Source organism: Photobacterium makurazakiensis, from assembly GCF_050336715.1.
Classification (GTDB): Bacteria; Pseudomonadota; Gammaproteobacteria; order Enterobacterales; family Vibrionaceae; genus Photobacterium; species Photobacterium makurazakiensis.
Genome location: NZ_JAKJSJ010000010.1, coordinates 173,014 through 230,684, shown reverse-complemented (window position 1 = coordinate 230,684; position 57,671 = coordinate 173,014). Strand labels below are relative to the sequence as shown.

Annotated in this window: 56 protein-coding genes and 2 tRNA genes (1 of these 58 running past the window's edge); 9 read left to right on the top strand and 49 right to left on the bottom strand. The window is 45.7% G+C overall.

Features of this window, described 5'->3' with window-relative positions:
- The 40 genes from L4D09_RS03555 to L4D09_RS03360 all read right to left on the bottom strand — a co-directional run.
- Nucleotides 1-47: the 5' portion of a MinD/ParA family protein gene (locus L4D09_RS03555; RefSeq protein ID WP_428456111.1), read on the bottom strand. 841 nt of this gene lie to the left of the window's left edge; the window shows 47 of its 888 coding nt (coding positions 1-47); it begins with the start codon at nucleotides 45-47; its stop codon lies off the left edge, out of view.
- The gene (gene flhF, locus L4D09_RS03550) at nucleotides 40-1,716 is read right to left on the bottom strand and encodes a flagellar biosynthesis GTPase FlhF (RefSeq protein ID WP_428456110.1); all 1,677 of its coding nucleotides are present in this window, start codon (nucleotides 1,714-1,716) and stop codon (nucleotides 40-42) included. The genes L4D09_RS03555 and flhF overlap by 8 nt, the downstream gene beginning before the upstream one ends.
- 97 nt (nucleotides 1,717-1,813) lie before the next feature.
- Nucleotides 1,814-3,910: a flagellar biosynthesis protein FlhA gene (gene flhA, locus L4D09_RS03545; protein WP_428456109.1), complete on the bottom strand. Its 2,097-nt coding sequence runs from the start codon at nucleotides 3,908-3,910 to the stop codon at nucleotides 1,814-1,816.
- Between the two features lie 344 nt (nucleotides 3,911-4,254).
- Entirely contained in the window at nucleotides 4,255-5,385 is a 1,131-nt protein-coding gene (gene flhB / locus L4D09_RS03540) for a flagellar biosynthesis protein FlhB (protein WP_428456108.1), read from the bottom strand.
- Nucleotides 5,385-6,167 (bottom strand): flagellar biosynthetic protein FliR, encoded by a 783-nt coding sequence (gene fliR / locus L4D09_RS03535; protein ID WP_428456107.1) that lies wholly within the window; start codon nucleotides 6,165-6,167, stop codon nucleotides 5,385-5,387. The genes flhB and fliR overlap by 1 nt, the downstream gene beginning before the upstream one ends.
- 16 nt (nucleotides 6,168-6,183) lie before the next feature.
- Nucleotides 6,184-6,453 (bottom strand): flagellar biosynthesis protein FliQ, encoded by a 270-nt coding sequence (fliQ, locus tag L4D09_RS03530; protein WP_428456106.1) that lies wholly within the window; start codon nucleotides 6,451-6,453, stop codon nucleotides 6,184-6,186.
- The gene (fliP, locus tag L4D09_RS03525; protein ID WP_428456143.1) at nucleotides 6,450-7,217 is read right to left on the bottom strand and encodes a flagellar type III secretion system pore protein FliP; all 768 of its coding nucleotides are present in this window, start codon (nucleotides 7,215-7,217) and stop codon (nucleotides 6,450-6,452) included. The genes fliQ and fliP overlap by 4 nt, the downstream gene beginning before the upstream one ends.
- 52 nt (nucleotides 7,218-7,269) lie before the next feature.
- Entirely contained in the window at nucleotides 7,270-7,719 is a 450-nt protein-coding gene (gene fliO / locus L4D09_RS03520; RefSeq protein ID WP_428456105.1) for a flagellar biosynthetic protein FliO, read from the bottom strand.
- Nucleotides 7,720-7,747: 28 nt separating this feature from the next.
- Nucleotides 7,748-8,140, bottom strand: coding sequence for a flagellar motor switch protein FliN (gene fliN / locus L4D09_RS03515; RefSeq protein WP_428456104.1), 393 nt, complete (start codon nucleotides 8,138-8,140; stop codon nucleotides 7,748-7,750).
- An 8-nt stretch (nucleotides 8,141-8,148) separates the two neighbouring features.
- The gene (gene fliM / locus L4D09_RS03510; RefSeq protein ID WP_428456103.1) at nucleotides 8,149-9,201 is read right to left on the bottom strand and encodes a flagellar motor switch protein FliM; all 1,053 of its coding nucleotides are present in this window, start codon (nucleotides 9,199-9,201) and stop codon (nucleotides 8,149-8,151) included.
- Nucleotides 9,202-9,208: 7 nt separating this feature from the next.
- A complete protein-coding gene (fliL, locus tag L4D09_RS03505; protein WP_428456102.1) occupies nucleotides 9,209-9,697 on the bottom strand; it encodes a flagellar basal body-associated protein FliL in 489 nt (162 codons plus the stop codon).
- A gap of 60 nt (nucleotides 9,698-9,757) precedes the next feature.
- A complete protein-coding gene (locus L4D09_RS03500) occupies nucleotides 9,758-11,479 on the bottom strand; it encodes a flagellar hook-length control protein FliK (protein ID WP_428456101.1) in 1,722 nt (573 codons plus the stop codon).
- Between the two features lie 117 nt (nucleotides 11,480-11,596).
- A complete protein-coding gene (fliJ, locus tag L4D09_RS03495; protein ID WP_428456100.1) occupies nucleotides 11,597-12,052 on the bottom strand; it encodes a flagellar export protein FliJ in 456 nt (151 codons plus the stop codon).
- 32 nt (nucleotides 12,053-12,084) lie between these two features.
- Nucleotides 12,085-13,404 (bottom strand): flagellar protein export ATPase FliI, encoded by a 1,320-nt coding sequence (gene fliI, locus L4D09_RS03490; protein ID WP_428456099.1) that lies wholly within the window; start codon nucleotides 13,402-13,404, stop codon nucleotides 12,085-12,087.
- Entirely contained in the window at nucleotides 13,404-14,207 is an 804-nt protein-coding gene (gene fliH, locus L4D09_RS03485) for a flagellar assembly protein FliH (RefSeq protein WP_428456098.1), read from the bottom strand. Before fliH ends, fliI begins: the two co-directional genes overlap by 1 nt.
- Nucleotides 14,208-14,257: 50 nt before the next feature.
- Nucleotides 14,258-15,298 (bottom strand): flagellar motor switch protein FliG, encoded by a 1,041-nt coding sequence (gene fliG, locus L4D09_RS03480; RefSeq protein ID WP_428456097.1) that lies wholly within the window; start codon nucleotides 15,296-15,298, stop codon nucleotides 14,258-14,260.
- Nucleotides 15,291-17,039: a flagellar basal-body MS-ring/collar protein FliF gene (gene fliF, locus L4D09_RS03475; protein ID WP_428456096.1), complete on the bottom strand. Its 1,749-nt coding sequence runs from the start codon at nucleotides 17,037-17,039 to the stop codon at nucleotides 15,291-15,293. Before fliF ends, fliG begins: the two co-directional genes overlap by 8 nt.
- A gap of 15 nt (nucleotides 17,040-17,054) precedes the next feature.
- The gene (gene fliE, locus L4D09_RS03470) at nucleotides 17,055-17,366 is read right to left on the bottom strand and encodes a flagellar hook-basal body complex protein FliE (protein ID WP_428456095.1); all 312 of its coding nucleotides are present in this window, start codon (nucleotides 17,364-17,366) and stop codon (nucleotides 17,055-17,057) included.
- Between the two features lie 93 nt (nucleotides 17,367-17,459).
- Nucleotides 17,460-18,860 (bottom strand): sigma-54-dependent transcriptional regulator, encoded by a 1,401-nt coding sequence (locus L4D09_RS03465; RefSeq protein WP_428456094.1) that lies wholly within the window; start codon nucleotides 18,858-18,860, stop codon nucleotides 17,460-17,462.
- 46 nt (nucleotides 18,861-18,906) lie between these two features.
- The gene (locus L4D09_RS03460; RefSeq protein ID WP_428456093.1) at nucleotides 18,907-19,932 is read right to left on the bottom strand and encodes a sensor histidine kinase; all 1,026 of its coding nucleotides are present in this window, start codon (nucleotides 19,930-19,932) and stop codon (nucleotides 18,907-18,909) included.
- A 150-nt stretch (nucleotides 19,933-20,082) separates the two neighbouring features.
- On the bottom strand, nucleotides 20,083-21,540 hold the full coding sequence (locus L4D09_RS03455) for a sigma-54 dependent transcriptional regulator (protein ID WP_428456092.1): 1,458 nt from the start codon (nucleotides 21,538-21,540) through the stop codon (nucleotides 20,083-20,085).
- A 279-nt stretch (nucleotides 21,541-21,819) separates the two neighbouring features.
- Complete coding sequence (gene fliS / locus L4D09_RS03450) at nucleotides 21,820-22,221, bottom strand: flagellar export chaperone FliS (protein WP_428456142.1); 402 nt, start codon at nucleotides 22,219-22,221, stop codon at nucleotides 21,820-21,822.
- Between the two features lie 15 nt (nucleotides 22,222-22,236).
- On the bottom strand, nucleotides 22,237-22,521 hold the full coding sequence (locus tag L4D09_RS03445; RefSeq protein WP_428456091.1) for a flagellar rod protein FlaI: 285 nt from the start codon (nucleotides 22,519-22,521) through the stop codon (nucleotides 22,237-22,239).
- 27 nt (nucleotides 22,522-22,548) lie between these two features.
- Nucleotides 22,549-23,928 carry a flagellar filament capping protein FliD gene (gene fliD, locus L4D09_RS03440; RefSeq protein WP_428456090.1) on the bottom strand — a complete coding sequence of 460 codons (1,380 nt, stop codon included), beginning with the start codon at nucleotides 23,926-23,928 and terminating at the stop codon, nucleotides 22,549-22,551.
- A 16-nt stretch (nucleotides 23,929-23,944) separates the two neighbouring features.
- Nucleotides 23,945-24,406: a flagellar protein FlaG gene (locus tag L4D09_RS03435; protein ID WP_428456089.1), complete on the bottom strand. Its 462-nt coding sequence runs from the start codon at nucleotides 24,404-24,406 to the stop codon at nucleotides 23,945-23,947.
- Between the two features lie 60 nt (nucleotides 24,407-24,466).
- A complete protein-coding gene (locus L4D09_RS03430) occupies nucleotides 24,467-25,615 on the bottom strand; it encodes a flagellin (RefSeq protein ID WP_428456088.1) in 1,149 nt (382 codons plus the stop codon).
- A 265-nt stretch (nucleotides 25,616-25,880) separates the two neighbouring features.
- The gene (locus L4D09_RS03425) at nucleotides 25,881-27,029 is read right to left on the bottom strand and encodes a flagellin (protein WP_428456087.1); all 1,149 of its coding nucleotides are present in this window, start codon (nucleotides 27,027-27,029) and stop codon (nucleotides 25,881-25,883) included.
- 309 nt (nucleotides 27,030-27,338) lie between these two features.
- Nucleotides 27,339-28,529 (bottom strand): flagellar hook-associated protein FlgL, encoded by a 1,191-nt coding sequence (flgL, locus tag L4D09_RS03420; RefSeq protein WP_428456086.1) that lies wholly within the window; start codon nucleotides 28,527-28,529, stop codon nucleotides 27,339-27,341.
- A 15-nt stretch (nucleotides 28,530-28,544) separates the two neighbouring features.
- Nucleotides 28,545-30,428 (bottom strand): flagellar hook-associated protein FlgK, encoded by a 1,884-nt coding sequence (gene flgK / locus L4D09_RS03415; protein WP_428456085.1) that lies wholly within the window; start codon nucleotides 30,426-30,428, stop codon nucleotides 28,545-28,547.
- Nucleotides 30,429-31,046: 618 nt separating this feature from the next.
- Nucleotides 31,047-32,039 carry a flagellar assembly peptidoglycan hydrolase FlgJ gene (flgJ, locus tag L4D09_RS03410; RefSeq protein WP_428456084.1) on the bottom strand — a complete coding sequence of 331 codons (993 nt, stop codon included), beginning with the start codon at nucleotides 32,037-32,039 and terminating at the stop codon, nucleotides 31,047-31,049.
- 21 nt (nucleotides 32,040-32,060) lie between these two features.
- Nucleotides 32,061-33,152 (bottom strand): flagellar basal body P-ring protein FlgI, encoded by a 1,092-nt coding sequence (locus L4D09_RS03405; protein ID WP_428456083.1) that lies wholly within the window; start codon nucleotides 33,150-33,152, stop codon nucleotides 32,061-32,063.
- Nucleotides 33,153-33,164: 12 nt separating this feature from the next.
- The gene (flgH, locus tag L4D09_RS03400; protein WP_428456082.1) at nucleotides 33,165-33,932 is read right to left on the bottom strand and encodes a flagellar basal body L-ring protein FlgH; all 768 of its coding nucleotides are present in this window, start codon (nucleotides 33,930-33,932) and stop codon (nucleotides 33,165-33,167) included.
- A 15-nt stretch (nucleotides 33,933-33,947) separates the two neighbouring features.
- Nucleotides 33,948-34,736, bottom strand: coding sequence for a flagellar basal-body rod protein FlgG (gene flgG, locus L4D09_RS03395; RefSeq protein ID WP_428456081.1), 789 nt, complete (start codon nucleotides 34,734-34,736; stop codon nucleotides 33,948-33,950).
- Between the two features lie 20 nt (nucleotides 34,737-34,756).
- Nucleotides 34,757-35,506 (bottom strand): flagellar basal-body rod protein FlgF, encoded by a 750-nt coding sequence (gene flgF / locus L4D09_RS03390; RefSeq protein ID WP_428456080.1) that lies wholly within the window; start codon nucleotides 35,504-35,506, stop codon nucleotides 34,757-34,759.
- 195 nt (nucleotides 35,507-35,701) lie between these two features.
- Entirely contained in the window at nucleotides 35,702-37,120 is a 1,419-nt protein-coding gene (gene flgE / locus L4D09_RS03385) for a flagellar hook protein FlgE (protein WP_428456079.1), read from the bottom strand.
- 23 nt (nucleotides 37,121-37,143) lie between these two features.
- Nucleotides 37,144-37,857, bottom strand: coding sequence for a flagellar hook assembly protein FlgD (gene flgD / locus L4D09_RS03380; RefSeq protein WP_428456078.1), 714 nt, complete (start codon nucleotides 37,855-37,857; stop codon nucleotides 37,144-37,146).
- Nucleotides 37,858-37,875: 18 nt separating this feature from the next.
- Entirely contained in the window at nucleotides 37,876-38,292 is a 417-nt protein-coding gene (gene flgC, locus L4D09_RS03375) for a flagellar basal body rod protein FlgC (RefSeq protein WP_428456077.1), read from the bottom strand.
- A gap of 3 nt (nucleotides 38,293-38,295) precedes the next feature.
- Nucleotides 38,296-38,691, bottom strand: coding sequence for a flagellar basal body rod protein FlgB (flgB, locus tag L4D09_RS03370; RefSeq protein ID WP_428456076.1), 396 nt, complete (start codon nucleotides 38,689-38,691; stop codon nucleotides 38,296-38,298).
- A gap of 151 nt (nucleotides 38,692-38,842) precedes the next feature.
- Nucleotides 38,843-39,673, bottom strand: a complete 831-nt coding sequence (locus tag L4D09_RS03365) for a CheR family methyltransferase (RefSeq protein WP_428456075.1) — start codon at nucleotides 39,671-39,673, stop codon at nucleotides 38,843-38,845.
- Between the two features lie 17 nt (nucleotides 39,674-39,690).
- A complete protein-coding gene (locus L4D09_RS03360; protein WP_428456074.1) occupies nucleotides 39,691-40,611 on the bottom strand; it encodes a chemotaxis protein CheV in 921 nt (306 codons plus the stop codon).
- Nucleotides 40,612-40,775: 164 nt separating this feature from the next.
- Here L4D09_RS03360 and flgA point away from each other — a divergent pair, with 164 nt between their 5' ends.
- The 3 genes from flgA to L4D09_RS03345 all read left to right on the top strand — a co-directional run bounded on the left by flgA (nucleotide 40,776) and on the right by L4D09_RS03345 (nucleotide 42,370).
- On the top strand, nucleotides 40,776-41,483 hold the full coding sequence (gene flgA / locus L4D09_RS03355; RefSeq protein ID WP_428456141.1) for a flagellar basal body P-ring formation chaperone FlgA: 708 nt from the start codon (nucleotides 40,776-40,778) through the stop codon (nucleotides 41,481-41,483).
- A gap of 98 nt (nucleotides 41,484-41,581) precedes the next feature.
- Nucleotides 41,582-41,905: a flagellar biosynthesis anti-sigma factor FlgM gene (gene flgM, locus L4D09_RS03350; RefSeq protein ID WP_428456073.1), complete on the top strand. Its 324-nt coding sequence runs from the start codon at nucleotides 41,582-41,584 to the stop codon at nucleotides 41,903-41,905.
- Nucleotides 41,906-41,941: 36 nt separating this feature from the next.
- Nucleotides 41,942-42,370, top strand: coding sequence for a flagella synthesis protein FlgN (locus tag L4D09_RS03345; RefSeq protein ID WP_428456072.1), 429 nt, complete (start codon nucleotides 41,942-41,944; stop codon nucleotides 42,368-42,370).
- Between the two features lie 82 nt (nucleotides 42,371-42,452).
- Here L4D09_RS03345 and L4D09_RS03340 read toward each other — a convergent pair whose 3' ends face one another.
- Together L4D09_RS03340 and L4D09_RS03335 are read right to left on the bottom strand one after the other, a co-directional pair.
- Nucleotides 42,453-42,878 carry an LPP20 family lipoprotein gene (locus L4D09_RS03340; RefSeq protein WP_428456071.1) on the bottom strand — a complete coding sequence of 142 codons (426 nt, stop codon included), beginning with the start codon at nucleotides 42,876-42,878 and terminating at the stop codon, nucleotides 42,453-42,455.
- 8 nt (nucleotides 42,879-42,886) lie between these two features.
- Entirely contained in the window at nucleotides 42,887-43,522 is a 636-nt protein-coding gene (locus L4D09_RS03335; RefSeq protein ID WP_428456070.1) for a FlgO family outer membrane protein, read from the bottom strand.
- 223 nt (nucleotides 43,523-43,745) lie between these two features.
- On the opposite strand from L4D09_RS03335, the gene L4D09_RS03330 reads away from it, so the two are divergent.
- Together L4D09_RS03330 and L4D09_RS03325 are read left to right on the top strand one after the other, a co-directional pair.
- Entirely contained in the window at nucleotides 43,746-44,882 is a 1,137-nt protein-coding gene (locus tag L4D09_RS03330; protein ID WP_428456069.1) for a flagellar assembly protein FlgT, read from the top strand.
- Nucleotides 44,883-44,942: 60 nt separating this feature from the next.
- Nucleotides 44,943-45,019, top strand: a tRNA-Arg gene (locus L4D09_RS03325).
- A gap of 144 nt (nucleotides 45,020-45,163) precedes the next feature.
- On the opposite strand, the gene L4D09_RS03320 is transcribed toward L4D09_RS03325, so the two are convergent.
- Together L4D09_RS03320 and L4D09_RS03315 are read right to left on the bottom strand one after the other, a co-directional pair.
- Nucleotides 45,164-47,080, bottom strand: coding sequence for a PTS fructose transporter subunit IIABC (locus tag L4D09_RS03320; RefSeq protein WP_428456068.1), 1,917 nt, complete (start codon nucleotides 47,078-47,080; stop codon nucleotides 45,164-45,166).
- Nucleotides 47,081-47,156: 76 nt separating this feature from the next.
- A complete protein-coding gene (locus tag L4D09_RS03315; RefSeq protein ID WP_428456067.1) occupies nucleotides 47,157-48,926 on the bottom strand; it encodes a class I mannose-6-phosphate isomerase in 1,770 nt (589 codons plus the stop codon).
- Nucleotides 48,927-49,120: 194 nt separating this feature from the next.
- Between L4D09_RS03315 and L4D09_RS03310 the strand changes: the two genes are divergently transcribed.
- Nucleotides 49,121-50,143, top strand: a complete 1,023-nt coding sequence (locus tag L4D09_RS03310) for a LacI family DNA-binding transcriptional regulator (protein WP_428456066.1) — start codon at nucleotides 49,121-49,123, stop codon at nucleotides 50,141-50,143.
- Between the two features lie 124 nt (nucleotides 50,144-50,267).
- Nucleotides 50,268-50,468, top strand: coding sequence for a hypothetical protein (locus L4D09_RS03305; RefSeq protein WP_428456065.1), 201 nt, complete (start codon nucleotides 50,268-50,270; stop codon nucleotides 50,466-50,468).
- A 145-nt stretch (nucleotides 50,469-50,613) separates the two neighbouring features.
- Here the strand turns inward: L4D09_RS03305 and L4D09_RS03300 are convergent.
- Nucleotides 50,614-50,689: transfer RNA gene (locus L4D09_RS03300), tRNA-Ala, on the bottom strand.
- A gap of 265 nt (nucleotides 50,690-50,954) precedes the next feature.
- On the opposite strand from L4D09_RS03300, the gene L4D09_RS03295 reads away from it, so the two are divergent.
- Nucleotides 50,955-51,128, top strand: coding sequence for a hypothetical protein (locus L4D09_RS03295; protein ID WP_428456064.1), 174 nt, complete (start codon nucleotides 50,955-50,957; stop codon nucleotides 51,126-51,128).
- A 70-nt stretch (nucleotides 51,129-51,198) separates the two neighbouring features.
- On the opposite strand, the gene gltX is transcribed toward L4D09_RS03295, so the two are convergent.
- From gltX to L4D09_RS03280, 3 genes are all read right to left on the bottom strand, one after another.
- Nucleotides 51,199-52,623, bottom strand: a complete 1,425-nt coding sequence (gene gltX / locus L4D09_RS03290) for a glutamate--tRNA ligase (RefSeq protein WP_428456063.1) — start codon at nucleotides 52,621-52,623, stop codon at nucleotides 51,199-51,201.
- Between the two features lie 197 nt (nucleotides 52,624-52,820).
- Nucleotides 52,821-53,459 carry a YccT family protein gene (locus L4D09_RS03285; RefSeq protein ID WP_428456062.1) on the bottom strand — a complete coding sequence of 213 codons (639 nt, stop codon included), beginning with the start codon at nucleotides 53,457-53,459 and terminating at the stop codon, nucleotides 52,821-52,823.
- A gap of 99 nt (nucleotides 53,460-53,558) precedes the next feature.
- Nucleotides 53,559-54,671, bottom strand: a complete 1,113-nt coding sequence (locus L4D09_RS03280) for a porin (RefSeq protein WP_428456061.1) — start codon at nucleotides 54,669-54,671, stop codon at nucleotides 53,559-53,561.
- Between the two features lie 722 nt (nucleotides 54,672-55,393).
- Between L4D09_RS03280 and L4D09_RS03275 the strand changes: the two genes are divergently transcribed.
- The gene (locus L4D09_RS03275) at nucleotides 55,394-56,101 is read left to right on the top strand and encodes a YccT family protein (RefSeq protein WP_428456060.1); all 708 of its coding nucleotides are present in this window, start codon (nucleotides 55,394-55,396) and stop codon (nucleotides 56,099-56,101) included.
- A 132-nt stretch (nucleotides 56,102-56,233) separates the two neighbouring features.
- Here the strand turns inward: L4D09_RS03275 and L4D09_RS03270 are convergent, their stop codons facing one another.
- Complete coding sequence (locus L4D09_RS03270) at nucleotides 56,234-57,358, bottom strand: porin (protein WP_428456059.1); 1,125 nt, start codon at nucleotides 57,356-57,358, stop codon at nucleotides 56,234-56,236.
- Nucleotides 57,359-57,671: the final 313 nt, after the last annotated feature.

The following is a 57,671-nucleotide window of genomic DNA, read 5'->3' as shown; positions in this document are numbered from 1 at the left end:
ATACGGCGCAAACCGCTAGCTTGATCGTACATGCTATTCTCAATCATAGAAGTCTGCCGCCTGATTCTCTGAGCTATCGCTACTCCAGAAATGGGATTGTTGGCTCAACTCTTTTTCTAATAATTCATTTGCCCGTGCAACTAAATAATTACCCGTGGCGACCTTTATATCTTCTGGTACACGCTGCCCGTCAGCCAAATAAGCGATTGGCAATGCATGCTGTATAGAAACACAAATCACTTCACCCAAGCTTAAAGACTCATCCAGCTTAGTCAGAACGCACCCTGATAATGGGATACGGCGGAAGTGCTCAATGGTTTCATGCAAGACGCGACGCTGTGCCGTTGCTGGTAACACCAAAAAGCTGCGGATTTGTGCGCCGCTATTTTGCATCAATGTATCCAGTTGTTCCGAGAGTCGGATATCGCGCTGCCCCATGCCTGCAGTATCAAGCAAGACAAGGCGACGGTGCCTTAGCTGATGAAGTATATCGGCCAACTCTTCGGCATCTTTAGCAACTCGTACCGGACATCCCATAATTCGGCCATAAGTGGCTAACTGCTCATGGGCGCCAATACGGAATGTATCGGTTGTGACTAGCGCTATTTGATCTGGACCAAAATCCATTGCGGCACGTGCTGCCAACTTCGCGATGGTGGTGGTTTTACCTACCCCCGTTGGTCCTAGTAAAGCGACAACACCGCCAGTTTCTAAAATACAATCTTCGGTAGTGATCAGCTGATCTGAAAGCAAATCAAGCAAAGCTGGCCACGCTTCATTACTCGGCACATCCTCTGGGATATAACACGCCAGCTGATCGGCAAGCTCAGGAGAGAGGCCCATTTTTTCAAGGCGCTTAATCATCATCGCGCGCATCGGTTCACGGCGCTCGACCTCCTGCCACATGAGCCCAGATAACTGATGCTCCAGCAATTTACGGATCGAGGCCATTTCACTGCGCATCGCATCGATGTCATCACCATTTTGCTGGCTAGCTTTGGCATCATAACGACTTGGATCGAGTCGATTTCCCCCTCGCGAAGGCTCTGACTGACGGTGACCACCAAATAAATCTTTTTTGCGTTCATAGCCAAGCGGCTCAGGCTGCTTAGTGGCCGGACGACGATAATCACCAATATCTAAGGCATGCTGTGGCTGACGCCCCATGCCTTGGTGATTTCTCGATGGCTCTTGGCGTAAGTCGCGTCGTTGCTCATGGCGGGCAGGCTGGCTGCTCCTCATGCCACCGCCATGCATTGCATCACGCCCGTAACTGTTGTTACGCGTTGCAGGCTCACGCTGTTGACTGTGCATTGGCTCGCGATCAAAACCTTGATTATCACCCTGATGTTTTGACTGACGTTTTAATAGCGCGGATAGCGAATCAACCTCAGTTTCAGGGGCATCTTTCGGTTCTTCATTACCTGTATAGTTTTGCAGCACGTTCGCAAAACGGCTTACCGCAGGCTTTTGTAACTGAACCCTATCGTCGGCTAGCTTTCGCTTTGCTTGACCTAAGCGCTCAGCAAGTGCATCTCGGGTTTGCGGTGCAGATTTCGGCGGCTCATTTGCCACATCGGTATCGACGGCAGCAACAATTTCAACGCCACCCGTCACTTTCTTATTCGACATGATTACGGCATCTGCACCCAGTTCTTCCTTGACCTGGCTCAGGGCTGTTCGCATATCTTTTGCAAAAAAACGTTTAATTTTCAATGCTATATTCTCGTTTTATTCGCTATTGCCTCGGCGTCAGCCCTGCAAAGCCACTGTCCATCATTGCTACTATTTGGGTAGTTAGCGAAGATTATTCTTAGTTCCCCACCGCATTCACAATACGTATCTGTTTCTCATCAGGCACTTCCTGATACGACAGCACACGCAATGACGGGATGGTATTTTTTACAAACTTGGCAAGGGTTGAGCGTAATACACCTGAAGTCAGTAAGACTGCAGGTTCGCCTTTCAACTCTTGCTGCTGGGTTGCCTCAGTAAGTGAGCGCTGTAAGCGTTCTGCAAGCCCCGGTTCAATACCTGTCGATTCACCACCGGCTGATTGCATAGTTTTATGCAATATTTGTTCCAATTCTGGAACCAATGTGATAACGGGTAACTCTGGCTCTATGCCATTGATTTCTTGGCAAATAAGGCGTTTCAAACCAATTCGTACTGCTGCGGTTAATATGTCAGGATCTTGACTCTTTGAAGAGTACTCAGACAGGGTTTGAACGATGGTACGTACATCCCTAATAGGAATACCTTCATGCAGCAAGTTTTGCAGCACTTTTACCACCACACCCAGAGAGAGTTGATCCGGTACAAAGCCTTCCACCAGTTTAGGTGTGGTTTGGCCTAACATTTCAATGAGGTTTTGAACTTCTTCATGGCCCAAGAGCTGAGAAGCACAATTGGTCAAAATTTGGCTTAGGTGAGTGGCAAGTACCGTCGCGGAATCAACCACGGTATAACCTAATGCTTGTGCATGCTCACGCTGCGATTCCATGATCCAAACCGCTTCTAACCCAAAAGCAGGGTCGGTGGTCGCTTCGCCATCGATCGTGCCAAAGACCTGTCCCGGATTAATGGCAAGTTCCATGCTCGGGTGAATATTAGCTTCACCACACGCCACCCCCATCAAGCTAATGCGGTAGGTATTGGGCGGCAATTCCAAATTATCACGGATATGCACTGGTGGGATCAAGAAGCCAAAATCTTGAGACAGTTTCTTTCGCACCCCTTTCACACGGTCTAATAACTCGCCACCCTGCTCTTTATCCACCATCGGAATTAATCGATAACCGACCTCTAAACCAATAACATCGACTGGCTGAACGTCGTCCCAAGAGAGCTCTTTCTGTGGTTGCTGAGTTGTAAGTTCTGTGGATGGCGTTTCCGCTTCTGCAATTGCCTCTGCTTGTAATTTTTTTATTCGCCAGTATGCAATAGCCCCGATCACCGCAGCAAGTAACAAGAAAGGAATATGTGGCATGCCCGGCACAATACCCATTACAAATAAAATCACACCTGTAATAATTAATGCTTGGGGGTTATTGAACATTTGAAAGGTCATTTGCTGACCCATGTCTTCGTCAGTATTTTGACGGGTCACCATCATTGCCGCGCCAATCGACAACAGCAGCGATGGTATCTGTGCTACCAAGCCATCACCGATGGTTAGTAAGCTATAAATCTCAATCGCTTCACCAAAGCCAAGGCCATGCTGGGTCATACCAATGACCAAGCCACCGACAATGTTAATACAAAGGATCATGATACCGGCAATGGCATCACCTTTAACAAACTTCGACGCACCGTCCATTGAACCGTAAAAATCAGCTTCTTTGGTGACTTCAAAACGACGGGTTCGCGCTTGGTCTTGGTCGATAAGGCCTGCATTCAAGTCGGCATCAATCGCCATTTGCTTTCCGGGCAAGGCATCAAGGGTAAATCGAGCACTTACTTCTGAAATACGGCCAGCACCCTTGGTCACAACCATGAAGTTGATGATCATTAAGATAAGGAATACCACTAAACCGACTGCGTAATTACCGCCAATCACAACCGAGCCGAAAGAATCAATCACTTGCCCTGCGGCATCTGGGCCTTCATGGCCATACAATAGAACAACACGCGTCGATGCCACATTAAGCGCAAGGCGCAGTAGCGTGGCAATCAGCAATACGGTTGGAAAAGCGGCAAAATCCAGTGGGCGGCGGGTATAAACCGTCACGAGTAATACAACCAACGCCAGCGCAATATTGAAAGAAAAAGCCATATCGAGCAACACGGGCGGGATTGGCAAAATCACCATCGCCAACGTTGCTAGTACCATAATCGGTGCCCCGATTGACGGCATAGACTTCAAACGCGCGAGTGGCACTTTTTCTAAGAAAGGTAAAGATAGCTTCATTAATTCTAATTATTGAGTAACGCTGCGCTGCTTTACTCATGTCATTTTCATCACGAGGTGTACTCGTAACACATGAAGATCAGCTGCAGAAATCAAAATAAACATACCAATCTACATATATATCAGCTCAGTGATCCCAAGCACCACACTCGTTAAGGTGGTAGTTGTTAAGGTGATAGATATCCAGATTGGTACAGGAAACGGGTATTTTACCGTCATATCCAACAAATCGAAACTAGATTAGCAAGTTTCGTACCTATCAATAAGCAAGCTTCATGCCTATCAAGTCGTCAATAAATTGGCGGTAAATTTGCCCATTTGATAATTGGCTGTTTTAAAATCGATTAGTAGTGGTAATCACTCGGTAAGTTAGACGCTTCTTTCGATAATACGGGCTTTTTACCCAGCCCTTTACGGTACTGCTTAAGTTGGAAGATATAAGCTAGTACCTGAGCAACTGCACTGAACAAACCATCTGGAATTTGTTGCTCAAGCTCTGCCGTGTGATAAAGCGCACGGGCAAGCGGTGGGGCTGGCACAATATCAATTTGATGTTCGTTGGCTATTTCACGAATTTTAAGCGCCAAAAAGTCTGTCCCCTTAGCGACAACAACCGGTGCTGAGTCTTTGTCAGGGTCGTAACGCAGTGCAACCGAGAAATGTTCTGGGTTGGTGATCACAACATCAGCCTGTGGCACATCTGCCATCATCCGTCGCTGTGCCATTTCCCGTTGAAGCATTCGGATCCGGCCTTTCACCTCAGGTTTACCTTCGGTGTCTTTGTACTCATCTTTAATTTCTTGCTTGGTCATTTTTAATTGTTCGTTGTGTTGCCATATTTGATAAGGCACATCAATAGCAACGATCACCAGCAGCGAACTACAAATCAATAGAACGAAGCCTAACAAAATGTCTAAGGCATGAAATAAGTTCTGCGGATAAACTTCAACAGTCAGTTTGAATAGGCTTTCGATGTTAGCGCGCATTAAGAAAAAGGCTACGCCGGCAACGAGTGTTACCTTCAAAATTGATTTGATCAGCTCAACCACACTTTGCTTACCCAGCATTTTTTTAAAGCCGCTAACGGGGTTGATTTTCGACAATTTCGGCATTGCAGCTTCAATGGAAAAACTCACTCCACCAAGCCCTGCCGCTCCCATTAATGCAGCACAAAATAAAAAGACTAAGACCAAAAATAATGGAAAGGCAATGTGCCATATCGACGCCCAAATCAGGGCAAATAAACGGTTAAGATCAAAAATTTCTTCACGGCTGAGTGAAAACATTTGGCTCATGATCTCAGCAAGCCCTCTGCCCAGGTCTCCACCAAACCACATTAGACTAACGGCACCCGCCATTAATACAGCAACAGAAGCTAATTCTCTTGAACGCGGTACTTGCCCCTTTTCCCGCGCCTGCTTTAGCCTTCGGGGCGTGGCGTCTTCGGTACGTTCTTGACCGTCAGACTCTGCCATTAGCAGTCCACCCTGATCAGGCTACAGATCTGGCCAAAGCCGAGACCCCAGCTGTATTCATATTGCGGAATGATACTCGCGACCAAAAACCAACTGATCAGAAGACCAATCAACAGCGCAAATGAGAAACCCAAAGAAAAGATATTCAACTGTGGTGCTGCACGCGTCATCACCCCGAAAGACAAGTTCACCGTTAACAACGCAATGATCCCAGCCAGAGCCATGTTTAGCCCCATTTTAAACATCAAACCGAGCCAACCTGCTAGCTGATAATAATCGGTGGGACGTAGCATCGACTCGCCTATCGGCAAGGTTGTAAAGCTTAACACCACTAGGTTCAGCATCGTGAGGTGGCCGTCGGAGGCCAAAAACAACATTAGCGCTAACATCATGTATAGCTGGCCGAGTACAGGGGTGTTCTGGCCATTCGCAGGGTCAACCATCGAGGCAAAACCCAGACTCGATTGCATACCAAGGATCTGTCCAAGTAGCACAAAAACCTGCGTAACAAACTGCGTCACCAACCCCATTGCGACACCGATAATCACTTGCTGCCCTGTAATGATAAAACCCGAGAGCGAAAGCAACTCGATCTCTTGGGGAACCGCTGGCAACATCGGCATAACAGCAAATGTCACTGTAAGAGAAAGATACAGCCGTATTTTCGGTGACACAAAACGCGCACCAAAGAATGTCATGACCATCATCATTGAGGAGATGCGAGTCAATGGCCAAAAGTAGTTAGCAATCCAATCGAGCAAGAATGCTGAAGTGACATTCATTGATGGTTAACTCTCATCAATATAACAACTGTGGGATCTGTTCAATGATCCGGTGAAAGTAATCTATCAACATCTGAGTCATCATGTGGCCGAAAAACATCAATGCCAATAAGGTCACGATCAAACGCGGTAGGAAACTTAATGTCTGCTCATTTATCGAGGTTGCGGCCTGAAATACAGCCACTACTAAACCAATCAACAAGCCAGGGATCACGATAGCACACACCATCAGTAAGACCATGAACAACGCATCTTGGAATATTTCGACAAACGCTTCAGGGGTCATGTGCCAAAACTCCCCGCTAAGGTTGATAGGATTAAGTTCCACCCATCAACAAGAACAAATAACATCAACTTGAAGGGCAGCGAAACAATCATAGGTGATAACATCATCATACCCATCGCCATCAATACTGAAGCCACCACCAAGTCGATAACCAAAAATGGTAAAAACAGCATAAAGCCAATTTGGAAGGCTGTTTTTAATTCAGAGGTAATGAACGCAGGGATCAGCACTGTCATGGCGACATCTTGTGGATCGGTTGCTGTCGAGCCTGACATGTTCACAAAGCTTTCAAGATCTTTCACGCGTGTCTGCTTTAGCATAAATTGGCGTAATGGTTCTTGTGCCTGTTCTAACGCTTCGGGCGCGGTGATCTGCTCATTGATATACGGCTGTACCGCGTGAGTATTGATCTGATCAAGTACTGGCGACATGATAAAAAATGTCATGAACATCGCAATACCAATGATCACTTGGTTTGACGGGGTTTGTTGTAAACCCATCGCTTGCCTGAGGATCGACATAACCACGACAATGCGGGTAAACGATGTCATCAAAATAACTATCGCAGGCAAGAAACCCAGCGCTGTCATCAACGCAAGGATCTGTAAGGTTATCGAATAGTCTTCACTGCCATCGGGGTTAACCGTTACAGAAAAGGCTGGGATACCTCCCCCCGTGCCTTTGGCCGTCACCAGTTGGGTAGCACCGCCTTCACTTTGCATTTCGCTGACGGTGACACTGCTAGCCGCTGCGGTTTCAGCCATGACTGGTAACGTTAGCAAGAGGCTAACTGCCACCAATATGGCGGCAATAACACTATTTCTTATCATCTTTTTTCAGTAATTTGCCCAGTTGGTTCGCAAATTCTTGCCCACCAGACACCTCATCCATGGATAGCGGTTGATCCAATTTACCCAATAGTGAAATATTTTGCTGAGTCACTCCAACTAACATTTGCTCATCACCAACCTGTAGCAAAACAATACGTTCACGCTGACCAACTGGCAGTTGGCGCAATACTCGAAGCGAAGAGTCATTGCTCTGCACGCCCGGAAATTTCATTCGTTTCAACAGCCATGCCAAAAACAAAATAACAGCCACAACTAACACCAGCGACGCCACTGTTGAAGCTATATTAAGGTTGGGCGCTGATGTAGCTGACGATGCCGATGTTGCTGGAAATGACAGAAAACCAAACAGCGTGACAAGCAACACCATTGGTTGCTTGATAAAGGAAGACAGCTTAAAAAAAGAAGACAAAATCATTAACGTTATTCACTTAAGGTAAATCGCACTAGCGCAGTTTTTTAATACGTTCGGTTTGACTGATCACATCCGTTAAGCGAATACCAAACTTGTCATTCACCACAACCACTTCACCGTGTGCAATCAAGGTGCCATTTACCATCACATCCAGAGATTCACCTGCCACCCGATCAAGCTCAACCACCGAACCTTGGTTCAGTTGAAGTAAGTTACGGATACTAATTTGGGTACGGCCGACTTCCATTGAGATAGTTACCGGAATATCCATGATAGTATCAAGCTTACGACGCTCATCGTCACTGAACGGTGTAGACTCATCAGTGAGTTCTTCCAATGGCGCAGGCTGCACACTTTCGTCAATCGCTTGCTCGGCAAGTGCCGCGGCCCAGTCATCAGCAATTTGTTGGTCATTCTGAGACATTTTTTTACCTACCTATCATCTTCATCACTGTGAATATTCAACAGTGCAGTACCTAATTCATCACGATCTAGAAAAGCTAAATCACTTTTCACCATATCTGGTCGCTTCAGTTTTTCTGATATTTTCAAGGCAATGTTATCGCCCGATTTACCCATCTTGGCACGATATGTGGGTAAGTCTTCAACAAACACAGTCGCGGCTTCAGGCATATCAATTGGGATCACATCGCCAGGTTGTAGCTCCATCAAGTCACGCAACGACAGCTCAACATCGAGTAACTTGGCGCGCATATTCACCGGCACATCCATGATTTCATCACGAAGTGCTTTGCTCCAACGTACATCAGTATCCATTTTGTCACTTTGGACACCCGCATCAAGTAACTCGCGAATAGGCTCGACCATGGAATATGGCATCACCACATGAAAATCACCGCCCCCACCATCGACTTCAATGTGGAATGAGCTAACGACAATCACTTCCGTTGGGCTAACAATGTTTGCCATGGTCGGGTTCACTTCTGAGTCGAGATATTCAAACTCAACGCCCATTACTGGCGACCACGCTTCACGGTAATCTTCAAAAACCAGCTTCAGCAACATCTGAACAATACGTCGCTCTGTCGGAGTAAATTCACGTCCTTCAATCTTGGCATGAAAACGTCCGTCACCACCAAAGAAGTTCTCGACCAAGATAAACACTAAGCGTGCTTCCATGGTGATCAACGCGGTACCTTTTAATGGCCGGAAGCGCACCATGTTCAAACTGGTTGGTACATACAGGGTATTTTGATACTCACCAAATTTGAGCATCTGTACCCCGTTAATAGAAACCTCTGCCGTTTTTCGCAGCATATTAAATAGGCTGATCCGCATATGACGCGCAAAGCGTTCATTGATCAGCTCAAGCGTGGGCATTCGCCCACGCACAATCCGGTCTTGCGATGAAAAATCAAATGATATGACGCCCGACTCATTTTGGCCGCCATCATCGTCATCTTCTACGTCATCAACACCATGTAAGAGGGCATCAATTTCGTCTTGGGTTAATAAGTCACTCACATTAAACCTATTGCATTACAAAACCAGTGAATAGTACCCGTTCAACAACTTGCTGACCCGTTACTTTCATCATTGTACTCTGTACAGCTGACAATGCCTGCTGTCGTAGATCAATCCGCCCATTTGGGGTACGTAGCTGTTCAACAGTTGCCGCACCAAACGTTTGCAGCAAAGTACTTTCAATCAACGGAATATGCTGATTAGCCGATGCTTCATTACTATCACCCCGTACCATCAGTTGTACTTTGACCTGAACCAATCGATCTCGATGATCGCCTGTTACATTAAAGATAAATGGCTGAGGCAAGATGACATAATATGCAGGTGATTCAGCCACTGATGCTGATGCGCTCTGCGCTTCGGCAGTTTCAATATTACTGCTGTCATCCCCCAACATGAACCATGCCGCAACTCCCCCACCAGCAAGTAAGAGGACGGCTACAAGACTAATGATGATGAGTTTTTTTTTGCTTCCGCCGTTGTCTTCATCTGCCATTTAGGGTTATTCCTTTCGCTATTCTATTTTTTAACCTAACCAGTTTAACAGAGTTAAACATTAGGCATAATAATCAACGCCATCTTTAGGTTGAGAGACCCATAATTCATTCGCTTCAGCACCTTGGAAATCATCATCGCTTCCAATTTGGTTCGCTGAACGTTGGCCGTTACTATCATTACCGGCTTGCTGACCTCGCGAGTCCTGCTGTCCAGTAAACTGACGACTGCCATCTTGTTGTACCGAACTTTGCGTAAGCTGCAGTCCTTGCTGGTTCAATAGTTCACGTAACCTTGGCATTGCTTGCTCTACCAAATCACGTGTTTGCTGATTTCCAACGGTGAACTGCACCGTCGCTTGGTCGTTATTCATCGAGAGTTTAATTTGAAGCTTTCCTAACTCCGGCGGATCTAGGCGTATATCAACATGCTTCAAATTTTTAGATAGCATCATCTGCATCCGCTCCGCAAGCTGTTCACTGGCTTGCTCTTTATTGAGCGGTAAAGGTGACTGTGGTGTCACTGCTGCTTGCTCTGTCACTCGCTGAAGCAATTGCTGAGTGGAAGCAGTACTTGTCGACGCTGTTTGTTGAGCTGATTGCTCCTGGCCTGACTGATCTTGCTCAGCTAACCCTGCTGATGCCAGCGTTTTACCAACCAATTCATCGGCTGTCATTTGAGCGTTGGTAACGACTTGTTCACTACCACTCTGCTCCTGTGCAGCAACGGCGGCTGCCATCGGTGTCATTGCTTGAGCATGGCTGGTTGACTGCTGCCCAGTCGCCGCATCTGACGCGAGTGGAATGGCGCTCGTCACTGATGCACCAGTCAATGTTTGAGCTTTTATGTCTCGCACTGTTTGCTCAGGGTGCTTTGCAAGCTCCCCACTGGCTACCACTTTATTTTCAGAGGCTTTATCGATAGCGGCTACATCTGTATGGACTTTGTCACCATTAATAGCAACAGCTCCACCGTAGATCCCAGCATCAATACTATCGGTAGTGGTACTTGCTTCGGAGCCTTCGGGCATATTATCGGTAGAGTGAATAGCCGTTGTATCCACTGGCTGCTGAGCAAATACTTGTGCCAACTGGTCATCAGTTAAGCCTTGCTGCTCAGTCGTCATTTGTGGTGTGTGAGTCGCTTGAGAAACAGAAAGCTCTTGGGGCTGTTCAGGCGGCAAAGAGTTGCCAGTCAATAAAGAAGTAACGTCCTCAGACTGGGCATGCGTTTCAGTATCAGCCTTATTATTGACTGAGGTTTGCTTTGAAGGAGAATCACCGTTCAATTGCTGATTCGCAGCCGTCAATCGGTTTAGCAGCTCTTCTCCTTCGTTCATCGCTTGTTCTTTGCTTTCTGGCTTCGAGTTCACATGGCTTTGTGCTGCAACAGCTTGACTGCCACTTTTAATTTCATTTTCGCCCTTCACTGCCTTCGGCTCAGGCTGAATAGCGGTACGAGCAGCTTCAGTATTGCCACTAGTACTATCTTGTTGATGCTTAGATGATTTCACATCGTCACCACCAACAGATTTCACACTTGCTGCACCTGTTGCGGTATCGGTTGAGCTGGTGATTTTTTCTGAAGGTAGGGGTTTCTCAGTCGTTTGAGGTTTATCTGCCGCAGTGCCAACCGCTCCCTGTAATTTTTTCGAGAACTCAGCAGGCTTACCCTCAACAGTATCATTCTTAGGCAATACTGTTTTACTGGTAGTCGCAGCCGAAGGACTTACTGCCCCTTTAGATGGTATTGGTTCGGCTGTTAATAGACGGGATGAAAGCATACTGGCCCTTGTTGAAAAACACTGAAGTCATCGCTATCAATGCAAGAATCACACCACTTATGTGCCTCATTGATAATGTTAATACTATTTCTAGCTGGCCTATCTTCACCGCGACAGTTAGCGATTGATACTTGTATTCATTCGACGGGCAAACTGTAGGGTTGCAAATTCATCCATCATTTTCTGCTCTTGTCGGTCGAGGTGTTGCTGGCGTTCTGTTTTTTTCTTTTCTAATAGCCACTCGATCGAGCGGCGTTTCTTGCGCACTTCATTCCAGTGTTCACTGCATTGCTCAATCTGCTGTTCAAACTGAAGGCCCGCCGCCTTTTGCTTAACCAAGGTTTCATCCAGCTGGTTAAGAAATTTTTGCAAATGACCGTACGCACTGGCGGTTAAACCTTCCTGGCCCCGCACTGATAGTTGCTTACAGTAATCAAGACGGTATTGCTCAATCTGTTGCAATTGCTGCAGGTAGTTTTGGTGTTCAATACGTGCTTGGTTCAGCGCCAAAGAGGCTTTATGCTCGTCATCTCGAGTACGCTCGAGGATCAATTCAAGGGCTTCATCTGCCATAAGTCACTTTCCTCCTCTAACGTTTATGCTTATTAACCACCTAGGATCGAACGCAACATATTCACGCACATATCATAAGGCACTGTTTCTTTCATCGATTGCTGTAGGTAGCCATCTAACCTTGGTTTAAAGGTAAACGCCTGATCGATTCCCTGATCCGTACCGGGCTTATACGCCCCTATCGACACTAAATCTTGGTTTTTTCGACAAATGGATAATATTTGACGCACCGCTTTTGACATCAACATGTGCTCTTCGCTGACAATAGCAGGCATGACTCGACTTACAGAGCGCTCAACATCGATCGCAGGATAATGACCGGCATCCGCCATTTCCCGTGACAGCACAATATGGCCATCAAGGATTGCTCGAGAGGCATCTGCTATCGGGTCTTGTAGATCATCACCTTCGGTTAACACCGTAAAAAATGCGGTTATTGATCCTTGGTGTTCTCCGCCATTACCCGCGCGCTCAACCAAAGCCGGTAATTTAGCAAACACCGACGGTGGATAACCCTTCGTTGCAGGTGGCTCACCAACAGACAGGGCGATTTCTCGCTGCGCTTGGGCAAAACGCGTTAACGAGTCCATAAGGAGTAGAACATCTAACCCTTTGTCCCGAAAATACTCGGCAACGGTCAAAGCCGTTTGACACCCTTTCAAACGCATCAACGGCGAGGCATCAGCCGGTGCTGCGATTACCACGGCACGCTGACGACCTTCAGCACCGAGGCTTTCATCAATAAATTCTTTTACTTCACGCCCACGCTCACCAATCAAGCCTACCACCACAACTTGTGCTGTGGTGCCACGGGTCATCATACCCAGCGTGACCGATTTACCGACACCGGAACCGGCGAAGAGACCAATTCGTTGCCCTTTACCCACGGTTAATAACCCGTTTATCGCTTTCAGGCCAACATCTAGAGGCTCTTTAATCGGCTTTCTGGCTAAAGGGTTAATGGGTTCAGCATTAAATGAAGCACGGTCTGCAGTATAAATGGGACCTAGACCGTCAAGCGGGTTACCAACACCATCAATGACCCGACCTAGGAGCTCCATGCCGACAGAAAGGCCACTGGCTTGTAAAACGGGGGTCACTTTTGCCCCTGGCATAACACCTGTAAGTTGCTCGCTGGGCATCAGAAACAGCGTTTCACCGGAAAAGCCAACGACTTCGGCTTCCATCTCGCCATTAAGCGTTTCAACTTTGCATGAGCTACCTACAGGGGCTCGGCAACCAACGGCTTCAAGCGTGAGGCCGACGACTCTGACCAAGCGACCTGAAGCAACTGGACGACAAGCTGTATTTTGAGTTTGATAGCGTGAGAGGCGCTGTGCCAAGGCTGCCATTACTGGCCTCCGGCTGGCAACTGGCTATTGATACCGCTGAACTGCGCAAGTAGGTGGCGAATTCTGTCTTCGAGCTGATAGTCCACACTGGAGTCACCAGACTGAACATGTAAATCGCCCCGATTCATGGCAGGCTCAACCTGTAACGTCCATTGGCGCTCAGCGAGGTTCTCTTCACCGTATGCTTCTTTTACCAAAGTCAGATCATCCGGGTGAAGACTGATTTTGACTTGCTGGGTTGCAATCGGCAACGCGGCTACTACTTCTCGTACGGTGTTCAAGATAACCTGAGGGTTAGTCTGAACTTCAACCCGAATAAGCTCACGAGCGAGTGCAGTGGTAAGCTGAATTAACTGCCCTTCAACCTCTGCATCCACCTGCTGTAATGGCGTCGCCACTTTTTCGACAAGCTGAGTAAGGAAACCCACTTGTTCATCAATTCGTTGCTGGCCTTGCTCAAGACCTTGTGCCAATCCTTGCTCAAGCCCTTGCGCCAAACCTTGCTCAAGCCCTTGTGCTAAGCCTTGTTCAAGCCCTTCTTGATGGCCTGTTGCACGCCCTTCGACCAGCCCTTCATCATAAGCCGATTGTCGAATTTCGTCTAAATCCGCCGCCGTTAAAGGCGGAGGGCCTTGCTCTTCTTCTTCCTCAATCGGCTGGGCTTGCCATTGCGGATCATAGTTAAGTGCATTGTCGGCAACTTCGTTAAGGTCGTCACTGTAATCAGGGTACGCCCACCGCTCAAGCTCTTCAGCTTGATGCTCTGCGACCCGCATAAAACCACGTCGGCGTTCAGTTGACATAACGCACCTGTGGCAAGATCTGCAACGAGTTCACAACCACAATGAGAGACTTATAAAAATTCATCGGCACCGCCTCCCGTCAGCATTAGCTCACCAGAGTCTGACAAGCGACGTGCGATAGAGAGAATTTCTTTTTGCGCCGCTTCTACATCTGCCACTCGAATCGGCCCCATGGCTTCAAGATCGTCTTGCAGCATTTCAGCCGCACGCTTCGACATATTGCGGAGAATCTTTTCACGCAGAAGATCGTCAGCACCTTTAAGGGCTTTCTGCAGCAGATCTTGTGGCACATCACGTAGCAAGGTTTGAATACCGCGATCGTCCACTTCGGCAAGGTTATCGAAGACAAACATCAGATCTTCAATCTGAGTCGCCATGTCTTCGTCATTCTCGCGAATATTATCCATCAATAGCCCTTCGACGTTGTTGTCGAGGTAGTTCATGATTTCAGCAGCAGCCTTCAGGCCACCAATCTTCGCCGCTTGTGCACCCGCCTGACCAGCAAACTGTTTCTCCATGATATCATTCAGCTCATGAAGTGCTGCTGGTTGAACTTCCTCTAGGTTCGCGATACGCATCATCAAGTCGAGACGAACGCGTTCTGGGAATTGCGCAAGGATTTCAGCGGATTGTTCAGGCTCAAGGTAAGATAGAACAATGGTCTGAATTTGAGGGTGCTCGTTCAGGATGATACTGGCCACCTGACGAGGATCCATCCACTTCAATGAATCAAGACCACGAGAACCACTTCCCATTAGGATCTGATCTACCAAGTTATTGGCTTTATCTTCACCTAGGGCTGCCACCAGCGTATTACGGACAAAGTCTTCACTGCCCATGCCAATACTGGTGTACTTTTGGATATCTTCGAGAAAGTGGCGATGAACACCAGACACTTTTTCTTGATTAAGGTCGGCCATCGCTGCCATAACACCACCGACTCGCTGAACCTGCTTAGGTTCGAGGTGACGAATAATACTGGCAGCATCTTGCTCGCTTAAGCTCAGCAATAAAATAGCCGCTTTGTCAGCACCTGACAGGGTGCTGACATCGAATTTCTTTTCTTCCGTGGTTGCAACTTCATTAGCCATCTTCGTTTACCCAACTTTTCACGACCTGAGCGGCCAGATCCGGCTCATTGGCCACAAGGGCACGGACGGCTTTCAGTAAATCTTCATCTTTATGTAAGTTTGGTAAGTCCAAACTGCTACTACTTAACTCTAAGCTATCGGCGCCATCAAGCTCGGCACCAATCAGATCAATGCTATCACTGTCACCCGCTAGCATTGGTAGGCCATTTTCATCCAACGGCGTACCATCTGAAGCCTGATTCGGATAAAGGAGTTTGCGCATTGCTGGGCGAACCAATACCAGCATCACCACAATAATCACTAAGGTTGCTGCAAGCCAACGAACCCAGGTATTAAAGTTAGGGTGTTCCCAGATAGGTAACTCAGCAATGAGTTGCTCTTCTGGTATAGCAAACGGTACTGAAATCACCTCTAGCATATCGCCCCGCACTTGCGAGAAGCCAACACCACCCATGAGCAATCGGGTAATTTTAGCGAGTTCAGCCTCACTAACAGGAACACGGGTCATTTCACCCGTTTCTGGGTTCATGACTTGCTTATAGTCAATTGCTACTGAAACAGTTTGGCGATCAACAGTCCCCGTTTGGGCGCGACGGTGCCGGATCGTAGTATCAAGCTCAAAGTTACGCGTTGCTTCTCGGTGAACCGACCCGTTATTCGAGCCCGTCCCAGCTTGTAAATCGGCAATATCTTGCGGTATTGAACTATCGGCTGGCGGCTGATTACTCAAGGCACCAGGTATGCCCGCCACAAGGTTACCGTTATTGTAATCTTCTAGCGTGTATTCACTGCGTGTTGCCGGTGTATTAGGATCGTACTGCTTACGCGTTTCTTCTACCGCGCTAAAGTCCATTGATACATTGACCTGCGACGTATAATTACCCAACCCTAAAACCGGAATTAGAATCGCATCAATTTTCTCTCTGAGCGCCTGCTCTTGCTTACGCTCTAATTCATACTCTTTACGCCGTGCCGTTGCACTTGGGTCTGCCGTACCTGAGCTTAATAAGCGCCCATGTTGGTCGGTAACGGTGACGCGTGTTGGTTTTAGCGTGGGTACGGCTGTTGCGACCATATCAACAATAGAATCAACTTCTTGCTGCCCAAGCGCAGCGCCTGTGCCCAAAGTAAGAAATACTGTCGCACTCGCTTCTTGGTTTTGACGAACAAACACGCTTTGTTTTGGCATCGCCAGTAAAACCTGTGCCTGTCTGACCTGACGGATTTGCTCTATTGCCCGTGCAAGCTGACGCTCACGGCTGAGTTTCAAACGCTCACTTTCAAGTCGTTGCGATACACCAAAACCCATGTCTTGCAAAAGAATGTCATCGCCATGAGCAACACTGCTGTTTAACCCTGCGCGCGTCAGCTCTAACTTAACCGAAGAAAAGTTATCGGAAGGGACACGGATAGTATTGCCATCAAGGTTATAGGGGATTTTTTTCTGGTCAAAATGGTCAAGGATCGGAATAAGCTCAGCCGTTTCAAACGTGCCAAGCGGACGCATTTCTGGCTCTTTAATCCAGGATATGACAAGAACAATTAATGCCACACAAATAGCCACAGACAACACCAAAATAACTTGGCGTAGCAAATCGAGATTGCCCAGCATGCTATCTACACGTGAGGCACTCTTTTCTTCTGCGTCTGGGTTTTGTAGCTCGAGTTCACTGTCAGTGACAACGGGAGAAGGCGCGTTGCCTGCTACCGATAGCTCATTGTTTGTTGATGCTTCCGACACTCAATAATTCCTGACTTAAACTGGCATATTCATTAATTCTTTGTACGCATCGACCATTTTATTACGTACTTGGACAGTGGCTTCGAAAGCCACACTCGACTTGTTTCTGGCAATCATTACATCCGACAACGATACACTGCGATCACCTTGATCAAACCGTGTGGCTATCTCACTTGACTGCGACTGCAATCCATTGACCGACTTAATTGCATCACCAAGTACAGCACCAAAATCAGCACTTACTTGTTGCCCAGTAGCAGGACGTGAAGCATTTTGAGCCTCTAGCATCATTGCCTGTAACTCAGTTTGTAATCCATTTACCTTCATCACATGCTCCAGACTGTCAAAAAAGTGTCAGTTAATAAATATCGGCTTATTGATAAATAACAGTATGCCGTAAAATAATACGTCTTGTGGCGATCAAACTGGGATATCAATTCCAGCATCACGCATTTTTGCTAATTTATAGCGCAGTGTTCTTGGACTAATACCCAATTTTTCAGCCACATCTTTACGCCGCCCTTCACAGGCGCGAATAGTGTCTAGAATAATGGAAAACTCTTGTTCTCGCAGCTCATTTCCTAACCCTTCTGTCGCTGTCGGCTGTGCGGTCCCTTTTTCGGTTTCATAAACGGGGGCGATATGGGGTGTTACCGTAGTTTCAACAACACTTTGCAAGCTACCAGCATCAAGCCAATCAAGCCCTTCGAGTAAGATATGTTCAGCCCGAATCTGAGAGGAATCACAAAGAATTAGTGCGCGCTGGATAACATTATCAAGTTCACGCACATTGCCAGGCCAGCTATATTGCATCAACTTACTTAATGCGCCAGCCTCTAGTGCTGGGACTGGCAGCCCTTGCTTCATGCAATGGCGCTCGATTAAGTATGTGGCTAGTGGGGCAATATCGCCTGCTCGCTCTGCCAATGCTGGCCAAGTTAATGGAAAAACATTTAAACGGTAATACAGATCTTCGCGAAAGTGCCCTTCCGTTACGTATTGCTTCAAGTCACGGTTACTGGTTGCCAATACGCGTACATCTAGTTTGATACTTTTCCTGCTGCCAAGACGCTCCACTTCGCGCTCTTGCAGCACTCGAAGAAGTTTGGCTTGAAGGCTTAAATCCATCTCACTGATTTCATCAAGCAAGATAGTACCACCTTGCGCTTGCTCGAATTTCCCCGGGCAAGCTTGAACAGCCCCTGTAAACGCTCCCTTCTCATAACCAAACAAGGTCGCTTCCAGCATGTTATCAGGAATTGCAGCACAGTTAATCGCCACAAATGGCCCATCATGACGATTAGAGTGGGTGTGAATATAACGTGACATCACTTCTTTGCCTGAGCCACTTGGCCCAAGCACCATCACACTGGCATCCGTTTTAGCCACTTTTTCTGCCAGCGCCAATAATTTCAACGATTTCGCATCTGCCGCAATCGCTTGTCCCGATTCCGTTTTCACTGGGGCATAACGACTAACCATATTTAACAGTACTTCTGGTGCGAAAGGTTTTGCCATATAGTCGATGGCGCCCTCTTTCATGGCAGAAACCGCATCTTCAATATTGGCATACGCTGTCATTAACAACACAGGCAGCTTAGGCCAGTGCTGTTTAATGCTGCGTAGCAACCCTAAGCCGTCCATCCCTGCCATCTGGACATCAGAAACCACAATATCAACCGATTCAGATTTTAATATTAATAATGCTTGCTCAGCACTTTCGGCCTCTAACCACTGGTAACCCGCCAATGCAAGGGTATCAACCAATGCTTCGCGAAGCCCTTCATCATCCTCGACAACTAATACGCGGCTCTGATTCATTATTTACTCCAAATATTGTTCTTATTATTTAACCGTTGTTAGGGCGTTAATCGTTGTTTGTTTTTTGCTCTGCCAATGGTAATACCACGGTAAAGCATGCCCCTTTGCCAAGTTCTGACTCTAGCGTTAAACGCCCTTTGTGGGCGTTCACAACCGTTTGAACAACCGCAAGGCCAAGCCCAGTTCCTTGCTGGCGTGTTGTATAAAATGGTTCGAATATTTTTTGCTGCATATCAGCGGCAATACCAGGCCCGTTATCAATGACAGTAATGCACACACTGCTGTCTTGAATCATGGCTTTTAAAGCGACTTTGCACTGTTTACCTGACATTTGAATCGCATTGCCAATTAAATTGCTCAGCGCACTCGCCAGTGCATTCGCATTACCTAAAATTTCTTGTTCTTCGTCGTCACAATCAATACTGAAATCAACTTGGCTGGTCATCACTTGTGTTTCGACCATGGCTTCTAGCTCATTCAGCAGCATTTCAAGGCTAAATCGTTCCACCACTTTGTTGTCGCCACCTTTGGCAAACAACAGCATGTCATTCACTTGCTTTTCTAAATCGTGGAGCCTGTCGACCAATTTAGTTTGAAAGCGCTCCCGAGTAACCGTATTAAGGTTTGGAGAGCCTAAATTTGCGGCGTACAGCATAGCGCTTGATAAGGGTGTTCTGACTTGATGAGCTAATGACGCAACCATTCGACCCAGAGATGACAAGCGTTGCATTTCACTGATCCGTGATTGCAAAAGACGCGTTTCTGTCATGTCTGTCATAAAAATCAGCTGACCACTTTCCGAAGCCGAGATCGCCAATTTGACCCGGCGTCCATTTCTCAGTGATACTTCATGCCCATCATCTTCCCGAGGTGAAAATGCACGCTGAATAACCTGAAACCAACGCTCACCATCTAGCGGTTCACCCAGTAAACGATAAGCTTCTGGATTCGCTTCCCGCACAATGCCCGCTGAATCGAGGAATATCACCCCTGACGGCATAACATCGAAAGCTTGTTGGTAGCGACCAACTTGTTGCGCCAGTGTGCCTAGCGAGGTTAGATTTTCACTCATGGGGTACCTGAATAACGCACTAAATAACGATTACCACAGATAGAGGTAAAGCATAATTCATGCCAAAAAAAAACCAATTTTATCAGGCTGTTGGACGAGGGGAAAGAAATTTGACAGCGTCATTGATTTGACGCTGTCGGTATTTACAGTTTAACGCGGCATTTCTTTGCTCAAACCGTATTTGCGCATTTTCTCTACCAATGTCGTGCGGCGCATGCCTAGCATATCAGCAGCTCGAGCTACAACGCCTGACTGGGCTTCCAATGCCTGACGGATCATTTCAATCTCTAATTCCGCCAACATCTCTTTCAGGTTCAAACCTTCTGGCGGTAAGTCATTCATATCGGCGAGTTCATTCGCATCAGCATTATTACTGGCAAACATATCAGCTAACGCTGCTCGCTCCTGATCTTCTACCGATAAGAAGTTATCTTCTGGTTGAAAGTCAGGTAGGTCACTATAGCGATATTTCATCGGTAAATGACTGACATCGACCATCTCGTTCGGATAAAGAATAATTAACCGTTCAACGAGGTTTGCCAGTTCACGGATATTACCCGGCCAATCGTGATCCATTAATGAGGTTATGGCACGCGGCGTAAAGTGTACTGGTTTTGCACCTTCAGCTTCCATCCGTGCGAGTAACTCTTGCAGCAGCAATGGAATGTCTTCAATGCGCTCTCGCAATGCTGGCATTTCTATTGGGAAAACATTTAGCCTATAGTACAAATCTTCACGGAACTGACCATCTTGAATCATGGCCTCTAAATCACAATGAGTGGCCGCGACTATACGTACATTAGTGCTTATTGTCTTGCTGCCACCGACACGTTCAAAGCAACGTTCTTGCAAGACACGCAGCAGCTTAACCTGCATTGAGGTTGGCATATCACCAATTTCATCAAGAAATAGAGTACCGCCTTCTGCAAGCTCAAAACGCCCTTTGCGCGCAGAGATTGCACCGGTAAATGCCCCTTTCTCATGACCAAACAACTCACTTTCAAGTAAGTCTGGCGGAATAGCGCCACAGTTAACCGGGACAAATGGCCCCTTACCGCGTGATGAATGATAGTGAATATTACGCGCAACCACTTCTTTACCCGTACCAGATTCACCCAAGATCAACACACTCGCATCGGTTGCTGATACTTGTTCCATTAAATGGCGAATCTTACTGATCGCATCACTGCGACCAACCATACTGCGAAATAATGTATTTTTACGCCCTAATTGCGGGATTTGAAATGCGTGTTTACCGAGAAACTCTTGGCAGTGACGAAGCGCGTCAGTAAGTTGACCATAATGTAATGGTAATTCTAACGACCCCACATAGTTCGGTAGTTCGGCAAGCTCATCATCATGATTTGCCAGCGCGATTACGGGAATATGGTTATGGATGCGAAGAAAGTCGAGGATGCGACTTAGCAATTTACCGGAAGTGATATTACCCAGTAAACAGGCTCCCCACGCATTTTCCCACAGCGAATGATCGACCTCGTTTGACGACAATACTTCATGTTGTTCACCAACAAAGTTCAGAATGACACTTAGATCGTGGCGATGTTGCTGATCATCATCAATAACAAGGGTTTTAGCTAAAGCTTGCATAGGAAAGATATTGCCTGCCTTTATAGGATTCTTCTTTTGTGGCTTCTATACCAAGCTGGGCATTCCTTAACGGTCGACTTTGACCGAAAAAAAGAATGTCACAGAGAAACAGCAACCAAATAATAAAGACATTGTAATAAAAGCACAGGATAAGGCAACTGGGGACAGCCAAAAGCTGTGACCCCAGTACAAAGGAAAGTAAAAACCGAAACAGTTTGTCACTTTTTAACGCGAGGAGGGCATATAATGTTGCCCCTAACGGTTTAACTCACTAACTGACTAGCCCAGCTGCGTCATATTGTGATATTCAGCAGGAATTTGATCCCACGCTGACTTGATTTCACGCAGCATTTCAATCACATCGTCAATGGGTTCTGAAATGTTTTCCTGATTCGCTTTATAGATCTGCTGGATCATAAAATCATACAAGGCATCAAGGTTTGTCGCGATATCTGCACCATCTTCCATCGATAGGCAGCTGCGCAAACTAATTACGATATCAAGCGCTTTGCCTAAACGCTCACCTTTAACAGCAACCGAACCTTGTTCCATCGCCGCTTTACCTTGGATCAAACGTTCGATCGCTCCGGCCATCAACATTGAAATTACGCGGTGTGGTGATGCCGACGTTAACTGACTATCTACCGAGACTCGCTTGTAAGCCTGTAGAGATCCTCTCATTGCCATTGTTCTAACCTACCGAAATTTATTATAAACCTGCATCGAGCGTTGCCCGTGCTGTAGCCGCTGTACTTGATTTGCCGATCGATCACGATGATGACGGATACGGTCAAGTAACACCGATGTACGTTCTATAGCTTGTTGCCACAGCCTTTTATCAAGGCTTTCTGGCTCAGCCATTAATTGTTGTAAAAGCAACTCACGCTGTGAAAGTAGTGCCTGAAGCTTGTTGGAATCAACCTCTTCTGGCACCGCTAACAGCAACTCAAGTTGCTGATCAATTTGATCTAAGCGTTGCATCTCGACTCCTTTTGCTTAGTAAGATGCTTACGACGGCATCATACTCATCATCGAGCTAAACTGGCCTTTCATTTGCCCCATGGCTCTATCCATGGCGGTAAATTGATCGTGGGTGCGTTTCTGAACGCTTTCCATTCGTCGATCTAATTTAGTTTGTTCACTGTTCAACCGCATATTTTGATCACTAAGGCTATTTTGACGCCCCTTGATACTGCCGGTGATCCCGGTATGCGAGTGAATTAAATCTTCAATTTTTCGGGCAAAGCCATCACGACTTCCGAAAAACTCCCCCACATCGGCAAAGTTTTTCTCTAGTTGGCGATCCAGTATGTCGTAGTCAACTTCAAGACGCCCTTCAAGAGTTGTCATCACACCGAGTTCACTCAAGGTGGTAATCGACTCTGGTGCACCTTCCAACGGTGAAGTAAATGCGGCTCTTAACTGGTTATCAACGGTACGAATTATACTGTCACCGACCAATGGGCCTTTATCTTGTGTTTCAGGATCAAACCTGCCAAGTTCACCTGCAACACTGAAAAATTGGTTATACGCATTTACAAATTGCTCAATCGCTCCGCCGACAGCATTTCGGTCGTAAGCGACATCCACTTTGATGTCTTTACCTGCGCTCCCTTCCTGACTGTCTGATAGAGCCAGTAAGTTCAAGTCGACACCTTTGATTGCATCTTCAATGGTGTTGGTATCGCTGGTAACAACAGCAAGGCCATCAATCAACACACGGGCGTCTTTAGCGGCCTGCATTTGCGTCATCGAGTTAAGGTCGTTATTGGGATTAAAGCCAAATTTTTGCAAGGTACTGGCAAGAGGCGCATCGACCCTGACTTTAATTTGGTTCTGCTCGCCACTTTTATCCGCCGTCAGGACGAGTCGAGCACCAACGTCATCGTTGATCACAGATGCCATCACGCCGGAATTTGAAGGGTGACGGTTAATTAACCGAACAACATCAAGGATCTTGCTTTCATCTTCTGGAATTTCAATGTCAAACATACCGCCTCCTAAAGAGACAGTCATTTTACCGGCACCTAATTTTTGATTTTCATCGAAAGTGCCTGAAACAATTTTATGTGATTGAGCGAGTTGCTCAATGCTGACATTGTACTTACCTGGAATGGCTTCATGATTTGCCGAGGCCGTTAAGGCATCATTATTATCACTGGTCACGGTACGAGCTGAAAGCGTATTATTGCGGCGGAAGTCGGCCATCATGTACTTCATTTCGTCTAACGAACCTTTCAACTTGCCGTAGGCACTGATGCTGACATCAATGCTCTCTCGCTGCTGATTTATTCGCGCTTCTTTCGGTGCTCGCTCTGCATCAACGATGGTGTTAACCATATTATTGATATCAAGACCGGAAGCGGTGGCTGCTGCGCCTATGTTCATTGACTACCTCGAAATACTAGACTTTCGTTGTTACCAACCCCCCCGAATTCGTGGCAAGCCGACGGGATAAAACGAGTAACTCTTCATCGGGAATTTGGCGAACAACATCACCAGTACGCTTGTCATAAATTGTGACAATGTTTTTGCCCGATTCTTCATCGATACGAAAAGCCAGCCCTTTATTTAAGGTTGATCCGACAAATTCTTCGATACGTTCGACCACCTTTTCCAACTCTTCACGTTGCAACTGATGCTGCTGATGTAGCTTTTCAACGTTGGCTGTTTGTTCGATACGGCGAACATCGCCTTGGCTGCTATCGCTACTCGACTTCAAGGCCGGTTGCTGATCGGAGGCGGCAAGGGGTGTCCCTTGAGAATGCCCTACAGGTTTACTAGCAATATTTGTGCCAGGTGAAGATTGGGGTGGGGAACCGGAAGAAAAGGAAGAGGGAGAAGTGCTAACGGGTTTGACGTCCATATTCTCTCACCTTTTAAAGGAAGAACGGCAAGGTAGAGACCTTGCCGTTAATACGAGGGATTAACCTAGTAGGCTTAGTGCCGCTTGCGGCGCCTGTTTTGCTTGAGCCAAGATAGAAGTCGATGCCTGAGATAGGATCTGGTTCTTGGTCATTTCAGTCGTTTCTTTCGCAAAGTCAGTATCACGAATACGGCTGTTCGATGCCGATACGTTTTCATTAACATTGTTCAAGTTATTAATGGTGTGGTTCAAACGGTTCTGAGAAGCACCAAGCTCTGCACGGTTTGAATCAACATACTTCATCGCACCATCAAGTACAGCGACAGCTTGCTGTGAACCACCAACAGAGGTCACATCAATTTGTGCAACTGTTGTGTTTGCTGCAGTACCAGCAATTGATGCATCAACTGCGTTACCGCCAGCATCAGTCATCGCGATAGTACCAGTCGTTACACCAACCGCACCTTCTGAAGAAAATAGTTGTAGCTCACCATCTTCTGAAACTGATGCATTGATTTTATCGTTCTGACCATTGATACGTGTCGCGATTTCTTCGATGTTATCACCAGCAACTAGACCAACGTTTACAGCTGTTGCTGTACCCGCGCTGTCTGTAACACTTAGTTCAATCGCCGTGTCAGCATCAAGTGTTGAGTCAGCTGTTGCCATGTTGGTTGAAACTAATAGGCTACCACCCATTTTAGCTTCATCACCACGGATATTGTTGAAGCTCATTTGTACCGCTTCACCAGAATCTGCACCAACTTGGAACGAACGAGAACCAAACGTACCGTTAAGAAGCTTAGTACCACCAAAAGAGGTAGTTTCTGCAATACGGTTAAGCTCTTGATTCAACGCTGTTACTTCTTGCTGAATTGAGTCACGGTCTTCTTGCGAGTTAGAACCATTAGAAGACTGTAGTGATAGATCACGCATACGTTGTAGAATGTTCGTGGTTTCTTGCATCGAACCTTCTGCTGTTTGTGCCATAGAGATACCGTCATTTGCGTTACGTACTGCAACGTCAAGACCACGGCTCTGTGTCATCAAACGGTTAGAAATCTGTAGACCTGCAGCATCATCTTTTGCGCTGTTGATCTGGCTACCAGTAGCAAGACGCTCCATCGATTTACCAGTAGCTTCGGTCGCTTGACCTAGGTAGCGCTGAGCGGTCATTGCAGAAACGTTAGTGTTTACTGTAACTGCCATAATGTATCTCCTTGTGTAATCAAAATGGCTTGACCAGCCCAGCCGGTAAAACCTTGTTATTCTTTGTACATGGTCTGTAACGGCATGACTTCAGAAACCTTTAAGCTTTTTTTCGATTTTTTTTATCAAGAAAATAAAATGTGATCTAAGTAGCGAAATCAAGTTGCAGGAACACATCTAGCAAAGTCTTCATTAGCCAATATACAGACATAAAAAAACGGCAAAAGGTTGCCCCCTTGCCGTTTAGAAAAACGTCACCGCAGGATTATTGCAATAAGCTCATTGCAGCTTGTGGTACCTGCTTGGCTTGCGCAAGAATAGATGTACTTGCTTGCTGTAGGATTTGGTTTTTCGTCATTTCGGTGGTTTCTTTTGCGAAATCAGTATCACGGATGCGGCTGTTTGATGCCGATACATTTTCAGATACGTTCGCTAGGTTATTGATAGTATGACCTAAACGGTTCTGTTTTGCGCCCAAATCAGCACGCTGGCTATCAATGTATTTCAATGCCGCATCAATAATTGGCACTGCACTTTGTGCACCGCCAACACTTTCAACGTCAATAGATGCCACGGTCACATCTGTCGCCCCAGCAGAAAAATCCAGAGCGGTGGTTGTGCCGTCTTGATTATTCATAACGATATTACCCGTTGCTAAAGCAACTTCACCGCTACCTGAAAATACTTGTAATTGACCGTCTTCATTAACCGAGGCATTAAGTTGGTCATTTTGACCATTAATGCGTGTGGCAATCTCTTCGATGTCATCGCCCGCAACCAGCGTTACATCAACCGTACTGACATTACCCAGCGCATCTGTCACGCTAAATTGGACGGGAGAATCAGCACTAAGCTCTGCGCCTGGCTGAACGGTTGTTGCTGATTGCAGCAAGCTACCACCCATTTTGTGGTGGTCAGCACGGACACTGTCCATACCCATAATGATAGCTTCACCAGAGTCGGCACCAATTTGGAATGCCGCTTCACCAAATGTACCATTCAGTAGTTTGCGGCCACCAAATGCAGTCGTTTCTGCAATACGGTTAAGCTCATCTTGAAGGGCACCCACTTCTTGTTGAATCGCAGCACGATCATCGTCTGAGTTGGCACCATTTGCCGATTGAAGTGACAGATCACGCATACGTTGTAGAATGCTGGTTGATTCCTGCATTGCCCCTTCTGCAGTTTGAGCTATCGAAATACCATCGTTGGCATTTCGCATAGCAACGTTCAAACCACGCGTTTGTGCCACAAGGCGATTAGATATTTGCAGACCTGCAGCGTCATCTTTAGCACTGTTAATCTTACTACCTGTCGACAAACGTTCCATCGAGGTATTCAGATCACTTGTTGCTTTTCCTAAGTAACGCTGCGCAGTCATCGCTGACACATTGGTGTTCACTGTTACAGCCATTTAGATCTCCTTTGACTTTCGCCCACTAAGCGAAACAGCCTAACCGCAACAGTCAATACTAAAGACAGTGAAGCGGGACCAGTTATAAAATAAATAAATCTATCGGCAAAACTGTTGCCATAGTTCGTATAAAGCAAATTATATGCCACAAATAAACAGGCTTTATTTCAACAACTTAGTCTCATACTTATGGCCAAGTAGTGAAACATGGCAACTCGATGCCTATTGCTTTGCATAGTTTGCCGCTTACTATCAATCCTTTGCCTCATTTATTGGCAGGGATATCACTGTTTAACGACCTCCACTTCACTAGATGTAGTTAAACAGGTTTAAATCTTTTGTTTTGGCAAAGGCCTGTTGTGATGCTTGCAAGGCCATCATGTTTTCGTTGAGTTCAATCACTGCGGTCGCATAGTCAAGATCTTCCAATGTGCCTCGCGCTTGGCTCATGACAATTTTAAAGTCTTGGTGCATGTCTTCTTGGCGGTCGAGTGTTTGTAATCGCGTACCAATTTCTGAACGCGTACGGTTAATATGTTTGAACCCTTCAGATAATTCTGCTGCAGCTTGATGCAGTTCTGCCGTCGCCGATGCATCTGATACGTCACTTTCAGACAACTCAATACTGCGGCGGAAGGCGTCAAAGACATTGACGTTTTCTTGGCGTGATAAGTCAATGCTATCGCCGTGCTTAATCTCACCAGCTAATTCAATTTGTAACGTACCAAATTGAATACCTGTGCCAGGATCGAAGGGGGCACTACTTACCATATTGCCATTTTGATATAGCTGGTATGACGTACCAGCCTGTGAAGTTGAAAACTCAACACGGTATGCCGATTGGTCAGCATTATTACTATTGCGTGCTTGCGAGAGCAGGAGTAATGAGCCGCTTTGCAAGTCATAATCGGGTTGATAATCACCATGAGGGTTTGGCACCTCCATAAACAATTTATCCCCCGCGTCATTTACGGGGACTTCAACCGATGGAGCAATCTTCGCCATACGCTGATAGCTATCACCCACGTAACTAACATGACCATTATTATCACGGAAAAAAGGCTGTTTACTGTATTGGTTACCGGCAAAGACAAAGTTACCCGATTCGTCTTTTGCGTTAACCACATTCATGAACGAGTTAAACAAACCTTGCATATCTTGCTTATGGGCAACACGGTCATCGCCAGAAAGCGAACCATTGACCATCATCATTGATTTTCGCTTGGCTTCATCGAGTAAATTTTCGACTTCTGTAATCGCCGTTTCTTCGTTATTCAAACGGTTTCTAGCTAACGTTATCGATCTAACTGACTGATCAATTTGCGTGTTTTGTTGGTCAAAGTTCTGAATATAAATAGAAGAAACGGGATCATCACCGGCAGTAAGCAGACGCTTACCTGATGCCAGCTGCTGTTGATTTTCTGCAACTTTAACCTGCTGACGATTCATATCGTTAGCAACATTTTGGTAATTATGGAAGCTGGAAATACGGCTAATCATGATCGGTCAGTCTCCTTAACGGGATGCATTCAGCAAGGTATCAAAGGTTTCATTCGCCACGGTCATTATTCGCGATGATGCCATATATGCTTGCTGAAACTTCATCATGTTCGCGGCTTCTTCATCAAGGTTTACACCGCCAATTTCAGCAACTCTGCCCTCTGCAGCTTGTTTTTCGACAAGCCCGACTTCTTTTAATCGAGAGGCTGACGCTTTTTGCACACCCATTTCCGTATTTAGGCCCTGATAGACATCAATAACTGTTGAACGTCCTTCATTCATCATCTTGCTGGTTTGCAAGCCTTGCATTTTGATCAAATTACCATTGTCGCCGTCGGCTGCATTCAAGTTGACAGCAAAAACATCACCACCAACTGCACCGTTCGACAAGGTAAAACCGGTACCGCCAACAATCACCTCACCAGCCGGTGGGTAAGCTTGCGGTTGCTGCAAGATATTGCCTTTCATGTCTAATACCGCAAACTGACTGGCATCAGGTGATACCGCCACCTGAAATTCATTCAATGCCCCCGTGCGAGTGATACCAAACTCCGCCTCACCTTGCGTCTTACTGGCAGAGCTTAAATAACTTTGAGCGGCAACTTTTGCCGGATCAGACATGGCCATACTGATATCACCAGCACCAGTTCGTGTGGGGCGAAGAATGATCTTTTCACCCGCACGCATTGGTGCATCCATCTCGACCCGAAAGCCATCAATGGCAAAGGCCGCTGGATTACCGCTGGGAAGCACCTTTTGACGAGTACCATCAGGCATTGTTAAGGTATGTTGGCTACCATCAAATGCCAGATCGTACTCACCAATTTTTAACGCATTTAAATCTTCCACATACACTTTTAAATCTGCCGTCGAGCCTGCAGGTAGCATTGCTCGAGAAGCGGCAAGCGCAGGATCATTTACGTCACGGAACATCTCGCTACCGACTTGACCGTTTAAATCTAAACCTTGTTGCTGCAACTCATTCACGGAGTGGGAAAAGCCGATGGCAATTCGGCCCATTTCATCCATAGCATGGGAAAGGGTTTCATCACGATATTGGAATAAAGCTGCCATCTTGCCGCCAATGTCATCATTGTTGATCGTCTTCATCGACTGACCTTCAACAATTGCAAGCTGGGTCTGCTGGGGATCAGGTTTGCCATTAACCATACGTAATTCACTGGCTTCGATTCCTGAAACCAATGTGTGCCCACTGCCAATCATGACGTTGAAGCTTTCATCGTTCTTACGCGTTACCGTTACTTTTGTGTATTCGGACAACTCATTAATTAAGTTCTGATGGCGATCAAGTAGGTCATTATCGTGGCCAGAAATTGGGGTTTTCACCAAGCCTTTATGTACCTCAGCCAATTCTTTCGCAATATCATTAACACGGTTAAGCGTACGAGAAAGCACTTGGCTGGTTTCAGATTGCTGGCGCGATAACACATTAAAGTTATCATTTAGCCCAGCTGTAACCATTTTGGCTTTTTCTAACACCACCGTTCGTCCACCGATATCATTTGGTGTATCGGACATTGCCTTAATCGCGTCATACCAATTGTTCATGTCTTCGGGGATTTTCTTGGCACTGTTTGCAAGCATGTTATCCAAACGACCTAATTGCCCTTCACGCTCATTGGCATAGCTTAAATTGGTTGTCGTCAGGTTTAATTCATTGGTGGCAAACTGATCATACCCGCGGCGAACTTCTGCCGCATGCACACCGGTACCATACTGATTTCCCCCCCACCAAATAGGATCGTTGGCTTGCTGCACAACAGACTGACGGCTATACCCTTCGGTATTGACGTTATTAATGTTATGGCTAGTCGTATTAAGCTGTCGTTGTGCAGTTAATAAACCTTGCGAGCCCATATTGAGCAAGTCAAACGCCATGAAGCCTCCAGTCGGTCAGAAACAATTAAATAATCCAAACTATTTAATGCAAAAATCATTCCAAAAAGAATAAGTGCTTTATCATATTGAATTTAAACAATTTAGGTAATTACGAGGCAAGCGGTTGCCGAGTCTTTATGAGTGGTAAATAAAACAGAGAAGTAGACATCAAAATCAGATCGCAAGTACGCAATCACTGCACATAAACAAAGTCAATATGTGAAACATGTATCATAAATTACAGTTAACACATTAATTACATTCACATTGAATAATAATAAGGTTAATAATAAGTCATCATGATCACATCAATATAAGAGCTGCAGACGAGGCAATGGAATGCTAATTAGAGCGTATGCAAAATACTCAATAAAACACCCCTACACCCACAGAATGGTATGTTTAATCATGCTAAGTAGCTTCATCATCAGTACGTTAGGCGTACTTGTTTTGGAGAATTACGTCTTTAGCTTTGGATTCTTAATTTCATTAGCGACCATACCATTGCTCGCAATGTCATCGAGTTATAAACGAAAATACCTCGGTACTCACAGCTAGTTAGAAAATCCATGTTAAAGAGGTTCAGCTAATTTCTGTAGAGATCAGGCTTCGTTGCTTTTACTTCATTAACCCTTGAACAGTATTCATGACATTGATAATTTTGTCAGAGTAATTAGGGTCGGTTGCATAACCTGCTTGATGCAAATTACGTATAAATTGAGAGGGGTCGGCAGGCTGCTCTAAAGCTTTGGAGTAACGTGGGTTGTTATTAAGAAACTGCACATAATCATTAAAGCTATCTTGATACGAGTTATAAGAACGGAATGCCGCCTTTTCTTGTACTGGAATACCGTCGTGAAACTCAAGGGTATTGGTTGCGACTTTGTTGCCGGACCAACGAGGATCTGCCTTAATATTAAATAAGTTATTACTCGAACCCGCAGCATTCTTAATGACTTTCTTACCCCAACCGGTTTCCAGTGCAGCCTGAGCTATCAACACTGAAGGGTCGGTGCCTAGTGCACGTGCGGCTTTTTCAGCATAAGGCTGCATCCGAGATACAAAATCTTTCGGGGTTTCAAAACCGACTTCTTGCTGGCGAGGAGCGGCAACCGTTGTTGCCCCTATTGCCTGTGCTTGTTGCCGCTGTTTTTGTTGAATTTCAGCAAACGCATCATTTGCAGCTTTTTCTACCGTGGCATGGTCTGGCTTATTACCTTTTGCATCAACGGGTAAGCGTAATGGTGCATCGTTGAATACTTGACGAATTTCAAACTCATCATTGCCTTCCGCCACCGGAGCTACGGGGGCTTCATCACCAAGTTGTTGCACGATTAAGTCGGCCAGCCCGAGCGATCCCGTCGAGCTTAATTCACTGGCCATCTGCTCATCATGCATTTGCTCAAAAAACTTTGAATTACTGCTGCTCATTAAATCAGATTCAAAAGCTTCATTCGCTTGGCGCATTGATTTAAACAACATCTGGGTAAAGATCGCTTCAAATTGCTCTGCAGCAGCACGTAACGATTTATCATCATCTTCACCGATACCAGCTCGTAAGCGGTCGAGGCTAGATATATCATGAATAAAACCGGGCGATGTTGTTTTCATATTATGACTCTCTAATCATCATTAGATAATGATCAATTGACCTTGAATTGCCCCAGCCTGTTTAAGCGCTTGGAGAATTGCCATTAAATCAGACGGTGCTGCACCAACCTGGTTGACTGCTCGTACTAGCTCATCAAGCGAAACCCCTGGCTCAAACTTAAACATACGAGAATCTTCTTCTGTCACCTGAATGTCTGAATTTGGTACAACAACCGTTTCACCACCAGAAAAAGCATTAGGCTGACTGACCGAATAGTTTTCTTTAATTGAAACCGTCATGCCGCCGTGAGTGATTGCAGCGGGTTTAAGCTTCACATGCTGACCAATAACAATGGTACCCGTTCGAGAGTTAACTATGATTTTTGCCGCACCATCTGCAGGGTCAAACTCAAGGTTTTCAATAGTCGCAAGAAATGCTACTCGCTGACTAACATCGCGCGGAGCACGAACTCGTACCGAGGTTGCGTCAACAGCAGACGCCATTTGTGGCCCTAAAAATTCATTAACTGCATCAGCCATACGCTGAGCGGTAGTAAAATCTGACTCAAACAAATTAAAAGTCAAAAAGTCACCACGGCCAAATGGGTTCGGCACTTCTTGTTCAACCATTGCACCGTTGGTAATTCGACCAACGGTTGGCGTGTTACCGACCACTTTCGAACCATCTGCGCCGGATGCGCTAAATCCGCCAACTACCAAACTGCCTTGTGCCACAGCATAGACTTCGCCATCAAGGCCTTTCAAAAATGTCTGTAGCAACGTACCACCACGCAAGCTTTTCGCAGATCCAATGGATGATACCGTGACATCAATGGATTGCCCTTGCTTAGTGAAGGGGGGCAACGTTGCATTCACAGCAACTGCGGCGACATTTTTCGTTCTTGGTCGTGTACCCGGCGGCAATTGAATACCAAAATTTTGTAGCATGGCGTTGAAGCTTTGATCGGTAAAAGGCGTTGTTTCACCGGTTCCCGGTAGGCCAACGACTAAGCCATAACCCACTAATTGGTTACTTCGCACGCCAGCGACTTCCGAGACATCTTTAATACGGGCAGCCTGAACCGGCAACCCAATCAAAAGAATTAAACCATATAAAAATGTTTGCAGTTTCACAGTTGAGCCTTATTAAATGCTGACGTTGAAGAAGCGAGCCAGCCAGCCTTGCTCCTGAGTATCTTGTCGATCACCCGTACCTGAATACTGGATGCGTGCATTGGCAATACGAATCGAAGGGATCGTATTTTCTTGAGTAATATCATCTGGGCGTATTGTGCCACTGAGACGGATATATTCATCACCCGTATTTAGCGTCAACCACCTCTCGCCTCTAATTAAGAGGTTACCATTGGGTAGAACTTCAATAACTTCTACGGTAATTGAGCCCGTTAGGCTATTACTTTGATCGGCCGATGTACTGCCCGCAAATTTGTTGGCGTTGCTCACTTCATACGACAGATCGCGACTACCAATGTTCACTTCTTGCCCACCGAGCATAAGTGGATCCATCGACATATCGGTTCTTTTGTCGGTGTCTGCGCTGGCACTCTTTTTCGCTTGGGTTTTCTCTTCAAGCATAACTGTCACGATGTCACCTAAACCGCGCGGTTTGGTATCATCGTAAAGATCTTGTACATGCGTTGTACTGAACAGCGAGCCTGTTGCAGTCGCATAGTGCTCAGGGGTTTGTTGTGGTCGAATGCTAGCCCAAGCAGGATCATCAACCTGAGGGTCTTCTCGACGGCGCATCATATCAACCAAGCCACCGCTTTCTTGAGTCGTCCCCTCAACGGCATCCACATTGGTTGTCGCTTGGGCAACATCAGATTCGATGTCATCAGGCATCTGCACACAGCCAGACAAAAGAATAACCAAACCCACTAAACACTTTTTCATTGCTGCTCTACCCTGTTAAAGCTGCTGGTTCACGTAACTTAACATCTGATCTACCGTTGAAATCACTTTCGAGTTCATTTCATAAACTCGTTGTGCTTCAATCATGTTAACCAGCTCTTCAGTAACATTAACATTCGAAGTTTCAAGCATTGATTGGCGAATAGAACCCAACCCTTCCAAGCCTGGTACTCCCTCTTGAGCATCACCACTCGCGCCTGTTGGTAAGAATAGGTTCTGCCCTATTGGCTCTAAGCCGCCTGGATTAATAAAACCAACCGTAGTGAGCTGACCAAGCACCTGATTTTCTTGCTGGCCTCGGATACGCGCTGATACTTCACCATCGGTACCAACCGTAATGCCGACAGCATCTTCCGGTATCGCAATTTCAGGTTGTACTAAGTAACCCGAACCCGTTGTGACTAATTGGCCTTCGGCGTTAATCGTGAACTGACCGTTTCGGGTGTAACCCATATTGCCGTCTGGCATCAGAACCTGAAAGAAGCCTTCGCCTTCGATCATCATATCCATCGCATTGTTAGTCGTTTGGGTATTACCTTGCGTATGGACTTTCTGAGTAGCAACAACCTTCGAGCCTGCACCAAGCATCAAGCCTGTTGGCAATTCGGTGTCTTGTGTTGATTGACCACCCGGTTGGTTGATGTTTTGATAAAACAGGTCTTCAAATACCGCACGGCTCTTTTTAAAACCCACGGTAGAGGCATTGGCCAGGTTATTTGAAATGGTCGAGATATTCGTCTGCTGGGCGTCAAGACCGGTTTTACTTACCCATAAAGCTGGATGCATGCTCTATTCCTTTTATCGGTTTAGCCTAAACGCAGCAGTGATGTGGACGCGGCATCCATTTCTTCTGCTGTTTTCATTAATTTGACTTGCATTTCAAAGTGTCGTTGAAGATCGATCATGCTGGTCATCTCACCCACCGCATTGACATTACTGCCTTCTAACGCGCCTTTTAACAACGTAACATTCGCATCGGCATCAAAGACTTCACCAGGATTCTTTGACTTAAATAGGCCGTTGATATCTTTATACAGCTCACGATTATCTGGACGTACGAGTTTAAGCCGATCAACGATTTCCATCGCCTCTGGTGGAGCACCTTGAGGTAATACAGAGATGGTTCCGTCGTTGCCAACTTCAATTTTATTGATTGGGAGAGGTATGAAAATTGGGCCGCCGTTTTCACCAAGCATCAAATTACCGCTACCGTTTTGCAGCATACCGGTTTCATCAATTTTAAGGTTTCCAGCACGGGTATAGGCTTCTTGACCGGAGGCATCAAGTACCGCTAACCATCCTTCACCTTCAACGGTCACATCGAGATCACGTCCCGTCGTCATCACCGCGCCTTGGGAAAAGTCTTGCCCTGGGTTTTCTGTCATGGCAAATACACGACTTGGCAAGCCTTCGCCATAAGCTTGCATGCTTCTCGCTTGCTCCAGATCGGCACGGAAGCCTGTTGTTCTCACATTAGCAAGGTTATTGGCATGCACTTGCATTCCATACATATCTTGCTTTGCGCCACTCATGGCTAAATACAGTGCACGATCCATTATCGACTCTCCAATCACAATTCAATGATCTTAAAGCAATAATTATGCCAGTATATATAACTTGTTTTATATCAGATAATTAGAGGTTGAATATAGAAGAATATATTCGAAGCACGCCAATATTATGACGAATACGGAAATGCATTGCCGCCTACATGACGAGGCGGCAATGATGACAAAAGAAAGGAAAAGCAGTTAACGAATTTGTAAAATAGTCTGTTGCAGCTGGTTATCAACTTCTAATGCACGGGAGTTTGCTTGGAAGTTTCGCTGAGCGGTGATCAAATCAACCAGCTCTTGAGTCATATCGATGTTCGATTGTTCAAGCGTACCACTTTTTATCGCACCAAATGCCCCTTGCGTTGCTTCACCCCATATAGCGGCTCCCGAATCTTGGCTAGCCACCCACTGGGTACCACCTTTCGATACTAAGCCCTGCTCATTGGGCACACGCACCATACCAACACGTCCTAATGTGACGTTTTCGCCGTTGCTGTATGTCGCAACAATGGAACCTTTAGCATCAACGTCAACCTTTGCAAGGTAACCTGTTGTAGCGCCATCTTCATTAAAGCGGCGAATTTCAAACGGGGCTGCATATTGAGTCGGCTCATCAAAATTGACTGACAAAGTCTGATTGGCATTGGCGCCGTTCATTTCAAGTCCAGCACCGCCTTCTTCCACAGGTAAACCTAGAGCCTGTGTCACGATTGGATTGCCGTTGTTTATCGATTTCACTGAACCATCGGTATTAAAGTCCATATAGTGACCTTGATGGCCATTACCAATAGGACCATTGGCATCACCCGAGGCCACTTCGCCGTCACCATCCGGTGTCATATTAACATCAACAGCCTTTTCACCAGTGGCATCGGTCACGGTGTAGTAGACTGCCCAGCGGTTTTCAGCGTCAGATCCTGGGGCTGCTTCAACGGGATTACCATTTTCATCCACTTGCGCGGATGTATCGCCACCATTGTCTTTCACATAATAGGTCGTCATTTTGTATGGCTGACCAAGTGAATCGTACATCGTTAACGACGTCGACTTGTTGTAACTACTTGGATCATTGAAATCAAATTTCGAGGGATCTTTTGCCGGATCGGCCGCTGGTAAATTCACACCAATATTAATATTTTGGGATTCACGTGGCTGACCAAATTGATCCGGTACCCTTAGTGCTTGCGCTTCGTATGATGTTACCTGATCGGTTTCTTGATCAACCTGATAACCCAATAGGTACTGACCTTCCGAGTTTACAATTTGGTTGTCTTTATTTAGATGAAAAGCACCATTTCGGGTCAAACTATTATTCTGAGGCTGTAGTTTGTCATCCGCGACAGCAAAAAAACCGCCGCCAGAGATACGAAGATCCATCGGGTTATTGGTATAAATGCTCGAACCTTCATGGAACTGCTGCGCAACCGTGGAGGTTTGTACACCACCGCCGGTTGTTGTTTTAGCATTCGAGAAAATTGAGCTTGAATATACATCGCCAAACTCTGCGCGTGACTCTTTAAAGCCGAAGGTATTTGCATTGGCAATGTTGTTACTGGTGGTATTGAGGTCTTTTTGCGACGCCCCGATACCACTCAGTGAAATATTGAATCCCATGGTATGAATCTCCTAATTACCGGTTATACCTGGCCGACTTCAAGAACGTCGGAAAGTTTGAATGGCGAGTCAAAACCCGCAAGGTTTAGCATGACGTTGCCATCACCATTGCCCAGCAACACGCTGTTTACATTGGCGTAAGTCGACACATCAAACTCACGGCTTTCGCCGCCGACCAGACCCGCTACTTTTAATGTGTAGCGACCTTCCGGCAATACATTGCCATTTTCATCGGTGCCATCCCACTCGATGCGATGCTCGCCCGGTGGTTTAGCCCCCATATCAAAGCTTTTTAATAACTGACCCTGTTCATTCTCAACGCGGACCATCATGTTATCGAGAGCCTGTGGTAGCTTCACCATACCACCCATCGCCCCCTCAGCTCCTTTAACACTGGTAGAGCTTGGTATAAGGACATCACGCCCTACTAGCGAAGATGCTTGTAGTGCCTGATTCGATGTCATGGCAGAGTTTAAATTACCAAACTGCTCATTCATTTGGTTAATACCATCAACCGTGGCAAATGAAGCCATCTGGGCAATCATCTGATCGTTACCCACGGGTTTAAATGGGTCTTGCTGGGCTAATTGCTTGGTTAAAAGCGACAAAAAGTCTTCTTGCTTCAGCTCATTTTGGCCTGTCGCTTTATTATCTTCCTGTAACTTTTTCTCTTGCATGCCCTTAAGCTGATCGAGATAAGATAAGTTGCCAGAGCCTGCGCCATTAATACTGCTCATAACCGTTACTCCTTACCCTTATTTACCCATCTGCAATGTTTGCATCAGCATCTGCTTACTGGCATCTGCGACTTGAACATTACTCTGGTATGAACGCGAAGCTGAAATCATGTTGGCCATTTCTTCCATCACGTTTACGTTAGGCTTGTAGATATACCCTTCACCATTAGCAAGTGGGTGATCTGGGTTATATTCAGCACGCAAAGGCTTCTGACTTTCAACAATCCCTTTTACCTGCACTGGCACACTGTCTTCGCGCTGGTAACTAGCATTTTGCAGGGCGGCAGCAAAGATAGGATGGCGCGCTTTATATGTTTCATCAGCAGAGCTGCTTACGCTATTGGCGTTGGCAAGGTTGCTTGATGTAGTGTTTAATCGCACAGATTCTGCGCTCATTGCTGAGCCGGAGACATTAAAAATATTAAACAAACTCATCGATTATTCTCCTTTCAATGCCTTGCTCAGGTTTTTGAATTTTGAGCCCAAGAAGTCAAGCGATGCTTGATACTCCAGCGAGTTTTGCATAAATAGGTTTTGCTCTAGCTGAGCATCAACGGTGTTTCCATCGCCAGTATCAGGCTGATTTGGTACACGGTATTTTTGCTCACCCATCACTGTTGTAGAGGCAGAGATATGCCGACCATTGGTACGGCTAAGGCCAATCTTTGCCTCTGATGTTGCCGCATTCAATGCCCGCTGAAAGTCGACATCTTTTGCTTTGTAGCCCGGCGTGTTCGCATTGGCAAGGTTGCTCGCCAGTGTTTCTGCGCGCTTTGCACGAACACCGACCGTGTGTTGGTGTACACCCAATGCTTTATCAAAAGAAATAGACATATCTGCCTCCATAATTCGTTATGATTATAAAAGCAAAGATTGTGCCAAGTTTTACTAAATAAGGGGCAACAATGAAGAATGGCAAAGAGAGAGCAGCCTCTCCCTTTGTTATATGAAGCTCACCATATAGAGATGGTAGGCGAGAAAGCGACTACTTTAGCTTATATATAATCCCAGGGTTACAACGGATCATTTCAAATTTATCCGTTAGTCCTGTTAACGACTCTGATGCGCCAAGCAGTAAGTAACCACCCGGGTTTAAGCTCATCGCCATTTGGTTTAGTACTTTGGCTTTCATTTCCGGCGAAAAGTAAATCAATACATTTCGACAAAAAATAATGTCGAATTTACCCAGCAAGGCATAGCTATCTTTTAGGTTTTGCGGACGGAAATTAACCATTCGCTTCACCTTATCGTTAACTTTCATCCGACCATCACCGTTATTCTCGAAGAATATTCGACGGCGCTCTGGTGATAATCCACGGCTCAGTGCCAAATTATCATAAGCCCCGACTCGGCAAGTATCGAGCATAGTCTGTGAAATATCCGTCGCGGTGATCTGAACGCCGCTGGTGAGCATACCAGGGCGTCGATTCTGAGTTTCCAGTATCGTCATCGCGATAGAGTATGGTTCTTGGCCTGAGGAGCTGGCTGATGACCATATTTTTAACGGTCGTTTATTAGCCGACAATTCAGGTAATAGCTTTTCAGCCAGTACGGTATAGGGATAAGTATCACGAAACCATAGCGTTTCATTGGTTGTCATCGCATCGACAGCAGCAACCCGAAGCTCCCTGTTCCGGCCCAAAACCACAGCCTTCAGCAATTCAGACAGTGATGATAGCGAAAATCTGCTGACCAACGGACTTAAGCGGCTGCGTACTAAGTATTGCTTACTGTCGCCAAGTACAATACCGCACTGCGCTTCAAGGAAACGGCAAAAATCACGGTATTCCTGATCGTTTATTGTTATAGCTGTCATCTACTACTCTAACTTAATTATTTTTCTGGCATTGCCGCTTTTACTGCAGCACCAAGTTCATCAGGATTAAATTTCGGAATAAAGGCATTCGCCCCAACTCGCTCAACCATGGCTTGGTTAAATACACCGCTCAGTGAGGTATGGAGGATAACATGTAAATCTTTCAGCTGTGGATCATTACGAATTTCGGCCGTTAAGGTGTAACCATCCATTTCAGGCATTTCAATATCTGAAATCACTAACGCCAACTGCTCGTAGATACTCGCCTCTTTTGCCATTTCTCGCAGTTTTTCAATTGCTTCTTTACCGTCTTGAACCAAGACACACTCACAACCAATGGCTTCAATTGCACGCTTAATTTGTTTACGAGCAACACTTGAATCATCAGCGACAAGTACGCGACGCACTGCGGGCATATCTTCGATGAGGTCTTCTAAAACCGAGCCGGTAATATCTGTATTTACAGGGGAGATCTCATCAAGAATCTTCTCGACATCAAGTATTTCAACCAGCTCGTTGTCAATCTCAGTGACAGCCGTTAAATAATTTTCCTTACCAGCCCCTTTCGGCGGCGGCAAAATAGATTCCCAATTCATATTGATAATACGTTCAACCGATGAGACTAAAAAGCCCTGAATCGAGCGGTTAAACTCTGAAATAATCACAAAGCAATTATCTAAGTCGGTAATTGGACGCCCACCCGTTGCAAGGCTCATATCAATCACTGAAATAGTTTGCCCCCGAATATGAGCAATGCCTTTAACCAATGGGTGTAAGTTAGGCATCGTCGTCAGTTTCGGACACTGAAGCACTTCCTTAACTTTGAATACATTGATTCCATAGCGCTGGCGTCTATTAAGCCTAAAAGTAAGCAATTCTAGACGGTTTTGGCCGACTAACTGTGTTCGTTGGTTGACTGAATCTAGGATCCCAGACATAAGGGCGACTCCGTGTTATCGTTTTTATAATTTGATACGTGTTCAATAAGAATTTTTTTTACAATTGGCATATCATACCAAATTCAATCGTGTTCAGGTCATCTGATGATATGAACAACGGTCATTATTCTTGCGACGAACTTGGTAAACATAGAGTGAAAACCTTGACCCCAAAAACACATTTACCATTATTACTCTTTGTCATCGGCTTGATTACTTTTTTCTTTAGCGCAATCGCCAATGCAACAGCACAAAATATTAATGTTGCAGTACAACGCACCGCTGAAGAATTTGTGACAAAAAACATTACCGTTCCAGAACGCGGGACCCTGCAAGTAAATGCGGCAACCCTCGACAGTCGGCTAAGGCTCCGCCAATGCTCTGAACCACTCAATGCGAGCATTCCGGGGAAGCAATCGCTGACGGGAAATGTCACGGTGTTAGTAAATTGCGTTCCTGAAAACTGGCAAGTTTATGTTCCCGTACGTACGCAATTATTATTACCCCGCGTTGTCGCCACAAAACCTTTGGCGCGGGGTGTGGTACTGAGTGCCGATGATCTCACTGTCGAACAAGTTGAATTACGCTTCCAGCGAGGAGCCGTCTTTGAACGTCCAGAGCAAATCATTGGTTCTAAAATAAAACGCACCGTGAATATGGGTGATGCAGTACAAAGTGGCGATATTTGCCTTGTTTGCCGTAATGATGCCGTAAATATTAAAGCAGGTAACGGTGGGCTAAACATCGTTACTAACGGTATTGCTCTATCGGATGGCTCTTTGGGGGAACAAATTCGAGTACAAAACGCTAAATCAAAGCGGGTTATTGATGCGGTGATCACCAGTGTTGGTGAAGTTACCGTCAATTACTAGAGGAAACAGCCAAAATATTGGTACAATTAATACTAAAGTTTACTGATGCCCTGCCGATGTAGAGGCTGTCTCTAGTATATTGTTCAAAGGCTAATTATATGGCAAGTATCGATCAACTTCGATCCGGTCACCCAATGACAACATCTCGCAGCAGCCACAGCAATGTGTCTAACGCCGGAACCGGATCATCCAAGAGCGCCACCAGCTCTTCTATCGGCGGTAACCAAAATGATGCTGTTTCTCTCAGCTCACAAGGTAAAGCTGTCGGTCAAATCCACCAGCAACTTGCTGCTGAACCAAGCTTTGATAGTGCCAAGGTCGCTGCAATTAAAGAAGCGATCAGTAACGGCTCTTATGTTGTCGACGCTGAAAAATTAGCCTCCAACATGATTAAATTTGAAGATGAACTGCGCGGTTTGTAACCCATCTTTCAGCGTCAGCCTTAATGAGAGCGAACCATGTCCCAATCAATTGAACAGTTACTAGAGCTGCAGCAAGCCACACTGGTCTCACTCTCTCGTCTACTGGAGCAAGAAAAAGCCGCGATCGTTGCTCGAAAAGCAGCAGACATTTCACAGCTTGCAACAGATAAGCTCACTTTGATTCATAAAGTGCAGCAACAAGATCACCTCATTGCCAGCCATCCTAACCGTCAACAATTGGTCGATAAGCCAAATTTAGCCACCATTGTTGAAGAAATCAAAGCGATGGCTGCACGCTGTAAAGAAATCAATGAAGTCAACGGCGAGGCACTTCAACGCGCGCAGCTAAGCTTCCACAAACTCAATAACCTCTTTCAACAGAGCCGTGGAAAGCAGCAAATGACCTACAATAGCGATGGTGTCGCCCAAAATATCCGTTCATTGGGTACGAACATCAAAGCATAAGCACGTCACTGTACCTTACAGATCAAAAAAGCGAGAGCATCATACTCTCGCTTTTTAAGTTCAGGCATGCCAGCTGTGGAGATTAGAATAATGTCTCTTGATTAGTTGGCACTTGATAGACTTCACCATGCTTTTTCATCCGATCCATCTTTTTCAGATCAAGCTCCATCTCAGTTACAAAGCTGTCGCCGACAGGGTAGCTGCGCAACACTTTTGCGCCACGAATAATACCATCGGCAGAGCCGTCTGTACTTTCAATCCCTAACTGCTGATCTTCCATTCCAGCCCTAGCACTAATGCGCATACCGTAAACTTGCTCGGTTAGTTCACGGTAAGCATCTATTTTTGATGCTCGCATTGCTCGAACACGCTTTTCTTCAATAGTTCGACCACGTTGCTCGCTGATAGAGGCATAGCCAACAGCAGTGATTAAGTCGTCGTTACGAATATCAGCTAAAGGCTGACAACCTACGAGCGTAACCAAAATCACCAAAAACCAGTAACGCATATTCACTCCTAAGGTTTTAACACCACAGTATTGCGGTCATACGTTGCGGTTTCATTTCGAATGATCACACCGTTCTGGATACGCATTTTATTCAAAGTATCAAGATCGCGTCCAATTCTATCTGCTGGTAAAAAGCCTTGAGCAGAAGCAATCACAACGCGAGAACGCATACCTATGATACGCGCATTAACCAACACACCCGCACCTTGACGTAGCATCGTACCTGTTAGCACATAATCAACAGGCTGCTCAGCGCTAAGCTCACGCCAATCACGGCTGATAGAAAAATCACCATCTGGGGTAACCTTTATTGCCCCCGTCGCCTTATAGTCGACCACGGTATAACCGCGCTGCTGCATTTGATACATAAAGCTTTCAGTTACACTATTGCCTAACCAGTTGGTCTCACCCATTTCTTGTAAGTCAACAAATGAAGTCACGGCTAACGGTGTTTTGGCCGTCAAATACTGGTTTGAAGAAACGAGCTGCTCAGTCATCCCTTCAATAAAGAAATCCAAGGTATGACGTGGGGTTTCCTTTAACAAGAAAGTACTTCCTGTGTAAGGTTCTTTACCATTGTATATTGGGGAGTATGTGCATGATACGGTCATCATTGCCAGTATCAGGACTATCCATTTTTTCATTCTAACCAGCTCCAGATGAAAAGAGACTTGATGCTCTTACCCTGTTATCGTACACAGAAAGAAAAACTTTACTGATTACACTAGAAAATGCTACTAGGAACACTCTTTGCATAGCCTCTGCTATTAACGCAATTCGTTCGTTGCAACAAGAAACGGCAAGTTTTATCTTTAGCTACTTACGCATAAGCAATTTTCATACCCAAGTTGACCAGAGTTGGAATAAATGAGTAAAAAACACTTAACCTTACTCGGTAGCCTTTGCCTGCTACTCTCATCGCAGTTATCTGCCGCCTGGTTTGAGGTGACAGGTACAGCCGTACAGCTCGAAAGCGAGAGTACGGCTCGAAAAAACGCCCTTGAAGACGCCGTATTTCAAGCGATGAGCTATGCAGGAGCTGATATATCCAGCTTTAGCCATCTACAACCCTACCTGGCAACAGAGCGAAGTGAATATCAGTTTAGCGGCAATGAAGTCCGCCATGTCATGGTGCTTAAAACACAAAAAAGAAGCGGCAAGGTTTACCTAACAGCACGTATCGATGTGTATCCATCGGCAAAAACTTGCCACAAAGTACAATATAAAAAAGGCTTACTGCTTGGCGAGTTCGCTATTTCCTATCCACAACATGCATCGTTAGGCGGTGTTTACCAACTCGGCGAATCATTCACTTCAATATTGAAGCGTCAAATAGAGCGTAACTCTCAAAGTTTCGTCGTCAGCAATACAACGCGGGTGCCAATTTCAGCTGGTCAACCATCAATGATGACCATGCTGGCAGAAGATAATGATGCGCAGTACATCATTAGCGGTGAAATCACGGATTTAACCTCGACACTCGACCAAAAATTCTTAAGAAGCGATCAAATTAACCGCCAGTTTGCGGCCAATATTCAGATAATGGACGGTAAAACGGGTGAGATGTTAATGCAGAATAATTATCGTGAAGTGGCAGAATGGCCGTTCTCTCGCGTGAGTAAACTGGATACAACCAGCGCGCGATTCTGGCAATCTAGCTACGGGCAAGCAGTACAACGCGTCAGCCGTAATATGATGCTTGATCTCGAAAGCACGTTATCTTGTAAAGCAAGCTTACCTGAAGTGGTTAATACCCATGGCAATATGGTGCAAGTGAATGTAGGCCGCATCCATGGCGTAGAATCAGGCGATCGCCTTGCGTTATGGCATAGCGCTGGGTTTATCGATCAACAAGGTATACCGCGTAATCGAATGATCCAAACCGATATAACCCTGACCGTTGATCGCGTTTACGAAAAGTCAGCAGAGCTTCTTGTCGAACAGCCCGATTTAGCTGGCAGCATTCAACCTGGCGATTTGCTAACCAAACAGCTCCAGAAATAATATAATCGCTTAATATATCTGAAAAAGTTTGTATAATAGCCACTCAAGTTCATACTTGAAGCTCCCTTAGCTCAGCTGGATAGAGCGTCCCCCTCCTAAGGGGAAGGCCGCAGGTTCGACTCCTGCAGGGAGCGCCAGTTTCAATAAAGGTTAGTCGGTTAATACCGACTAACCTTTTTATTGCCTGTATCAGGTAGTATTACAATACAAAGCATAAACAAAAAAGCGAGAGCTAAGCTCCCGCGTATTAACTCAATTCACTTTTCGCTGAGCTGGTAGTATTAACTTACCTGCAGCTCAGCAGCTTCAGACTTTACCAAACGGTACTTCTTCAAAGAGATAGTGATTAGGCAAGTAACGATTGCACCGACCAGCATACACATCACAGCGATCACCGGCTTGTTCATTGCACCAAGCAAGGCAACAATCGGGCCACCGTGGGCAACAGTGTTGGTAATACCGAACAGGAAAGCCATCACACACGCCACCATACTGCCGATAACGTTGGCAGGAATAACCGTCAGTGGATCACGTACCGCGAATGGGATAGCACCTTCACCGATACCGACAAAGCCCATTGCCCCTGCCGCTTTACCGGCTTCGATTTCAGTCTGATCAAATAGCCCCATCTTGCGACCAATCACTGTCGACATCCACATTGCTAGCGGAGGTACAGGGAATGCACAGGCCAAAGCGCCCATGAATTGAGTCTGCCCGCTGGCTATCATGCCAACCCCGAACAGGAAGGCTACTTTATTGACCGGACCGCCCATATCAAAGCCAGACATCGCACCGAGGATCATGCCCAAAATAATGATGTTACCGCCGCTCATGTTCACCAGCATGGCGTTCATCGAGTCAATCATTCCCGCTACTGGCGCGCCGATGATAGTGATGAAAATAACCGCAATGAAGAAGGTGCCCGACAATGGCGCGATTATGATAGGCACCAAAGGCTGCATCACTTTCGGATAGTTGATGCTTGTTACCCAGCGAACAAAATAGCCCACCAGCAAGCCGGCAATAATCGCACCGATAAAGCCGGTGCCGACTTCCGAACCATAGAACGAGCCGTTGTTGGCAATCCAACCACCGATAAGCCCTGGGGCCAATGCCGGGCGGTCACCCACTGCGTAAGCAATGTAACCAGCCAAAATCGGGATCATCAAGGTAAACGCCACCACACCGACATCCAATACTGGCTGCCAGAAACTGCCCTCTGGGATCTGCATACCTTGTTCGGTTGGCACACCACCAATAGCCAGCGACAATGCAATCAACAAACCACCGGTTACCACAAACGGGATCATGTACGACACACCGTTCATCAAGTAAGTGTAAAGTGCCGAAGTTGCTTTGGTTTTCAGGGCAGTTTCATCGGTTTGAGTGCTACCCTGAGCTTGGTAGGACGACGCCTGAAGCGCATTCTCAATCAATTGTTTGCCGCGTTTGATCGGTTCTTTTACGCCGGTTTTTACTAGCCTCTTGCCAGCAAAACGGTTCATGTCGACCTGCTTATCACAGGCAACAATGATGGCATCGGCACGGGCAATTTCCTCCGCACTTGGGCTATTCTTGATACCTATCGAACCATTGGTTTCTACCTTGATCTCATACCCCAGCTCTGCCGCCGCTTTTTCCAAGGACTCAGCAGCTAGGTAGGTGTGCGCCACCCCGGCCGGGCACCCGGTTACACCAATCACAAACCCCTTTGGTCCATCGTTTGCTGCCAGCTCAGACTCGACCGATTTTTTTTCTTCTAGCAACAATGCCAGCGCTTCTGCTGTTGTGTTCGCCGCAAGCAAGGCATCAACAAAACCATCTTCAATTAACTTACTTGATAGCTCAGCCAGTACCTCGATATGGTGATCGGCGCCGCCATCTGGCGATGCAATCATGAAAAACAGCTTTGATGGCAAGCCATCTTCCGAGCCGTAATCTATTCCTTCTTGGCAAATACCAATAACTACCGCAGGCTCAACCACCGCCTTACTTTTGGCATGGGGGATCGCAATGCCGTCTTCAAAGCCCGTGCAGCCTTGGGCTTCACGAGCCTGCAAGTCTGCGACAAATTGGGCTTTGTCATTAATTTTTCCCTCGCGCAACAAGATCTCGGAAAGGGTATCAAACACGTCGTTTTTGGTTGTGACCTTCAAATCAAGGCACATTAAATTTTCATTTATAAGAGATGTGATCATGGCAAACTCTCTTTTTGTTGTAATGAGCGACTTTGTCAGCAAAGCCGCTTAGCTGTAGGAACAGGTAGGTTCAAATTTAGGTACGTACGTAAGCCTTGATGGTGGCAATTTCCTGGCCTTCGCTTTCGCCATAAGGGCGGATGACATACTCATCAACCGAAGCTGGAATCACGAACGTTTCTGCGTAATGCACTACGTATGGTGCAAAGGCACCCGTCGGGCTCTCAACAATAGCCTCACGACCTTCAATAAGGTTCAGCACATTCACGTTACCGTCGGTCTTATGCGTTACTGCATGGGTAAACCAGTGACGACGGGTCTCGATAAACTCACGCTCATGCAAGCCGGTACGCTCCTCACGCCAGCCGTCTCCCTCGGCAATGAGATCGACGCGGTTAACCAAATTCTCTTCGGTCCAGTCGGCATCGCGATCCCACTGAATCACTTCTTTACCGTGATCTAAATGAACCGGGCGCGGTTGACCATCCATTCCCAAGCGATCCCAATCCCACAGCTTAAAAGTAAAGATATATGGTGTAGCGCTAATTTCCAGTACCATGGCATTAGTACCTGAGCAGTGAATCGTCCCCGCAGGGATCAGGAAGTGATCATGCTTTTTAGCTGGGAATTTATTAATAAACCGATCATCATCAAACGACTTCTCACCGCGTTGCGCAGCCTGTAGGTCTGCCATCATGACATCTGGGTCTACGCCATTTTTCACCCCAAGATAGACCGTAGCATCATCACCTGCATCAAGCATGTAGTAGCTCTCGTCCTGGGTATAATGCATACCGAATTCCTGCTGGATGTATTCTGTCAGCGGGTGAACCTGCAAGCTAAGGTTTTGCCCCTGCATGGTGTCAAGGAAGTCAAAGCGGATTGGGAATTCGGCACCAAAGCGAGCGTGCACTTCTTCACCCAATAGAGCGCGAGGCTGAAGCATGACCAAATCCTGCGATGGGATTTCGATTCTAATGTCATCGACCATCAGGTATAGGCTGTTTTCTTCGGGTACACAGTCAAAACACCATGCGTAATTTGGTTTATCAGGATCGAGATCGCAGACTTCCTTCATCCACTGGCCGCCCCAAACGCCTGGGTCAAAAAACGGGACTAAACGGAAAGGCTGGCTTGCAGCCTGCTCAAGGCCTGCGCGGAAAGCATCACCACTGATCAATTTTGGGGTATCGGCAACATTGGTATCAAGCAAGAAATCAGTACGTTTGAGCAACGGGGTTTTATAGCGATCGAATACACGCCATTCAATGAAGAAGGCACGCTTGTAACGACGCAGGAGGTCTTCGTCGGTATTATCTACGCCCCAGTTACCCGCCTCGCCACGACGATAACGCTGCTGAATTTCCCAGCGAGCCAAATCGGCATAGACATGGACATCGCCATCATGGATCAGTGATGCACCCGGCCCGTAGACCACCACTAGCTTCGACTGGCTTTCATCCACATTGCGCTTCAAAGTAGACAGTTGCACGTCATCGAAGAACTCGATCAGCTTATGCGGTGCAATCACACCAAATACCCGATCATCCGTCACATGGCGCTCGATCATGGCGAAGATCTTCTCTTCCGGATATTTCGCCTGCTCAGAGCAATGCAGCAATGCTTGAGGGAAAGCAGCAGTCAAGGCCAGCTCCAAACCCTTCAGGTTTACACCTGGGTAGCAGTCAACGACCAATACGGTCTTGTCTTTACCCAAAGCATGGATTTTGCTGTCGACGGCATCGAATAGGTTATCCCAGCCCTGCCAGCTCTGGCCGGCAAATCCCGTCACATCAATATGGGGAAATTTGTCGTAGTTAGCTTTTTGGTTGTTCAAATAGCTCATGATTGCACCTCATCATTTCGTTGAGATGAAGATATATCGATTAACCATAAGTCATCAATTTGGTTAATATGTTTAACCACTCAGTTATGGTTTAAACGATTAACCACACCAAATCAGCGTGATTGGCTTCACAAAAAGTCAGCGCTTTAGCCATTATTATTAGATTAAACGTTTAACCCGCACTCGAGTTAGTTATGGCTACCATTGTAGATGTTGCAAAACACTGTGGCGTTTCAACCGCAACCGTGTCTATGGTATTGAGAGATAAAGGTAGAATTTCAGACAGAACCCGGCAAAGAGTGCTGCAGGCAGTTGATGAACTTGGTTATGTCTACAACCAAACCGCTGCCAACCTGCGTAACCAGCACAGTAACCAAATCGGTCTATTGCTCAATGACATCACCAACCCGTTCTACAGCGAGATGACAGCTGGGCTGAGCCAGGAAATGGAAGAGAACGATCTGATGCTATTCTTGGCCAACAGCGAAGATGCCGTCGAGAGACAGAAGAAGTTCATCGAATCCTTGCTGAGCCAAAAAGCTGGGGGATTAGTCCTCTGTCCTGCTAAAGGGACAGATCAACAATTTCTTGCGACCCTTAAGCGGCGCCAATTACCAGTGATCTTGGCGGTGAGGGATATTGAAGGAACAGACTACGACTATGTCGGTACCGATAACTTTTATGGCGGCCAGTTAGTTACCCAGCACTTACTGGATTTAGGTCATCGCCATATCGCCTTTATCGGCGGTGATAAAACCTCGAAAAACCGTGCTAACCGAATGGGCGGTTACATGAGTAAATTGATCGAATACAACATCCCCCCTCAGCTAGGCTGGATGGTGACCTGCCCCGCTACCCGTAATGGCGGAGCGGCGGCGATGGAGACCCTACTCAAACACCACCCAGAAGTCACCGCTGTAGTGTGCTATCACGATATCGTCGCCTTCGGTGCAATCCGTACCTTGCGCCAGCACCACCTCGAGCCAGGCAAAGATGTTGCCATTACCGGCTTTGATGATGTCCCAGAAGCCGCCGACACTTATCCAGCCCTGACGACAATTTCAGTATCGGCTAGAGAAATAGGCCGCCGCGCTGGCGAAGCCCTACTTGATCGTATCCGCGGCAATACAGAACTCCAAAAGCGGATCATCATTCCGCCCCAGCTGGTGATCCGCCAGTCCTGTGGTGCAGCCGAGCATCATAGAATCAACGACTAATCCAATATTGACCTAGAGAAGTCCATCTCATGAATACTATTAGCCTTGATTACATCCGAGATGTCCCCATCATTCATATCCGTCACCCAAAGGCCAGTGCCGATATTTCGTTATTTGGTGGCCAATGATATTCGTCAAAACCAAGTTTCAGGTTTGGGGAGCACTTATCTCAACAGTGTTGATAACGGGGAGTGCAGCGAAAGCCATGGTAGATCTAGCCGATGACGACTACCTGCGAATGTTTTGTGTTGAGCTGGCCATTTTTCAGCAAGCTATCACCTTACAGCCAGGAGAGTCACACCAGCAAATTATGACCATAAGCTAGTTTGACTAAAAATTAACGGCTCCAAAGCTGAAGTCGCTTCTGTTTGATGAGGGAAATAATCAAGGCTCAGAAAGCAAAAAACCCCGCTTAAGCGAGGTTTTTTGGCAGTTACTTGTACTAAAATTAAGACAAGTAACGATAATTTTGGTGGAGCTATGCGGGATCGAACCGCAGACCTCTTCGCTGCCAGCGAAGCGCTCTCCCAGCTGAGCTATAGCCCCAAATCTTGAAGTCGATAATAAAAAGTTAATGATTTCATGTCAATAGATAACCTTTACCAAAATCTTTGTTCGCTGAGCTGATCACACTTTACCGATTTTAGAAATTACATACATTCTATAGAATACAAAAAACAGTCTAAAACATCATTCGCTTATTAAGGCTTGAAAAATATGATTATGCTCTAACATTTAAATGTAACGCTCTTATGATGCAATTAAAAATGTGAGCCCTTTATCAATTTCAAATAGTAATGGAGAGAGTGATATGAAGAAGTTAGCTGCTTTTTGCGCTGCATTAATGTTGTCAGCCAGCTTTAGTGTCTCCGCTTATACCCTTGCAGGCACAGCAACAGAAATCCCTGATGGTGCATTAAAATACTGCGCCACATCTAAAAATTTCTGGGTCTGCGTCAACAACTACAAGCAGATGCATAAATAGTAGTACCCAGCAAATAAAAAACGGAAGCCTAAGCTTCCGTTTTTTATTATGGACTTAACCATTAAGATGATTAGCTGTTCGCTTCACGATCAGCAATAAAGCCAAGTGCCATCTGAAGGCGAGCAACTACGCGCTCTTTTCCAATCAACTGCATTACCGCGTCGACTGATGGTGATTGACCTTGACCAGTCACCGATACACGTAGTGGCATACCAACTTTACCCATACCAAGCTCAAGCTCTTCACACGTTTCTTTAATTACATTGTGAAGGTTCTCAGTTGTCCACTCTTCAAGTGCTTCAACTTTTGCAAGGGCAAGGGCTAGTGCTTCTTTCGCAACTGGACGTAGGTGCTTCTTAGCTGCGCCCGCTTCAAACTCGCTGAAATCTTGATAGAAATAACGAGATTGCTCTGCAAGCTCAATCAACGTATTACAACGCTCACCCACAAGTTTAATAACCTCTGTAATTGCAGGGCCGTTAGTTGTATCGATTTCTTTCTGATCAAGATGCCACTGAAGGTAGCTAGCAACGTATTCTGGTTCAGCCGTTTTGATGTAATGATTGTTCAACCAAAGCAACTTATCAGTATTGAAAGCTGATGCTGACTTACTGATTGAATCTAGACTAAATAACTTAATCATTTCTTCTAGAGAGAAGATTTCTTGATCACCGTGTGACCAACCCAAGCGTACTAAATAGTTCAGCAGTGCTTGTGGCAAGTAACCTTCATCACGGTATTGCATGACACTTACTGCACCATGACGCTTAGACAGTTTCGCACCGTCATCACCAAGGATCATTGCACAGTGTGCAAACTCAGGCACTGGCGCACCAAGTGCTTCGTAAATGTTAATTTGACGAGGGGTATTATTGATATGATCTTCACCACGAACCACTTGGGTGATCCCCATATCCCAGTCATCAACAACCACACAGAAGTTATATGTTGGGCTGCCGTCTGTACGGCGAATGATCAGATCATCAAGCTCGCTGTTTGCAATCTCAATATTACCACGGACGTGATCATTAAAGACTACCGTGCCTTCTTTCGGGTTACGGAAGCGGATAACAAAAGGTGATGCATCTGTTGCTGCAGCATTCGCCGCAACAATTTTGGGATGGTTCGCATCGTAACGAGGCTTAACACCTGCAGCCATTTGCTCTTCACGAAGTTCGTCAAGTAGCTCTTTCGGGCAGTAACACTTATAAGCTTTATCTTCAGCAAGCAATTGATCGATTAGCTGGTTGTAGCGATCAAAACGCTTTGTCTGATAGTAAGGACCTTCATCCCAGTTCAGGCCAATCCACTCCATACCTTCAAGAATGGCGTCGATCGCTTCCTGTGTAGAGCGCTCTAGGTCAGTATCTTCGATACGAAGAACAAATTCGCCACCCATGTGTTTAGCAAACAACCAAGAATACAGTGCTGTACGAGCACCACCGACGTGCAAAAAGCCTGTTGGGCTTGGTGCAAAGCGAGTTTTAACCGTCATTGAACATTACCTAATTAATGAGGGAGCGCAGTCAGTGATTCCTGCTGCGATAAATATGCGGGGTATTTTAACACTGTCTTGCAAATCTACAATCTTTGCCCACTCATGCAGGAAAGTTCTCGCTTTATTATCGCGAAAACAGTATCGGGGATGCCTGCTTAACGACATCCCCATTTTTAATTCATTTAATACCGCAGCTATTTCAGGTTACGCATTGCCCATTGCATAAATTGCTGCTGTTGTTCTGCAGAAAGCTCAGTAAAGCCTGTTTGCATAATCGCAACCTTACTTGTAGCGGTAGAAGGTGATTTAGCTATTTTTTGCGGTTCCACTGAAGACTTTTCGATAGCAGCTGAACCGACTACAGCAACACCGTCACCAACCTGATTATATTCAGATAATGTTCTCGCATATTCAGGGAAAATCCCCATACCACTTACGTGTAGCAACTCAGTCTGATAGGCGACTGGATTTCCGTTGGTATCGGTTAACTTAAAGTCGAGGCTATTTCTGAATTTTTTTGCATCATCAACATGCCTAAATACTGGGTAACTCAGCTCTAATGGCATATCTCCGGCTTCAAACCGCATTACCACAGGCGTAAATTTCAACTTGGTTCGACGCCCATCTTCTATGATTAATTGATCCAAGGAGAATAGGATTTGATTTGTCCCTGCTTCAAGCTCTAAATTATCTTTATTTTTGAATAATGGCGAATCAACTTCTTGACCGTTTATTACATGCAGGTCAATTTCTTTAATTACGCTTAACTCACTCGCCATTGCAGGTAGAGAAAGTACGCCAGCCAACACAGCCACAAGCCATTTTTTTTTCATCAATCGTCTCACTCTAAATAAGTATCCATTCTTTATATCACTAATTTTAAAAGGCGGCCTAAGCCGCCTTCACGTTATTAGCTATTACTGATCATACGGTTAGAAGTAATATTCAACACCGATTGAGAACTCATCGAAACTATCAGACTTCCAGCGGCCATCATATGCTTCACCTAAATCATTCATCGCGTAACGACCATAAAGCACAGCATTCGTATCAACAAAGTACATCATCTGGAATGACGTCACATTATCTTCAGTATTATCAATATCTTTACCGTTAACTTCTAAGCCAAGGTTTTCAGCTCGTGCGACTTTTGCCTGCCAGTCACCGAAGGTATAGGTAAGACCCACAGAGTAAGATGTTTCACGCTCATCATCACCTCGTGTATTGTCTGCTTCAGATATACGGTAATAACCAAAGTAGCCAATACCATTATCAAACCCACCCTGTGCACCCATCAAATAGGTCTGGTTATCCCAGTATGTGCCGTCAAGTACTCCATCTGTAACTTCACCATCTTTGGTGTTGTAGTTCATTTCATACGCTAGGTCGAACTGAACCCAACCCCAATCACCTTTGAACTGTTGGTGAGCCGCCATACCGTGCCAGTAGTTATCAGATGCTTTCGGGCTATCGGTTCCACCAGCGCGATCAGCACCAGCACCTACTGCGATATCCATGGTAAAGCCAGTCCAAAACTCGTTAGTATCCCAGCGGATAGTATCGGATTGACGGTCATTGAATTTTCTACCACCAATGTTGCCACCCCAGTCCCAAACGTTACCCATACCAGGGTTAGTGGCAGGCCAGTCAACTAGCTCATAGATTGGTGTTAATACGCGACCAACACGTACCTGGCCAAATTTTTCATGTTCAAAACCGACAAACGTATCACGTTCGCCAAACTCGCTACCGCCACCCGCAGGCCCAAATGAAGGATCAACATAGCCAGATTCGATTTGCCATAGGAATGTCCAATCTTGCAGGTTGTCAAACTTCGCCGTACCACGCCAACCTAGACGTGATTCATGGTTCGCTTGAACACCGCTATTGTTTTTTTCGTTGTCATACTGTCGGTCAGCTAGCTGCATGGCGATAACACCATAAATACCGTGTTCGTATTTACCTTCTGCTTGAGCAGGGACTGCAGCGATTGCTGCTGTTGCGATAGTCGCACCTAGAAGAGTACGCTTGAAAATCTTATCCATGGAAAACTCCTAATATTTATAGCTGTATCTGAATGAACCTCAGTTGGCCGCCGAAGGTACAGTCAGAATTAATTATTGATATTGAAATCGAGGATAAGATTAACCGCTTTTTTTTAGTCGTGAAGATAGCCCCAATAAAAATATGACACTGTTCAAAACCGTGAAACCTAAAATAATAAAAAACCAAATAAAACAAAAGGATAGAAATAAACATAAAGTAATTGCCGTTTTAAACAATCACAGAAAACATAAGCGCGATCACAATACCGCCATCAAAAGAGCATTTTTTAGAAGTTAAATTAGAACTATTGACAACAAATTATTTCGCAGAATGATTTTTAATGTTAAATAGGTGATCTTTATCGCCTTTTTAGAACAAATGAATTGCCTAACTTCTGTTTTATTAACTTATTTTGACGTTTTTGCCTACTCAATGAGCTTATCGACTCTTCTACTTAAACATCTCGGCTACGCATTATAAATAAACTTAATATATCACCAAGCCCACATAATCATTTTAAAGGCAGTAAGTTAGCGATAGTTATAGTTCAACAACAACTCGTATTTTTTAGAAGTAACTCTTAACACTGTGACTAAACCCAGATAACCAATACGGCAAGGCGAATAGTGCTTTTTAGATGTCGCGCATCAAAGTAAAATCGTGATGAAAAATATCTTTTAAGGATGCCGTTGCTACCAAACGTAGCTGACAGGGAGAAATCATGAAATTAAAATATACCGCTTTAGCCATCGCATTACTGTTGCCAGTATCTTCGCAAACAATGGCTGAAGTAACACTTGAACTACCTGACAATGTTCGACTACTTGCAGTTAACGAAGCAGATATAAATAAAGGCTGGGGTAGCATTTTTAAAACAAGTGACGATTCAATTACACTCGCCGATGGACAAAGCCAAATTGTTTACCAAATTGATCACTATTTCTATAAAGGTGATAAACAAAGCGAGCGTTTTCGTTCAGGACCATTAATTCTAACATTCACCGCGACCGACACATCGCTCACTCTTACTGTTCCAGAGTTTTCAGACATCACTCAAGCAGAAAAATACACCCAGCAACCAACACCGAAGCTAAAAAACCATAAAGGAGCAAGCTACCCTTTTAAGCATGATTTCTTAGCCCTTAAAGGTCTCTCTATCAATCATGATTACGCAGATTATGTAAAAACCTATAATCAAAAAGGCGGAATAGCTGCATTAACAGGCCTGAGTAGTATTACGGCTGTTACTGAAACCACACCAGAACCTGCCGCTCCGATAAATACAACATCCAACAGTAAAACAGCAGAAAAACCACAGATAGAAGCAAGCAAATCAGAATTAGCTGGTGAAAACTTGAAATATTGGTTTAGCCAAGCCGATGCCAGCACTCGTAAAGAATTCGTCAGCTGGGCTGTTCAAAACCTTTAAATAATCCGCACAGTAAAAGCTATATAAAAGAAGGGTTATCCCTTCTTTTTTTGCAAAAATTAATTTTCTTAAACAATAAAAAACGGGAGCTGTAATCAGCTCCCGTAAATAAGGCAGTAATTTAACTAAAGATTAGAAGCCGTATTCAATACCAACACGTACTACGAATGTCTCTGTTTGTGTATCACCAGACTTGATATCGCGTTGTGCTACACGTAGGTATGGAACAAAACCATTTTGAACATACATTAGCTGACCAGAAATAACGCTATCTTCGTCACCTTGCTTAACACCAGCTGTTTTTGATTCTAAGTTTTCAGTGTAACCAACTTTAACGCCCCATGGGCCGTTCCAGTATTGACCGATAAGAACCCAAGAATCCTGCTCTGATTTATCGCCACCCGTCACATCACTTTCACCAGACTTATAGGCACCAGCAAGACCAAAGCCCGCAGGAAGTGAAGCTTCAAAGCCGACTAGGTAACCGAAAGTATCTGCAAGTTGCGCTGCAACAGCGTCAGTTCCAGCAGTAAACTTCTTGTCACCATTTTCATCAAAGCCCCAAGATCCTTCCGTTGCCTCAACCGCATCTTCAACTTTACGATCTTTCTCAGTTTCGAATGCTGCGTGGAAAGTTACCATATCAGCTAAGCGGTAATGAGCTGCCGCACCGTACCAGTTGTTACCATCTACCGACTTGTCACCACGACCTGTTGCAACGTTGAACGTAAAGTTATTGAAGTTTGGTGAATCATAACGAGCCATGTCACCGTGACGATCGCGATTGAATTTCACGTCACCGCCCCAGTCCCAAGAAGCACCTAGACCAGGGTTAGCATATGGCCAATCGATTACTTCATACATTGGCGTTAGCATACGGCCGAAACGAACCTTACCCCAATCACCACCAAGACCAATGAATGTGTCACGGTTACCAAGTGTGCCACCTGAACCGTCTTCGCCTACATAGCCAGATTCAACCTGCATGAAGACTTCAACGTTATCAAACATCTCTTTACCAGCACGGAAACCGATACGAGATTCATTCTCGTAATCGTAACCTGTACCTGTATCTGTCTTAACACCGTCTTTGGTTTCTTCACTGTCATAGTTAACAATTGAAATTGCGGCTACACCGTAAACTTCAACGTTGAAATCATTGTTCTCACCGATTTGGTAAGCATTTGCTGACATTGACATAAACGCAGCTGCTGCAACTGCTGTACCTAAAACCGAACGCTTGAACATCTTTTCCATGGAATAACTCCTAAAAATACTAGCTGTATTACTTGAGCCCTAAAGGTTGGCCGCCGAGGGCATCAAGTAAATCTCCCGATATGTCAGTCAGATTCCTATCTAACTAATTCATATTTTTTTAGTTCTTAAAGTGAACCCTTGTCTTGCTTCACCCCTAAGACTACTTTCGCATCAAAAAACATCAAACATAACTTAATTAATTGTTTGAAAAATATGACTCAGTGCAAACTTTACCCAAATTAGTGATCATGATCATATAAAGATATAAATATAGAATATTTCACAATAACAACCTTAAATATCAATAAGTTAA

What these genes read in the sequence shown, in the direction of transcription:
- flhA (WP_428456109.1), bottom strand. Translation starts at nt 3,910, where the DNA reads ATGAAGCTATCTTTACCTTTCTTAGAAAAAGTGCCACTCGCGCGTTTG.
- flhB (WP_428456108.1), bottom strand. Translation starts at nt 5,385, where the DNA reads ATGGCAGAGTCTGACGGTCAAGAACGTACCGAAGACGCCACGCCCCGA.
- fliR (WP_428456107.1), bottom strand. Translation starts at nt 6,167, where the DNA reads ATGAATGTCACTTCAGCATTCTTGCTCGATTGGATTGCTAACTACTTT.
- fliQ (WP_428456106.1), bottom strand. Translation starts at nt 6,453, where the DNA reads ATGACCCCTGAAGCGTTTGTCGAAATATTCCAAGATGCGTTGTTCATG.
- fliP (WP_428456143.1), bottom strand. Translation starts at nt 7,217, where the DNA reads ATGGCTGAAACCGCAGCGGCTAGCAGTGTCACCGTCAGCGAAATGCAA.
- fliO (WP_428456105.1), bottom strand. Translation starts at nt 7,719, where the DNA reads ATGATTTTGTCTTCTTTTTTTAAGCTGTCTTCCTTTATCAAGCAACCA.
- fliN (WP_428456104.1), bottom strand. Translation starts at nt 8,140, where the DNA reads ATGTCTCAGAATGACCAACAAATTGCTGATGACTGGGCCGCGGCACTT.
- fliL (WP_428456102.1), bottom strand. Translation starts at nt 9,697, where the DNA reads ATGGCAGATGAAGACAACGGCGGAAGCAAAAAAAAACTCATCATCATT.
- L4D09_RS03500 (WP_428456101.1), bottom strand. Translation starts at nt 11,479, where the DNA reads ATGCTTTCATCCCGTCTATTAACAGCCGAACCAATACCATCTAAAGGG.
- fliJ (WP_428456100.1), bottom strand. Translation starts at nt 12,052, where the DNA reads ATGGCAGATGAAGCCCTTGAATTGATCCTCGAGCGTACTCGAGATGAC.
- fliI (WP_428456099.1), bottom strand. Translation starts at nt 13,404, where the DNA reads ATGGCAGCCTTGGCACAGCGCCTCTCACGCTATCAAACTCAAAATACA.
- fliH (WP_428456098.1), bottom strand. Translation starts at nt 14,207, where the DNA reads ATGTCAACTGAACGCCGACGTGGTTTTATGCGGGTCGCAGAGCATCAA.
- fliG (WP_428456097.1), bottom strand. Translation starts at nt 15,298, where the DNA reads ATGGCTAATGAAGTTGCAACCACGGAAGAAAAGAAATTCGATGTCAGC.
- fliE (WP_428456095.1), bottom strand. Translation starts at nt 17,366, where the DNA reads ATGAAGGTAAATGGATTACAAACTGAGTTACAGGCAATGATGCTAGAG.
- L4D09_RS03465 (WP_428456094.1), bottom strand. Translation starts at nt 18,860, where the DNA reads ATGAATCAGAGCCGCGTATTAGTTGTCGAGGATGATGAAGGGCTTCGC.
- L4D09_RS03460 (WP_428456093.1), bottom strand. Translation starts at nt 19,932, where the DNA reads ATGAGTGAAAATCTAACCTCGCTAGGCACACTGGCGCAACAAGTTGGT.
- L4D09_RS03455 (WP_428456092.1), bottom strand. Translation starts at nt 21,540, where the DNA reads ATGCAAGCTTTAGCTAAAACCCTTGTTATTGATGATGATCAGCAACAT.
- fliS (WP_428456142.1), bottom strand. Translation starts at nt 22,221, where the DNA reads ATGAGAGGATCTCTACAGGCTTACAAGCGAGTCTCGGTAGATAGTCAG.
- L4D09_RS03445 (WP_428456091.1), bottom strand. Translation starts at nt 22,521, where the DNA reads ATGCAACGCTTAGATCAAATTGATCAGCAACTTGAGTTGCTGTTAGCG.
- fliD (WP_428456090.1), bottom strand. Translation starts at nt 23,928, where the DNA reads ATGAACATAGGCGCAGCAGCCACCGCTTCCGGTCTTGATATCAATAAT.
- L4D09_RS03435 (WP_428456089.1), bottom strand. Translation starts at nt 24,406, where the DNA reads ATGGACGTCAAACCCGTTAGCACTTCTCCCTCTTCCTTTTCTTCCGGT.
- L4D09_RS03430 (WP_428456088.1), bottom strand. Translation starts at nt 25,615, where the DNA reads ATGGCAGTTACAGTAAACACTAACGTTTCTGCAATGACCGCTCAGCGC.
- L4D09_RS03425 (WP_428456087.1), bottom strand. Translation starts at nt 27,029, where the DNA reads ATGGCTGTAACAGTGAACACCAATGTGTCAGCGATGACTGCGCAGCGT.
- flgL (WP_428456086.1), bottom strand. Translation starts at nt 28,529, where the DNA reads ATGATTAGCCGTATTTCCAGCTTCCATAATTACCAAAATGTTGCTAAC.
- flgK (WP_428456085.1), bottom strand. Translation starts at nt 30,428, where the DNA reads ATGGCGTTTGACTTGCTCAATATGGGCTCGCAAGGTTTATTAACTGCA.
- flgJ (WP_428456084.1), bottom strand. Translation starts at nt 32,039, where the DNA reads ATGAAAACAACATCGCCCGGTTTTATTCATGATATATCTAGCCTCGAC.
- flgH (WP_428456082.1), bottom strand. Translation starts at nt 33,932, where the DNA reads ATGAAAAAGTGTTTAGTGGGTTTGGTTATTCTTTTGTCTGGCTGTGTG.
- flgG (WP_428456081.1), bottom strand. Translation starts at nt 34,736, where the DNA reads ATGCATCCAGCTTTATGGGTAAGTAAAACCGGTCTTGACGCCCAGCAG.
- flgF (WP_428456080.1), bottom strand. Translation starts at nt 35,506, where the DNA reads ATGGATCGTGCACTGTATTTAGCCATGAGTGGCGCAAAGCAAGATATG.
- flgE (WP_428456079.1), bottom strand. Translation starts at nt 37,120, where the DNA reads ATGGGATTCAATATTTCACTGAGTGGTATCGGGGCGTCGCAAAAAGAC.
- flgD (WP_428456078.1), bottom strand. Translation starts at nt 37,857, where the DNA reads ATGAGCAGTATTAATGGCGCAGGCTCTGGCAACTTATCTTATCTCGAT.
- flgC (WP_428456077.1), bottom strand. Translation starts at nt 38,292, where the DNA reads ATGAGTTTGTTTAATATTTTTAATGTCTCCGGCTCAGCAATGAGCGCA.
- flgB (WP_428456076.1), bottom strand. Translation starts at nt 38,691, where the DNA reads ATGTCTATTTCTTTTGATAAAGCATTGGGTGTACACCAACACACGGTC.
- L4D09_RS03365 (WP_428456075.1), bottom strand. Translation starts at nt 39,673, where the DNA reads ATGACAGCTATAACAATAAACGATCAGGAATACCGTGATTTTTGCCGT.
- L4D09_RS03360 (WP_428456074.1), bottom strand. Translation starts at nt 40,611, where the DNA reads ATGTCTGGGATCCTAGATTCAGTCAACCAACGAACACAGTTAGTCGGC.
- flgM (WP_428456073.1), top strand. Translation starts at nt 41,582, where the DNA reads ATGGCAAGTATCGATCAACTTCGATCCGGTCACCCAATGACAACATCT.
- L4D09_RS03345 (WP_428456072.1), top strand. Translation starts at nt 41,942, where the DNA reads ATGTCCCAATCAATTGAACAGTTACTAGAGCTGCAGCAAGCCACACTG.
- L4D09_RS03340 (WP_428456071.1), bottom strand. Translation starts at nt 42,878, where the DNA reads ATGCGTTACTGGTTTTTGGTGATTTTGGTTACGCTCGTAGGTTGTCAG.
- L4D09_RS03335 (WP_428456070.1), bottom strand. Translation starts at nt 43,522, where the DNA reads ATGAAAAAATGGATAGTCCTGATACTGGCAATGATGACCGTATCATGC.
- L4D09_RS03330 (WP_428456069.1), top strand. Translation starts at nt 43,746, where the DNA reads ATGAGTAAAAAACACTTAACCTTACTCGGTAGCCTTTGCCTGCTACTC.
- L4D09_RS03320 (WP_428456068.1), bottom strand. Translation starts at nt 47,080, where the DNA reads ATGATCACATCTCTTATAAATGAAAATTTAATGTGCCTTGATTTGAAG.
- L4D09_RS03315 (WP_428456067.1), bottom strand. Translation starts at nt 48,926, where the DNA reads ATGAGCTATTTGAACAACCAAAAAGCTAACTACGACAAATTTCCCCAT.
- L4D09_RS03310 (WP_428456066.1), top strand. Translation starts at nt 49,121, where the DNA reads ATGGCTACCATTGTAGATGTTGCAAAACACTGTGGCGTTTCAACCGCA.
- L4D09_RS03305 (WP_428456065.1), top strand. Translation starts at nt 50,268, where the DNA reads ATGATATTCGTCAAAACCAAGTTTCAGGTTTGGGGAGCACTTATCTCA.
- L4D09_RS03295 (WP_428456064.1), top strand. Translation starts at nt 50,955, where the DNA reads ATGAAGAAGTTAGCTGCTTTTTGCGCTGCATTAATGTTGTCAGCCAGC.
- gltX (WP_428456063.1), bottom strand. Translation starts at nt 52,623, where the DNA reads ATGACGGTTAAAACTCGCTTTGCACCAAGCCCAACAGGCTTTTTGCAC.
- L4D09_RS03285 (WP_428456062.1), bottom strand. Translation starts at nt 53,459, where the DNA reads ATGAAAAAAAAATGGCTTGTGGCTGTGTTGGCTGGCGTACTTTCTCTA.
- L4D09_RS03280 (WP_428456061.1), bottom strand. Translation starts at nt 54,671, where the DNA reads ATGGATAAGATTTTCAAGCGTACTCTTCTAGGTGCGACTATCGCAACA.
- L4D09_RS03275 (WP_428456060.1), top strand. Translation starts at nt 55,394, where the DNA reads ATGAAATTAAAATATACCGCTTTAGCCATCGCATTACTGTTGCCAGTA.
- L4D09_RS03270 (WP_428456059.1), bottom strand. Translation starts at nt 57,358, where the DNA reads ATGGAAAAGATGTTCAAGCGTTCGGTTTTAGGTACAGCAGTTGCAGCA.